This window comes from Amycolatopsis sp. NPDC004772 (assembly GCF_053601215.1).
In genome coordinates, this window is the sequence record NZ_JBSGBK010000066.1 from 1 (window position 1) to 51,904 (window position 51,904).

The 51,904-nt window shown below is 71.5% G+C and carries 47 protein-coding genes and 1 pseudogene; 13 read left to right on the forward strand and 35 right to left on the reverse strand.

What is annotated here, in order from left to right:
• Positions 1–77 precede the first annotated feature (77 nt).
• The 3 genes from ACWEF6_RS30820 to ACWEF6_RS30830 all read right to left on the reverse strand — a co-directional run bounded on the left by ACWEF6_RS30820 (position 78) and on the right by ACWEF6_RS30830 (position 3,587).
• Entirely contained in the window at positions 78–1,184 is a 1,107-nt protein-coding gene (locus ACWEF6_RS30820) for an FAD-dependent oxidoreductase (RefSeq protein WP_449686149.1), read from the reverse strand.
• A gap of 67 nt (positions 1,185–1,251) precedes the next feature.
• Positions 1,252–2,229, reverse strand: coding sequence for a ferritin-like domain-containing protein (locus tag ACWEF6_RS30825; protein WP_310976345.1), 978 nt, complete (start codon positions 2,227–2,229; stop codon positions 1,252–1,254).
• Between the two features lie 116 nt (positions 2,230–2,345).
• Positions 2,346–3,587, reverse strand: coding sequence for an aminotransferase class I/II-fold pyridoxal phosphate-dependent enzyme (locus ACWEF6_RS30830; protein WP_310976346.1), 1,242 nt, complete (start codon positions 3,585–3,587; stop codon positions 2,346–2,348).
• A 63-nt stretch (positions 3,588–3,650) separates the two neighbouring features.
• Here ACWEF6_RS30830 and ACWEF6_RS30835 point away from each other — a divergent pair, with 63 nt between their 5' ends.
• Complete coding sequence (locus ACWEF6_RS30835; protein WP_449686150.1) at positions 3,651–4,130, forward strand: hypothetical protein; 480 nt, start codon at positions 3,651–3,653, stop codon at positions 4,128–4,130.
• Here the strand turns inward: ACWEF6_RS30835 and ACWEF6_RS30840 are convergent.
• The 13 genes from ACWEF6_RS30840 to ACWEF6_RS30900 all read right to left on the reverse strand — a co-directional run bounded on the left by ACWEF6_RS30840 (position 4,127) and on the right by ACWEF6_RS30900 (position 15,654).
• The gene (locus ACWEF6_RS30840; RefSeq protein ID WP_449686151.1) at positions 4,127–4,609 is read right to left on the reverse strand and encodes a hypothetical protein; all 483 of its coding nucleotides are present in this window, start codon (positions 4,607–4,609) and stop codon (positions 4,127–4,129) included. The genes ACWEF6_RS30835 and ACWEF6_RS30840 overlap by 4 nt on opposite strands.
• Positions 4,606–5,094 carry a hypothetical protein gene (locus tag ACWEF6_RS30845; protein WP_449686152.1) on the reverse strand — a complete coding sequence of 163 codons (489 nt, stop codon included), beginning with the start codon at positions 5,092–5,094 and terminating at the stop codon, positions 4,606–4,608. Before ACWEF6_RS30845 ends, ACWEF6_RS30840 begins: the two co-directional genes overlap by 4 nt.
• Positions 5,091–6,320, reverse strand: a complete 1,230-nt coding sequence (locus ACWEF6_RS30850; RefSeq protein ID WP_449686153.1) for an MCE family protein — start codon at positions 6,318–6,320, stop codon at positions 5,091–5,093. The genes ACWEF6_RS30845 and ACWEF6_RS30850 overlap by 4 nt, the downstream gene beginning before the upstream one ends.
• Positions 6,317–7,462: an MCE family protein gene (locus ACWEF6_RS30855; protein ID WP_449686154.1), complete on the reverse strand. Its 1,146-nt coding sequence runs from the start codon at positions 7,460–7,462 to the stop codon at positions 6,317–6,319. Before ACWEF6_RS30855 ends, ACWEF6_RS30850 begins: the two co-directional genes overlap by 4 nt.
• Positions 7,459–8,652, reverse strand: a complete 1,194-nt coding sequence (locus ACWEF6_RS30860; protein WP_449686155.1) for an MCE family protein — start codon at positions 8,650–8,652, stop codon at positions 7,459–7,461. The genes ACWEF6_RS30855 and ACWEF6_RS30860 overlap by 4 nt, the downstream gene beginning before the upstream one ends.
• Positions 8,649–9,680, reverse strand: coding sequence for an MlaD family protein (locus ACWEF6_RS30865; protein WP_449686156.1), 1,032 nt, complete (start codon positions 9,678–9,680; stop codon positions 8,649–8,651). Before ACWEF6_RS30865 ends, ACWEF6_RS30860 begins: the two co-directional genes overlap by 4 nt.
• Positions 9,677–10,714, reverse strand: a complete 1,038-nt coding sequence (locus ACWEF6_RS30870) for an MCE family protein (protein WP_449686157.1) — start codon at positions 10,712–10,714, stop codon at positions 9,677–9,679. Before ACWEF6_RS30870 ends, ACWEF6_RS30865 begins: the two co-directional genes overlap by 4 nt.
• Entirely contained in the window at positions 10,711–12,033 is a 1,323-nt protein-coding gene (locus ACWEF6_RS30875) for an MCE family protein (protein WP_449686158.1), read from the reverse strand. The genes ACWEF6_RS30870 and ACWEF6_RS30875 overlap by 4 nt, the downstream gene beginning before the upstream one ends.
• A complete protein-coding gene (locus tag ACWEF6_RS30880; protein ID WP_449686159.1) occupies positions 12,030–12,878 on the reverse strand; it encodes an MlaE family ABC transporter permease in 849 nt (282 codons plus the stop codon). Before ACWEF6_RS30880 ends, ACWEF6_RS30875 begins: the two co-directional genes overlap by 4 nt.
• The gene (locus ACWEF6_RS30885; protein WP_449686160.1) at positions 12,878–13,666 is read right to left on the reverse strand and encodes an MlaE family ABC transporter permease; all 789 of its coding nucleotides are present in this window, start codon (positions 13,664–13,666) and stop codon (positions 12,878–12,880) included. The genes ACWEF6_RS30880 and ACWEF6_RS30885 overlap by 1 nt, the downstream gene beginning before the upstream one ends.
• A gap of 99 nt (positions 13,667–13,765) precedes the next feature.
• Positions 13,766–14,524, reverse strand: a complete 759-nt coding sequence (locus tag ACWEF6_RS30890; RefSeq protein ID WP_449686161.1) for a glucose 1-dehydrogenase — start codon at positions 14,522–14,524, stop codon at positions 13,766–13,768.
• Positions 14,521–15,378 (reverse strand): 3-oxoacyl-ACP reductase, encoded by an 858-nt coding sequence (locus ACWEF6_RS30895; protein WP_449686162.1) that lies wholly within the window; start codon positions 15,376–15,378, stop codon positions 14,521–14,523. Before ACWEF6_RS30895 ends, ACWEF6_RS30890 begins: the two co-directional genes overlap by 4 nt.
• Positions 15,379–15,462: 84 nt before the next feature.
• Positions 15,463–15,654 carry a ferredoxin gene (locus ACWEF6_RS30900; RefSeq protein ID WP_449686163.1) on the reverse strand — a complete coding sequence of 64 codons (192 nt, stop codon included), beginning with the start codon at positions 15,652–15,654 and terminating at the stop codon, positions 15,463–15,465.
• 70 nt (positions 15,655–15,724) lie between these two features.
• Here ACWEF6_RS30900 and ACWEF6_RS30905 point away from each other — a divergent pair, with 70 nt between their 5' ends.
• Both ACWEF6_RS30905 and ACWEF6_RS30910 read left to right on the forward strand, forming a co-directional pair.
• Entirely contained in the window at positions 15,725–16,888 is a 1,164-nt protein-coding gene (locus ACWEF6_RS30905) for an acyl-CoA dehydrogenase family protein (protein WP_449686164.1), read from the forward strand.
• Positions 16,889–16,896: 8 nt separating this feature from the next.
• Positions 16,897–17,922, forward strand: coding sequence for an acyl-CoA dehydrogenase family protein (locus ACWEF6_RS30910; protein WP_449686165.1), 1,026 nt, complete (start codon positions 16,897–16,899; stop codon positions 17,920–17,922).
• On the opposite strand, the gene ACWEF6_RS30915 is transcribed toward ACWEF6_RS30910, so the two are convergent.
• From ACWEF6_RS30915 to ACWEF6_RS30930, 4 genes are all read right to left on the reverse strand, one after another.
• Positions 17,919–19,052, reverse strand: a complete 1,134-nt coding sequence (locus ACWEF6_RS30915) for a serine hydrolase domain-containing protein (RefSeq protein WP_449686166.1) — start codon at positions 19,050–19,052, stop codon at positions 17,919–17,921. The genes ACWEF6_RS30910 and ACWEF6_RS30915 overlap by 4 nt on opposite strands.
• A 2-nt stretch (positions 19,053–19,054) precedes the next feature.
• Positions 19,055–21,736 (reverse strand): bifunctional acetate--CoA ligase family protein/GNAT family N-acetyltransferase, encoded by a 2,682-nt coding sequence (locus ACWEF6_RS30920; protein WP_449686167.1) that lies wholly within the window; start codon positions 21,734–21,736, stop codon positions 19,055–19,057.
• Between the two features lie 3 nt (positions 21,737–21,739).
• Positions 21,740–22,909: an acetoin utilization protein AcuC gene (locus tag ACWEF6_RS30925; RefSeq protein WP_449686168.1), complete on the reverse strand. Its 1,170-nt coding sequence runs from the start codon at positions 22,907–22,909 to the stop codon at positions 21,740–21,742.
• Positions 22,910–23,482: 573 nt separating this feature from the next.
• Positions 23,483–24,328: a sulfurtransferase gene (locus ACWEF6_RS30930; protein ID WP_449686169.1), complete on the reverse strand. Its 846-nt coding sequence runs from the start codon at positions 24,326–24,328 to the stop codon at positions 23,483–23,485.
• A gap of 215 nt (positions 24,329–24,543) precedes the next feature.
• Here ACWEF6_RS30930 and ACWEF6_RS30935 point away from each other — a divergent pair, with 215 nt between their 5' ends.
• The 3 genes from ACWEF6_RS30935 (at position 24,544) to galE (ending at position 27,521) form a co-directional block, all read left to right on the forward strand.
• Positions 24,544–25,260, forward strand: coding sequence for a metal-dependent transcriptional regulator (locus ACWEF6_RS30935; RefSeq protein ID WP_086838114.1), 717 nt, complete (start codon positions 24,544–24,546; stop codon positions 25,258–25,260).
• Entirely contained in the window at positions 25,257–26,441 is a 1,185-nt protein-coding gene (gene galK, locus ACWEF6_RS30940; RefSeq protein WP_449686170.1) for a galactokinase, read from the forward strand. Before ACWEF6_RS30935 ends, galK begins: the two co-directional genes overlap by 4 nt.
• A gap of 99 nt (positions 26,442–26,540) precedes the next feature.
• Positions 26,541–27,521 carry a UDP-glucose 4-epimerase GalE gene (galE, locus tag ACWEF6_RS30945; protein ID WP_449686171.1) on the forward strand — a complete coding sequence of 327 codons (981 nt, stop codon included), beginning with the start codon at positions 26,541–26,543 and terminating at the stop codon, positions 27,519–27,521.
• Positions 27,522–27,808: 287 nt separating this feature from the next.
• On the opposite strand, the gene ACWEF6_RS30950 is transcribed toward galE, so the two are convergent.
• Together ACWEF6_RS30950 and ACWEF6_RS30955 are read right to left on the reverse strand one after the other, a co-directional pair.
• Positions 27,809–28,852 (reverse strand): DUF4192 domain-containing protein, encoded by a 1,044-nt coding sequence (locus ACWEF6_RS30950; RefSeq protein WP_449686172.1) that lies wholly within the window; start codon positions 28,850–28,852, stop codon positions 27,809–27,811.
• A 174-nt stretch (positions 28,853–29,026) separates the two neighbouring features.
• On the reverse strand, positions 29,027–29,881 hold the full coding sequence (locus ACWEF6_RS30955; RefSeq protein ID WP_449686173.1) for a M23 family metallopeptidase: 855 nt from the start codon (positions 29,879–29,881) through the stop codon (positions 29,027–29,029).
• Between the two features lie 97 nt (positions 29,882–29,978).
• On the opposite strand from ACWEF6_RS30955, the gene ACWEF6_RS30960 reads away from it, so the two are divergent.
• Positions 29,979–31,091, forward strand: coding sequence for a sensor histidine kinase (locus ACWEF6_RS30960; protein ID WP_449686174.1), 1,113 nt, complete (start codon positions 29,979–29,981; stop codon positions 31,089–31,091).
• Positions 31,088–31,729 (forward strand): response regulator, encoded by a 642-nt coding sequence (locus ACWEF6_RS30965; RefSeq protein WP_449686191.1) that lies wholly within the window; start codon positions 31,088–31,090, stop codon positions 31,727–31,729. The genes ACWEF6_RS30960 and ACWEF6_RS30965 overlap by 4 nt, the downstream gene beginning before the upstream one ends.
• Positions 31,730–31,733: 4 nt before the next feature.
• Here ACWEF6_RS30965 and ACWEF6_RS30970 read toward each other — a convergent pair whose 3' ends face one another.
• Genes ACWEF6_RS30970 through ACWEF6_RS30980 form a run of 3 tightly spaced genes read right to left on the reverse strand, consistent with a single transcriptional unit; the run spans position 31,734 to position 35,650 of the window.
• Positions 31,734–33,131: an FAD-binding oxidoreductase gene (locus ACWEF6_RS30970; RefSeq protein WP_449686175.1), complete on the reverse strand. Its 1,398-nt coding sequence runs from the start codon at positions 33,129–33,131 to the stop codon at positions 31,734–31,736.
• A gap of 57 nt (positions 33,132–33,188) precedes the next feature.
• Complete coding sequence (locus ACWEF6_RS30975; protein WP_449686176.1) at positions 33,189–33,854, reverse strand: YdcF family protein; 666 nt, start codon at positions 33,852–33,854, stop codon at positions 33,189–33,191.
• Positions 33,854–35,650, reverse strand: a complete 1,797-nt coding sequence (locus tag ACWEF6_RS30980; protein ID WP_449686177.1) for a Xaa-Pro dipeptidyl-peptidase — start codon at positions 35,648–35,650, stop codon at positions 33,854–33,856. Before ACWEF6_RS30980 ends, ACWEF6_RS30975 begins: the two co-directional genes overlap by 1 nt.
• Before the next feature lie 84 nt (positions 35,651–35,734).
• On the opposite strand from ACWEF6_RS30980, the gene ACWEF6_RS30985 reads away from it, so the two are divergent.
• Positions 35,735–37,294: a DUF4139 domain-containing protein gene (locus ACWEF6_RS30985; RefSeq protein ID WP_449686178.1), complete on the forward strand. Its 1,560-nt coding sequence runs from the start codon at positions 35,735–35,737 to the stop codon at positions 37,292–37,294.
• Between the two features lie 99 nt (positions 37,295–37,393).
• On the opposite strand, the gene ACWEF6_RS30990 is transcribed toward ACWEF6_RS30985, so the two are convergent.
• The 3 genes from ACWEF6_RS30990 to pdxR form a co-directional block, all read right to left on the reverse strand.
• Positions 37,394–37,825 (reverse strand): CBS domain-containing protein, encoded by a 432-nt coding sequence (locus ACWEF6_RS30990; protein ID WP_449686179.1) that lies wholly within the window; start codon positions 37,823–37,825, stop codon positions 37,394–37,396.
• A 102-nt stretch (positions 37,826–37,927) separates the two neighbouring features.
• On the reverse strand, positions 37,928–38,374 hold the full coding sequence (locus tag ACWEF6_RS30995; RefSeq protein ID WP_449686180.1) for a hypothetical protein: 447 nt from the start codon (positions 38,372–38,374) through the stop codon (positions 37,928–37,930).
• On the reverse strand, positions 38,371–39,777 hold the full coding sequence (gene pdxR, locus ACWEF6_RS31000) for a MocR-like pyridoxine biosynthesis transcription factor PdxR (RefSeq protein ID WP_449686181.1): 1,407 nt from the start codon (positions 39,775–39,777) through the stop codon (positions 38,371–38,373). The genes ACWEF6_RS30995 and pdxR overlap by 4 nt, the downstream gene beginning before the upstream one ends.
• Positions 39,778–39,860: 83 nt before the next feature.
• Between pdxR and ACWEF6_RS31005 the strand changes: the two genes are divergently transcribed.
• Positions 39,861–40,433: a TIGR03086 family metal-binding protein gene (locus ACWEF6_RS31005; RefSeq protein WP_449686182.1), complete on the forward strand. Its 573-nt coding sequence runs from the start codon at positions 39,861–39,863 to the stop codon at positions 40,431–40,433.
• Here the strand turns inward: ACWEF6_RS31005 and ACWEF6_RS31010 are convergent.
• Entirely contained in the window at positions 40,426–41,403 is a 978-nt protein-coding gene (locus ACWEF6_RS31010; protein ID WP_449686183.1) for a neutral zinc metallopeptidase, read from the reverse strand. The genes ACWEF6_RS31005 and ACWEF6_RS31010 overlap by 8 nt on opposite strands.
• Before the next feature lie 112 nt (positions 41,404–41,515).
• Between ACWEF6_RS31010 and ACWEF6_RS31015 the strand changes: the two genes are divergently transcribed.
• Positions 41,516–43,528 (forward strand): prolyl oligopeptidase family serine peptidase, encoded by a 2,013-nt coding sequence (locus tag ACWEF6_RS31015; protein WP_449686184.1) that lies wholly within the window; start codon positions 41,516–41,518, stop codon positions 43,526–43,528.
• On the opposite strand, the gene ACWEF6_RS31020 is transcribed toward ACWEF6_RS31015, so the two are convergent.
• Together ACWEF6_RS31020 and ACWEF6_RS31025 are read right to left on the reverse strand one after the other, a co-directional pair.
• Positions 43,518–43,832, reverse strand: coding sequence for a DMT family transporter (locus tag ACWEF6_RS31020; protein WP_449686185.1), 315 nt, complete (start codon positions 43,830–43,832; stop codon positions 43,518–43,520). The genes ACWEF6_RS31015 and ACWEF6_RS31020 overlap by 11 nt on opposite strands.
• The gene (locus ACWEF6_RS31025; protein ID WP_449686186.1) at positions 43,832–44,443 is read right to left on the reverse strand and encodes an FMN-dependent NADH-azoreductase; all 612 of its coding nucleotides are present in this window, start codon (positions 44,441–44,443) and stop codon (positions 43,832–43,834) included. The genes ACWEF6_RS31020 and ACWEF6_RS31025 overlap by 1 nt, the downstream gene beginning before the upstream one ends.
• 77 nt (positions 44,444–44,520) lie before the next feature.
• Between ACWEF6_RS31025 and ACWEF6_RS31030 the strand changes: the two genes are divergently transcribed.
• Positions 44,521–45,066 (forward strand): TetR/AcrR family transcriptional regulator, encoded by a 546-nt coding sequence (locus ACWEF6_RS31030; protein ID WP_449686187.1) that lies wholly within the window; start codon positions 44,521–44,523, stop codon positions 45,064–45,066.
• Here the strand turns inward: ACWEF6_RS31030 and ACWEF6_RS31035 are convergent.
• Positions 45,063–45,797: a ferritin-like domain-containing protein gene (locus ACWEF6_RS31035; RefSeq protein ID WP_449686188.1), complete on the reverse strand. Its 735-nt coding sequence runs from the start codon at positions 45,795–45,797 to the stop codon at positions 45,063–45,065. The genes ACWEF6_RS31030 and ACWEF6_RS31035 overlap by 4 nt on opposite strands.
• A 174-nt stretch (positions 45,798–45,971) precedes the next feature.
• On the opposite strand from ACWEF6_RS31035, the pseudogene ACWEF6_RS31040 reads away from it, so the two are divergent.
• Positions 45,972–47,012 (forward strand): annotated as a pseudogene (locus ACWEF6_RS31040) (FAD-dependent monooxygenase); the annotation flags it as partial.
• Here ACWEF6_RS31040 and ACWEF6_RS31045 read toward each other — a convergent pair.
• The 3 genes from ACWEF6_RS31045 to ACWEF6_RS31055 all read right to left on the reverse strand — a co-directional run bounded on the left by ACWEF6_RS31045 (position 46,970) and on the right by ACWEF6_RS31055 (position 51,804).
• Complete coding sequence (locus tag ACWEF6_RS31045) at positions 46,970–50,752, reverse strand: vitamin B12-dependent ribonucleotide reductase (protein WP_449686189.1); 3,783 nt, start codon at positions 50,750–50,752, stop codon at positions 46,970–46,972. The pseudogene ACWEF6_RS31040 and the gene ACWEF6_RS31045 overlap by 43 nt on opposite strands.
• A gap of 30 nt (positions 50,753–50,782) precedes the next feature.
• Positions 50,783–51,277, reverse strand: coding sequence for a transcriptional regulator NrdR (gene nrdR, locus ACWEF6_RS31050; RefSeq protein WP_033261941.1), 495 nt, complete (start codon positions 51,275–51,277; stop codon positions 50,783–50,785).
• 278 nt (positions 51,278–51,555) lie between these two features.
• On the reverse strand, positions 51,556–51,804 hold the full coding sequence (locus ACWEF6_RS31055; protein ID WP_449686190.1) for a LysM peptidoglycan-binding domain-containing protein: 249 nt from the start codon (positions 51,802–51,804) through the stop codon (positions 51,556–51,558).
• Between the last annotated feature and the right edge of the window lie 100 nt (positions 51,805–51,904).

The window sequence follows — 51,904 nt, forward strand, 5'->3', positions numbered from 1 at the left end:
GTGCGTTGGACGCACCGAACGCCACATTGGGTGCGTTGGACGCAACCAACGCCACATTGGGGCGTTTGGGGCGGGGGCTAGGCGGTGATCTTCGCGTCCCAGTCGATGTGGTGCGAGTACAGCCAGCCGCGCTCCTCGCCGACGTCGCCGCCCGCGCTCGCCTTCACCAGCTTCTCGACGCGCTCTCGCCGCAACCCCTCGTACGCGGCGAAAGCCGCGGCCGGGTCCGGCAGGTCGCGCAGGCACTGCGCCAGCACGACGCTGTCCTCCAGGGCCATCGACGCGCCCTGGCCCGCGGCCGGGGACGCGGCGTGGGCGGCGTCGCCCGTCAGGACCATCTCGGGCGTCGACCAGACGCGGGTCTCCGGGACGTCGTACGAGTGTCCGCCGAAGACCTCGTCCCCGGTGGCCGCGATGATGTCCGCACACGGCAACGGGTCGCCGGCGAAGGCCGCGTGGGCGAACTCGCGCCAGCCCGCCGGGGTGACCGCCGCGATTTCCTCGCGGGGCCGCTCGGCGTCCGGGATGCGGGCGAACCAGAAGGTGGCGCCGCCGGCGTCCGTGGTGAACCCGAAGGCGGCCCGGCTGCCGCGGACCATCCGGTAGATCCCCGGCACGGCGGGCAGCCCGCCCGCGCGGGTGTAGCCGTAGACGACGGTCAGCCCGGTGTAGCGGGGCTCGTCGGCGGCCGGGTCGATCAGCCGCCGGACGACCGAGCGGAGGCCGTCCGCGCCGACGAGGACGTCGCCGGTCGCGGTGGTGCCGTCGGCGAACTCCGCCGTGATTCCGCCCGGGCCGGACCGGGCACTCACCAGGCGGCGGCCGCGCTCCAGCGGGACCCCGCGGCGCGTGGCCTCGTCCTGCAGGACGCGGTAGAGCGTGGCGCGGGTCAGGGTGCGCGGCCCGTCGAGGCCTTCGGTGTCGAACTCGCGCCGCCCCACGGTCTCCCCGTTCGGGGCGACGAGCTCGACGCCGTACGCCGCGAAGGAGGCGTCGATCACCGGCCGGTCGGCGCCGATCGCGCGCAGGGCGTCCATGCCGTTGTGCATGATCGTGAGGAACGCGCCGATGTCGTCCCCACCGGCCGGGTAGGCCTCGTACACGATCGGCTCGTGCCCGGCGAGCTTCAGCGCCATCGCCGTGACCGTGCCCGAGATCCCGCCACCCGCGACCAATACCCGCACTTCGCGTCCCCCCGTCGACTCCGCGTGCCGCCGTCGTCGACGTTACCGTGACGGCGGCACGCGGTGCCTACTTCTCCTTCGCACCGCTGGTGGCGATGTCGCCGTTCAGGCCGCGCGGGTAGAAGCCACCCGAGGACACCTTGTCCGGGTTGAGGTACGCGATGTTGAGCACGCGCTCGGCGGAGCGCCCGAACGCGATGCCGTTGGCGTCGGCCGGGACGAGGTTCGCCTTGCCGTTCTTGATGACGCCTTCGTCGTCGTCGGCCTTGCCGTCGAGGCTGTCGCGGGCGTCGGACATCTTGTTCGTGACGTCGCCGAGGCCGCGCTCGAACAGGGCGGACCGGATGATCCCGGCGTGGTAGGCCTCGACCGCGAGGATGCCCGCCGCCGCGTCGAGGAACGTCTTGTTGTTCACCAGCGGCGCCGCGCCTTTGTAGGCCGACACCCCGACGTCCTCGAACAGGTAGGCCGCGAGCAGGAAGTTGTTCTCGCTGCCGAACGGGTCGAACGTCTGACCCTTCTGGATCACCCCGGCCGCCTGCATGGCCGCGGTGAAGCTGTTCTGGAAGTCGATCTCCGGCTGCGCGACGGCGGCCTTGTCCAGCGCCTTGCGCAGGAAGTTCACGTGGGCGACCTCGTCGCCGGCGATCTCCTGGACGATCTGCTTGGTGTGCTCGCTCTTGAACTTGACGCCGTGCCCGCCGGAGACCTTGCCCAGGTTGCCGACGCCGTTGACGTACTTCTCGTTCAGCCCGTAGCCGTAGGCGGCGAAGGAGTACAGGTTCGCCTCGAGGTACTCGAGGTTCAGCGCGAAGTTCAGCACCGCGGCGTCACTCGCCGCCTCCTTCCCCGCGTCACCTCCCTGCGCGCCGTACTGCGAAGTGGCACCGGCCGAGCCGAGGCCCAGCGACAGCGCCGTGCCGAGCGCACCGGCACCCGCGACGCCGAGCCCCGCCGCTCCCGCAGCCTTGAGGAAGCGGCGGCGGTCGGTCGCGTTCTCCGCGCTGCGCTCGATCAGCTGCTCTGTGTAGCGTTTTCCGAACACCGGGGGACGTCCTCTCGTGACGAGTTCGTCCACCTCACCCACCGGTCATACGTACCTGGGCGTCCCCCGGCTCGGTCAAAACGGGAAAAATTTTGATCGACTTGCGTTTGCCCAGGTCAGCCGCGCTGCGCGACGGCGAGCCGGACGCACACGGCGAGCGCGCGGACGGCCTCTTCGACCTCTTCGAGCTTCGGGAAGGTCGGCGCGATCCGGATGACGGCGTCGGCCGGGTCGTTCCCGTGCGGGTGGGTCGCCCCGGCGGGGGTCAGCGCGACCCCGGCTTCCTTCGCCAGCCGCACGACCTCCTTCGCGGTGCCCTGCGGGACGGTCAGCGTGATGAAGTACCCGCCGGTCGGCTTGGTCCAGGACGCCAGGTCGGCCAGCTCCTCGGTGAGGATGCGGTCGACGGCCGCGAACTTCGGGCCGATGATCTCGGCGTGCTTGCGCATGTGGGCGCGGACGCCGTCCTCGTCCTTGAGGAAGTGCGCGTGGCGCAGCTGGTTGACCTTGTCCGGGCCGATGGTGCGCTTGCCGGTGTTGCCGGTCCACCAGGCGAGGTTGGCCTCGGACGCGCCGAAGAAGCCGACGCCGGCGCCGGCGAGGGTGATCTTCGAGGTGGAGCCGAAGACGAAGACGCGGTCGGCGTTGCCGGCCTCGGTGGCCAGGGCCAGGAGGTCGGCCAGCTCCGGCTCGTCGTCGGTGAGGTGGTGCACGGCGTAGGCGTTGTCCCAGAAGATCCGGAAGTCCGGCGCCGCGGTGCGCATGGTGGCGAGCCGCTTGACGACGTCGTCACTGAACGTGACCCCGGTGGGGTTGCTGTACTTGGGGACGCACCAGATGCCCTTGACGGTGGGGTCCTCGGCGACCAGCGTCTCGACGGCGTCCATGTCGGGGCCCTCGTCGGTCATGTCGACCGGGACGAGCTCGATGCCGAAGCGCTCGGTGAGCGCGAAGTGGCGGTCGTAACCCGGGACGGGGGCGAGGAACTTCACCTGCGGCTCGTCGGCCCAGCGGCGCTCGGCGCCGGGCAGCTTGCTCAGCAGCGCCTGGACGACGGCGTCGTGCATCAGCTCGAGGCTCGAGTTGCCGGCGGCGAGCAGCTGCCCGGCGGGCACCTGCAGCGCGGCGGCGAAGATGCGGCGCAGCTCGGGCAGGCCGTTGAGGCCACCGTAGTTGCGGACGTCGGTGCCGTCCTCGGCCTTGAAGGTGCCGTCGCCCGGGAGGGAGAGCAGCGCGTTCGAGAGGTCGAGCTGCTGCGGGGACGGCTTGCCGCGGGTGATGTCCAGGGAGAGGCCTCGGCCGACCAGGGCCGCGTAGTCGCTGCGGGCCGTGTCGACGTCGACGGAAGCAGTGGTCATGGCCTCAACGCTAAACCCGCCGTCGATACCATTTCGGGGCGGGTCCTGGCTAGGGTGGTTGGTGTGCATCTCGTCGTCCATGCCGACCAGCGGCAGTTCACGATCCGGGATTCTTCCGCCCGGTTGACGGGCAGCGGCTGGACTGCTTGCGCGGTGGAGCTTCACCGGATCGGGGCCGAGCCGGCCGGCCTCGCCATCGCGACGGCGCGGTCGGACGTGGTCGAGTCATCGGTGACGCTGGCGCCCTCGCCGCCCGCTCTCCTGCCGGACGCCGAGCACGTGGTGGAAGCGGACCTTCCGGTTCCGAGCGGCCGGCTGGTGATTTCCGGGCCTTCGGACTACCCGTCGCAGGAGAAGTTCTTTTCGGTGCTGCCCGGGTTGTACCGGGCGCGGGTGTCGTACGTGCCTGCGGGTCCGCCCGCGGTGACGTGGAACGAGCACGAGTTCGGGGAGCACTACCGGTACGTGGTGGAGCTGTGGCCGGTCGAGGAGCGGTCCGAGGTGGAGGTTTTGCGCCAGGGCGCGGCCGTTTGGGACGGTTAGAGCGCCGTCAGGGTCGCCAGCTTCCAACGCCCGTCCACGCGTTTCGCCGTCACCGCGAGCTGGGCCACCGACGACGTCGGTGCTCCCCCGCCCTGGGCCACCGTCTGCTGGTCCAGGAACAGCAGCAGATCCGCGGAATCCCCTCGCAACGATCGCACCCCCACTGCCCGCACCGTCGTGGTCCGGGTCAGCTTCTCCGCCGTGGCTCGCGTTCGTGCCGAGGCGAACTGCGTCGAGTACTGCCGGACCGCATCCCCCGTCAAAACCTCCGCGGCCGCGCGCTCGGTGCGGGGCAGGTTCGCGTAGTCGTACGAGAACACCGCCTTCACCGCGTCGCTCACCTGAGACGAAACGTCCGAAGTGGCCTGCACGTCCACCAACGCCTGGTTGTCCCCCGGGGACAGCGAAGCCGCTTCGATGCCGAACCACGCCGTGCAGCCCAATGCCAGTGCCACCACCAGGACCAGGACGCGCGTCATGAGCCCGCCGCCTGGACTGCCGCGATCTTCCAGCCGGACGGGGAGCGGGACACGTCCACCGTCAGGCGGTTGAGACGCGGCGAAACCGCGCCACCACCCGTCGACACGCGCACGTCCAAAACCGCCAGAAGACGCGCGGAACCACGAGCGGGATCGATCTCCGTCACCGCCGCCTGGACCAGCGATGCCGAGGAAACCGTGCGGGCCGTGACCGCCCGGTCGATCTGCAGCTGGCGGTCGCCCGTCAGGTCCTTTCCGTACTGGCCCGTCGTCGCCGCTATCCAGCGGTCCACGTCCGCCGCCGCCGTGCGGTAGTCGATCGTGTTCAACGTGACCAGCGCCGGGCCGGCCGCCGCGAGCACGTCGTCGCGCGAACGGCCGCGTGCCGAGGAATCGTCCGCAGCCGCGCGCCACCAGGACCAGCCCGCGAACGCCGCCGCCAGGATCGACAACGCCGCCAGAACCACCAGGAGCCGCTGGGTCACGGCGCGCCCAGCAACCGGCCGAGGCCGCCCGCGGACGGCCCGGTCAGCAGGCTCAGCATTCCCGGCAACGGCGCAGGCGTGGCAGAAGCGGTCTGCGAAGGTGCCGCCGGGATCGCGGGCGGCTTCCCCGCGTACGGCGCGTTCTGCGCGCCCCGCACCCCGGTCGGGCTCCCGGGCGGCTCGGCGCAGTACGCGTTCATGTTGACTGGCGCCTCCGACTCATCGTTCGCCGGACGCTGCTTCGTCCCTTCGTACCCCTTCGTGCACGAGGCCGGGTCGAAGAAGTTGAACACCACACCCAGGTGACCGGTGCCGTCCGGGGACGTCGACGGCGAGAACGCCGAGATGATCGGATAAGCGACCAGCAGCTCCTCGATCGAGTCCGTCCGGGACGTCGTGATCTGCGCCGTGGTCAGCAGGTTGGCGAACAGGACGCCCAGGTCCGTCCCCGACGCGGCCAGCACGTCGCTGATCTGCCGGCCCAGCTGCGGCGCCTGCGCGATCACCCGCCGCAGGTCCGGATCCGACTTCTTCAGCTGACCGGCGATCGTGCGCAGCCCCGAAGCGAAGTCGGTGATGTTCGCCGCCTGGCGTTCCTGGGTGCCCAGCACGATCCGCGAGTTCGCCAGCAGCCCCTGCGTCTGCGGCACGTACTGCGCGGCCACCGCCGTCAGCGAGCCCGTGCTGTCCAGGAGCTGCTGCAGTTCCGGCCCCGCCCCCGCGAACGCGTTGTACGTCTCGTCGACGACCGTCCGCAGCGACTCCGGGTGCACGCTCGCGACCAGGTCGTCGAGGTGGGTCAGCACCGTGTCCGGCGACGGCGGCAGCGAGGTCTTGTCCGCCGTGATCACCGAGCCGTCCGTCAGGAACGGGCCGCCGTTGTGTTGCGGCAGCAGGTCCACGAACTGCTCCCCCACCGCCGAGCGGTTCGCCACCTGCGCGTGCGCGTCGGCCGGGATGTCCGGGGCGCCCGCGTCGATGTCCAGGGCGACGTCGACGCCGTGCTCGGTCAGCGTCATCGACGTCACCCGCCCGACCGTGACCCCGCGGTAGGCGACCTCGGAGTTGACGAAGATGCCGCCGGAGTCGGTCAGCTGCGCCGTGACGACGTAGCCGCGGTTGCCGAACAGCCGGTCCAGCCCCGCGTACCGGCCGCCGGCGTAGACGACCGAGACCACCGCGATGACGACGAACGCGAAGAGCTGGATCCGGATCTTGCGGGTCACCGGCCGCCCCCGATCAGCCCGAGCAGGCCGCCCAGCAGGCCGGGACCGGCCGCCGGTGGGACCGTGCCCAGGTCGGGCAGCGGCAGCGGGGGCGCAACCGCGGACGGCCGGCCGGACGGCAGGGCGATCGGCGGCTGCGACGAGTTCGTGAAGTTCGAGATCAGCACGTCCAGGTCGAGGTTCACGTTCGCCTCGACGTTCGCGTAGTCGCCCTTGATCACGTTGCCCGCGTAGTCCGGGAACGGATACGTCAGCAGGATCTGCAACGCGTTCGGCAGGTTGGCGCCGGCCTCGCCGAGCTTCGTCAACGTCGGCTGCAGGGCCTTGAGGTTCGCGACGAGCTGGTCGCGGCTCTTCGTCACGGTGTCCACCGCGACGCCGGACAGCGTGTCGAGCGCGTTCAGCATGCCCACGAGCTGGTCGCGCTGGTCCGTGACCACCTTCAGGCCCGGCGCGAGGTTGTCCAGCGCATTGGTCAGGTTCTGCGTCTGGCCGGTCAACGTCTTCGAGAGCTTCGCGAGACCGTCGATCGCCCGCAGGATTTCCGTCTTGTGCCCGTCGAGCTGAGTGGCCAGTTCGTCCACCCGGGACAGCAGCGCGCGGATCTCCGGCTCGTTCCCGGACAGCGCGTCGTTCAGCTCGTGGCTGATCTTCTGGATCTGCTCGACGCCGCCGCCGTTGAGCAGCAGCGAAAGCGCGCCGAGCACCTCCTCGACCTCGGGGTTGCGGTTGGTCCGCCCGAGCGGGATCTGCCCGCCGTCGGCGAGCTTCCCCGACGCGGGTTCCGCCGTGGGCACGCTCAGCTCGACGAACTTCTCCCCCAGCAGCGAAGACTGCTTCAGCTCGGCACGCGCGTTGGCGGGCAGCGTGATGTCGCCGTTGACGGTCATCGCCACCAGCGCCGAGCGCGTGTCCGGCGTCAGGGTGATCTTGTCGACCCGCCCCACCGCGACGTCGTTGACCTTGACGCTCGACTGCGGCACCAGGTCGAGCACGTCGGTGAACAGCGCGGTGACGTGGTACGGGTGGTCGCCGACGTCCGCGCCGCCCGGCAGCGGCGTGCCGTAGAGACCGTTGAACCCGCCGTCGCTGCAGGCCGCCAGCACGAGCACCCCGGCGAGCACCCCCGCGAGCCGCTTCACTTGGCACCGCCCGAAAGCTGCTCCATGACGTCGACGAGCGGGAGCGGCAACGGCGGCAGCGTCCCGTTCTGCAGCGAATTCAGCACCTGCGGGATGGTCGGCAGCTTCAATGCGCCGTCGAGGACCGGGGCCAGCTGCTTGCAGATGGTGCCGAGGGTGTCGGGGACTTCCTTGGGCGTGAACGAGCTGATCAGGCGGCACGCGGTGAGGATCGGCGGGTTGGTCAGCTCGTTCAGGTTGTCGCGGACGGCGATGGTGCCCGACGCCGCGTCGTAGGAGTTGATGAAGTTGGTGGCGCCGGTCGGCGCGATGTCGAGCACCTCGGCGAGCGCGGCACGCTGGTCGACCAGGACCTTCGACAGCGACGCCAGCTTGTCCACATTGGACTCCAAGGCCGTCTTGTTGTCGCTGACGAACTGCTGGACGTCGCCGAGCGCGCCCCCGAGGGACTGCAACGCGGCGCCGACTTCGGACGAGTCGGCGGCGAGGAACCGGCTGACGTCGGCGACGCGGCCATAGAACTCGTTGAGCTGCTGGTCGCTCTGGGCCAGCGCACCGGTGAAGGAGTCGAGGTTCTGCACGGTCGAGAACAGGTCGTCCTTCGAGCCGTCGAGGGTCTTCGCGAGCTCGGCCAGCTGCCCGACGGTCGAATTCAGCGAAGCGCCGTTGCCCTTCAACGTGTTCGCCGCGGTGTCCAGGACGCCGGACAGCGCTCCGTCCTTGTTGGCGCCGTTCGGGCCCAGCGCCGTCGACAGTTTGTCCAGGCTCGAATACAGGTCGTCCAGTTCCACCGGCGTGGCCGTACGGTCCTTCGCGAGTACCGTCCCCGATGCGAGCACGGGACCGCTGTCGTAGGCCGGGGTCAGCTGGACGTACCGGTCGCTGACCAGGCTCGGCGCCACGACGACCGCGCCGACGTCGGCGGGCAGCGACACGTCGTCGACGCGCATGTCCACGCGGACCGCGTCCCCCTCCGGCGTCACGTCGGTGACCTCGCCGACCGGCACGCCGAGCACCCGCACCGACGAACCCGCGTACAGCCCGACGGTCTTGCCGAAGTACGCGGACAGCTTGGTGCCGTTCGACGCCCGGAACACCAGGTAGAGCCCGGCGGTGACGATCAGCGCGAGGATGCAGGCGAACGCCAGCCAGGTCACCAGGCTGCGGCCGCGGGCGGTGTGGATGGTCATCGGCGGCCCACCCCCTGGTTCGGCGCCGCGATCGGCGGGGTGCAGCCTTCGGGGTTGATGTGCAGCCCGCCCACGGTGATCGTCGGCGGCAGCAGCCCGCACAGGTAGCCCTCGAACCAGCGGCCGTTGCCGGTGGCGTTCGCGCCGACCCGGGCGAACGGCGCCATCAGCTGCAGGCTCTTGTCGAGGTTGCCCTGGTTGCGCTGCAGGATGTCGGTCACCTTCCCGAGCTTCTCCAGCGTCGGCTTGAGCTGCGCGCGGTTGTCCTGGACGAGCCCGGTCAGCTGCTGCGAAAGCTGCTGGGTGCCGGTGAGCAGGGCGTTGATGGCCTGCTTGCGGTTCTGCAGCTCGGTGAGCAGCAGGTTGCCGTCGCTGATCACGCGCTGGAGCTGGGCGTTGCGGTCGGACAGGGTCTTCGACACCTGGCTCGTGTTGGCGAGCAGCGTGTGCAGGTCGGCGTCGCGGGAGGACACCGTCTTGGCCAAGGACGACAGGCCGGTCAGCGTGTCCTTCAGGTACTGCGGGCTGTCCTTGAGACTGTCGGAAAGCGCGTTGAAGCTGTCCGCCAGCTGTTTCGTGTCGATGTCGCCGACCGTCGTCGACAGCTGCTCGAAGGCGTCCTGCAGCTGGAACGGCGTCCTGGTGCGCGCCTGCGGGATGGTCGCGTTCGGCTCCTGCGCACCGTCGCCCTTCGGGTCGAGCGCCAGGTACTTCTCCCCCAGCAGCGTCTTGATCTCGATCGACGCCGTCGTCGCGTCCCCGACCCGGACGTCCTTGACCCGGAACTTCACCAGGACCTGTTTGCCCGCCAGCTTCACCGATGACACCGTGCCGACCTTGACGCCGGCGACCTCGACCTCGTTGTCCGGCGCCAGCCCGGCGGACTCGCCGAAGTACGCCGAATACGTCGTGCCGTTGCCGAAGAACGGGAGCTGGTCGGAGAAGTACGTCGTGGCCGTGACGAGCACGATCAGCACGAGCGCGACCGCGCCGACCGCGGCCTGGTTGCGTTCCTTCAGCGGCTTCACGGACCACACCTCTCCGCGCGCTGCGTACCCGGGATCGGGATGATCGGCAGCGTGATGTCGAGCGAGGAAATGCCGATGGTGCCGGTGATCCCGCACAGGTAGTAGTTGAACCAGCTGCCGTAGCTCAGGGTCCGGGTGAACTTCTGCAGGTTGCCCGGCAGCACCTCCAGGAGGTGGTTGAGCAGCACACCGGAGTCGCCGAGGTTCTGCGACAGCACCCCGAGCTGGGCCACGTCGTCCTTGAGCGCCGGGCGCGCGTCGGCCAGGAGCCCGGTGGTCGACACCGCCAGGTCGCCGAGCGCGCTGACCGCGTCACCGATCGGCTTGCGCTGCTCGGCCAGCCCGCTGACCAGCTTCTGCGTCTGCTCGATGAGGTCGCCGAGCTGCGGACCGTGGGCGTTGACCGTGCCGAGGACGGTGTTGAGGTTGGCGATGACCTGGCCGATCACCTGGTCCTTGCGCGCGATCGCCGTCGTCAGGGACGCGGTGTGCTGCAACAGGCTGGTGATCGTGCCGCCCTCGCCCTGGAAGACGCTGATGATCTCGGCCGACAGCTGGTTGACGTCCTTCGGGCTCAGCGCCTTGAACAGCGGCTTGAAGCCGTTGAACAGCACGGTCAGGTTCAACGCGGGTTTGGTGCGCTCCGGCGGGATCGTGCCGCCGTCCGGCAACGCCTTGTCGCCCGGGACGTCGGTGCCGAGCGCGAGGTAGCGCTGGCCGACGAGGTTGCGGTACTTGATCGTCGCGGTCACCGTCTCCGGCAGCCGGTAGGTGTGCTCGACATCGAACCGGACCTGGGCCAGGTTCCGGTCTCCTTCGACCACCTCGATCGCGTCGACCTGGCCGACCTTGACGCCGGCGATGCGGACGTCGTCGCCTTCCTTGAGGCCGGACGCGTCGGTGAACTTCGCCAGGTAGCCGGACGTCTCGCCGAAGTTCGTGTTCGCGATGGTGGCCGCCAGGATCCCGGTGAGCAGCACGGTGACGACCGCGAAGACGCCCAGCTTGATCAGCGACGGGACGAAACTCCTCACTTGAGCTCCACCTCCGCCCCGCGGTAGAGCGGCCCGACGAGCAGGCCGGCCCACCCGGGCACGGCACCGGGCGCGGTGCCGAGCGCGGGCGAGGCGAGCAGGTCGATCAGGTCGTTTTCGTAGGCCGAGCCGACGATCGTGCCGTCGCCGCCGATGGCGCCCCCGCCGGCGGGCAACGTCTCGGGCGGGTACTTCGGCGGCGGGGGCTTGCTGGAGCCGTCCTCGATCGGGCCGTCGGGCGGGTACTGCGGCCACACGCCGGGGTGCGGGACGCTCGGGTAGCAGCGCGGGCCGCGCTTGTCCTCGTACTTCGGCTCGTCGACGCCGGGCAGGTACTTGCCGCGGCTGGCGGCGAACTCGATGGTGACCCGGCTGACCTCCGGGTGCGCGGTGCCTTTGCCGAACGCCAGTTCCGCCCGCGGCACCGACTCGGCGAGCTGGCGCATCAGGCACGGGTACTCGGGCGCGTACTTCGCGAGGACGTCCAGCGTCGGCTGGATGGCCGTGGTGAGCCGGATCAGGTTGTCCTTGTTCACCTGGAGGAAGCTCGTGAGGTCCACCGAAGCGGCGGTGACGGTGGCGTAGAGGTCGCTCAGCTGGGCGCGCTGGTCGACGATCGTCCGGCTGGTCGTCGTCAGGTCCGACAACGCCTGCAGGATGTCCGGCGCCGCCTGGTCGTAGGTGTTCGCGACGTTGGCGAGACCGGTGATGTCGGCCTTGACGTCCGGCAGCGACGGGTTCAGCTTGCCGAGGTAGTCGCTCAGCTGGACGAGGGTGTCGCCGAGCTGCTTGCCACGGCCGTCGAGCGCGGTCGCCACCGCGGTGAGCGTGCTCGACAGCTTTTCGGGCTGGACCGCCTGCAGCAGCGGCATCACGTCGTCGAGGACCTTCTGCAGCTCGATCGCCGCACTGCTGCGGTCCTGCGGGATGACGTCACCGGCCTCGATCGGGCCGTCCGACGTCTCGGGCAGCTGCAGGGCCACGTACCGCTCGCCGAAGAGCGTTTTCGGCAGCAGCCGCGCGGAGACGTTCTTCGGGATGACGTGTGTCTTGTCCGGGTCGAGGGCCAGCTCCAGCTCGGCGTGGTCGCCCTTCGCCAGCACCGACCGGACCTCGCCGACGAGCATGCCGCGGACCTTGACGTCGCCGCCGGTGCGCAGCTGGCTGCCGACCCGGTCGGTCTCCAGCTTCACGAGCGTCACCGGCGTGAACGCCTTGTGGTAGACGGCGAGCGTGAGCGCGATGAACAGGGCGGCGACGAGCAGGAAGACCAGCCCCAGCACCTGGTACCGGAGCCGCTGCCAGAGCTCGCGCCTCATCCCGAGATCCTCACCGTGGTGTTCGCGCCCCAGATGGCGAGGGACAGGAAGAAGTCCAGCACCGAGATCAGCACGATCGACGTCCGCACCGCGCGGCCCACCGCCACCCCGACGCCGGCCGGGCCACCGCTGGCGTGGAAGCCGTAATAGCAGTGGGACAGGATCACGAGCACGCTGAACACGATCACCTTCCCGAACGACCACAGGACGTCGCCGGGCGGCAGGAAGAGCGTGAAGTAGTGGTCGTAGGTGCCCGCGGACTGGCCGTAGAGCCAGATGGTGATCTGCCGGGACGCGAGGTAGCTCGACAGCAGGCCGACCGCGTACAGCGGGATCACCGCGGCGACGCCGGCGAGCACCCGGGTCGTCACCAGGTACGGCATGCTCGGCACGCCCATGACTTCCAGGGCGTCGATCTCCTCGGAAATCCGCATCGCGCCGAGCTGGGCGGTGAAGCCGCAGCCGACGGTCGCGCTCAAGGCGAGTCCCGCGGACAGCGGGGCGACTTCGCGGGTGTTGAAGTAGGCGGAGATGAACCCGGTGAGCGCGGCCGTGCCGAGCTGGTTGAGCGCGGAGTAGCCCTGCAGGCCGACGATCAGGCCGGTGAACAGCGTCATCCCGATCATCACGCCGAGCGTGCCGCCGATGACCGCGAGGCCGCCGGTGCCGAAGCAGACTTCGGTGAGCAGCCGCAGCGTTTCCCGGCCGTAGCGGCGGATCGTGCGCGGCGACCAGGCGAGCGCTTTCGCGGCGAACGCCAGCTGCTTGCCGAGCCCTTCCAGGCTCTGGCCCGGGCGCGCGATGTACTCGAGCGTCCGGTCGGCGTCCAGGGGTTCCGCGGTCATCACATCGCCTTCGGCGGGACGATCCGCAGGTAGATCGCGGTGAGCACGACGTTGATCAGGAACAGCAGCAGGAACGTGATCACGACGGCCTGGTTGACCGCGTCACCGACGCCCTTCGGGCCGCCCGCCGGGTTCAGCCCGCGGAAGGCGGCGACGACCCCGGCGACGAAGCCGTACAGCAGCGCCTTGATCTCGCTGATCCACAGGTCCGGCACCTGCGCGAGAGCGTTGAAGCTGGCCAGGTACGCACCGGGCGTACCGCCCTGCAGGACGACGTTGAAGAAGTAGCCGCCGAGCACGCCGACCACGCTGACCAAGCCGTTCAACAGCACCGAAACGACCATCGCGGCGAGCACCCGCGGCACGATGAGGCGCTGGATCGGGTTGACGCCGAGGACTTCCATGGCGTCGATCTCTTCGCGGATCTTGCGCGCGCCGATGTCCGCGCAGACCGCGCTGCCGCCGGCGCCCGCGACGAGCAACGCCGTGATCAGCGGGCTGGCCTGCTGCACGATGGCCAGGGCACTGGCCGCGCCGGTGAACGACTGGGCGCCGATCTGCGCGGTCAGCGAGCCGAGCTGCAGGGCGATCACCGCGCCGAACGGGATGGCGACCAGGGCCGTCGGGAGGATCGTGACACTGGCGAAGAACCAGCACTGCTGGATCCACTCGCGGGTCTGGAAGGGGCGCTTGAAGATCGCGCGCAGCACTTCCCACGAGAGGGTCGCGAGGCGGCCGACCTGGGTCAGCGCCGCGGTTCCCGGGAGCGTGCCGGTGTTGCCGCTCATCGCACCTCCCAGTAAGTCGTCATTGACCTCCGAGTCTTCTCCACACCCGGTCACCGCTTTTCGTTAGCGGTGTTCACTCTCCCCTTCGGCAGTTCTCCTTCAGAAGTTGAGGGCGTGCGTCGCCGTCGCCCCGCCGTCCGCCACGAACTCCGCACCCGTGCAGTACGCGCTCTCGTCGCTGGCCAGGAACAACACCAGCTTGGCGACGTCCTCGGGCTGCCCGACCCGCTTCAGCGCGACCTTCTTCCCGACGTACGACATGTCGACTTTCTGGCCGCCCGCCGCGGTCTCCACCATCTTGGTGTCGATCGCCCCGGGGTGCACCGAGTTGACGCGGATGTGCTTCTTGCCGAGTTCCATCGCCGCGACCTTGGTCATGCCGCGGATCGCGAACTTGCTCGCGGTGTAGGCGACGAGGTAGGGCATCCCGGCCAGACCCTCCACAGAGGACACGTTGACGATCGAGCCACCGCCGGCGGCGGTCATCGGTTCAACGACCGAACGCATCCCGAGAAACGCCCCGATCTGGTTCACCCGGATCACGCGCTCGTAATCGGCCAGCGTCGTCTGCCCGAGCTCCGAAAAGTGCAGGATGCCGGCGTTGTTGACCAGCACGTTCGGCGCGCCGAACTCGGTGGTCGCGCGCTCGACCGCGGCGGTCCAGCCGTCCTCGTCGCCGACGTCGAGGTGCTGGTAGACGGCCTGGTCGCCGAGGTCGGCGGCCAGCTGCTTGCCCTCGTCGTCGAGGATGTCGGCGATCACCACCTTGGCGCCCTCGGCGACGAACGCGCGCGCGGCGGCCTCGCCCTGCCCGCGCGCCGCGCCGGTGATCAGGGCGATCTTCCCGTCCAGCCTCATGACTCTCCCAGGATTTCGGTGGCGGCGAACATCCGGCCGGGGTCGCGGTCGGCGAAGAAACTGCTCAGGGACGTCTCGAGCTCGTCGAGCTTCCAGCGCTGCTCGATCCGCGGCGGCTCGACCAGGGCGACCGTGCCGCCGTGGACGACGAACACCTGCCCGTTCACGGGCTCGGCCGCCGGGGAGGCGAGGTAGGCGACGAAGGGGGCGACGTGCTCGACCGAGAGCGGATCGGCGCCCTCGGCGGGAGGAGCACCGAACACGCCCTCGGTCATCGCCGTCCGCGCGCGAGGGCAGATCGCGTTGGCGCGGACGCCGTACTTGGCCAGGCTCCGGGCGGCCGACATGGTGAGCGCGGTGATGCCCGCCTTCGCGGCGGCGTAGTTCGGCTGGCCCGGCGACCCGATGAGGAACGCCTCGGACGCGGTGTTGACCAGCCGCCCGTACACCGGCGCGCCGTCCGCTTTGGACTTGTCGCGCCAGTGCTTCGCGGCGTTGCGGGACAACAGGAAGTGCCCGCGCAGGTGCACGCGCAGCACGGTGTCCCAGTCGTCGTCGGACATCGAGAACAGCATCTTGTCGCGCAGCACGCCCGCGTTGTTCACCACGATGTCGAGCCCGCCGAGGTCGAGCGCGGCGCTCACCAGCGCGTCGGCCGTGGCGCGTTCGCCGACGTCGCCGGCCACCGCGACGGCCCGGCCGCCGGCCGCTTCGATCTCGGCGACGACGTCCTCCGGCTCGCCGATGTCGTTGACGACGACCGTGGCACCCCCCGCGGCGAGCGCGAGCGCTTCGGCCCGGCCCAGCCCCGCGGCGGCCCCCGTGACGATCGCCGTCCTGCCGGTCAAGCTCACCGCGGGACCTCCTCGCCGAGTCCTGGATCTCGCGCCTACAGTAGAATCTGTTCTCGTTCGAGGCAAGCCCTTCGGTGAACACCGCTAACCGATGGTGAACAGGGCGTTCTTCGGGCAACCCTTGATCGCACCGGAAACGCGTTCTATCTGATCGTCCGGCACCGCGCCGGGCCGGATGACGAGCTCTTCGTCGTCATCCAGGTCGAAAATCCCGGGCGCGAACCCCACGCACACCGCGTTCGCCTCGCACAGCTCACGGTCGACCCCGATCTCCATGCTTCCTCCGTCACGCGAGTCCTGGTACAACTAGAACAGGTTCTAGTGTAACGCCGGATCGAGGTGACAGGTGCGGATCGACTACACGCCGGAGCAGCAGGCCCTGGCGGCCGAGCTTCGGGAGTACTTCGCCGAGCTGATGACGCCCGAACGGCGGGCCGGCCTCCGCTCGGGCGGCGGCGAGTACGGCGATGGCGTGGCGTACAAGGAGATCGTGCGGCAGCTGGGCAAGGACGGCTGGCTCGCGCTGGGCTGGCCGCCCGAGTACGGCGGGCAGGGCCGGTCGATGCTCGACCAGCTGATCTTCACCGACGAAGCGGCCGTCGCCGGGGTGCCGGTGCCGTTCCTGACGGTGAACACCGTGGGCCCGACGATCATGCGCTACGGCACCGAAGAACAGAAGGCGTTCTACCTGCCGAAGATCGCCGCGGGCGAGCTGCACTTCTCGATCGGCTACTCCGAGCCGGAGGCCGGCACCGACCTGGCGTCGCTGCGGACGCGCGCCGAGCGCGACGGCGACGAGTACGTCGTCACCGGCCAGAAGATGTGGACGAGCCTGATCGAGTACGCCGACTACGTCTGGCTCGCGGTCCGGACCGATCCGTCCGCGAAGAAGCACCGCGGGCTGTCGATGCTCATCGTGCCGACGTCCGCGGAAGGCTTCTCGTGGACCAAGGTCCACACGGTCGCGGGCGCCGGGACGAGCGCGACCTACTACGACGGCGTGCGCGTGCCCGTGTCGGCGCGCGTCGCCGAGGAGAACGCGGGCTGGCCGCTGATCACCAACCAGCTCAACCACGAGCGCGTCGCGCTGACGTCGTCGGCGCCGATCCGCAAGGCGCTGGCCGACGTCCTGGAGTGGGCGAAGGAGACCGGCGCCATCGAGCAGGAGTGGGTGCGGCTGCACCTGGCGCGGGTGCACGCGGGCGCGGAGTACCTGAAGCTGCGGAACTGGCGGATCGCCTGGGCGGCCGCGGCCAGCGAGCTCGGCCCGGCCGAGGCGTCGGCGACGAAGGTGTTCGGCACGGAGTTCGCGATCGAGGCCTACCGGCTGCTGATGGAGGTGCTCGGCGCGGCCGCCGTCGTCCGCGAAGGCTCGCCGGGGGCGCAATTGGCCGGGCGGATCGAGCGGCTGCACCGGTCGGCGCTGATCCTCACCTTCGGCGGCGGCACCAACGAGATCCAGCGGGACATGATCGCCGCGACCGCCCTCGGCCTGCCCGTCACGCGCTAGGAGCACCCATGGACTTCACCCCTTCCGAGGCGTCGGCCGACCTCGCGGCGCTGACCCGGCGGCTGCTGGCCGACAAGGCCACCCACGACCCGCACGGCACCGGCGGCTTCGACACCGTTTCGTGGACGGCGCTCGGCCAGGCCGGCGTGCTGGACGCGGCGCTGCCGTCGTCGCTGGGCGGCGGCGGGTTCGGGCTGCCGGAGCAGTGCGCGGTGCTGACCGAGATCGGCCGCGCGGTGGCGGCGGTCCCGTACCTGTCGTCGATCACGATGGCGGCGTCGGCGCTGGCCGGGTTCGGCACGCCCGAACTGGTGGACCGCTGGGTGCTGCCGGTGCTGCGCGGCGAGCGCGTCCTGGCGGTGGCGCTGTCCGGCTTCACGGCGTCGGACGGCCGGGTGTCCGGCGCGCAGACGGCGGTGCCGTTCGGCGCGTTCGCGCACGGGTTCCTGGTCGCCGTCTCGGACGAGGTCTTCCTGGTCGACGCAGCCACGTCCGGCGTGACAGTGCAGCCGCAGCGGACGACCGACCACGCGGACGCCGCGCTTCTGGAGCTGTCCGACGTGCCCGGGGTGCCGCTCGGCGACATCGGCGAGTGGCTGCGCCTGCGCGGGACGGTCGGGGTGTGCGCACAGCAGCTCGGCGTCGTCGAGCGCGCGTTGGAACTGACCGCGGCCTACGCGGCCGAACGGAAGCAGTTCGAACACGTCATCGGCGGCTTCCAGGCAGTCCGCCAGCGGCTGGCGGACGCGTACCTGGACGTGGAAGCGGTCCGCCTGACGACGCTGCAGGCGGCCTGGCAGCTGACGTCGGACGTCCCGGCCGCCGCGGAAGCGGTGGCGACGGCGAAGTTCTGGGCGGCGGAGGCGGGCCACCGGGTGGCGCACACGGCGGTGCACGTCCACGGCGGCGTCGGCATCGACGTCGACCACGTGGTCCACCGGTACTTCGCGGCGGCGAAACGCCTGGAGTTCCAGCTCGGGGCGGCCACCCAGCAGCTCCTGGCGCTGGGCGAGCGGCTCGCGGACCGCGGCTAGCTCGCCGCGTAGGTCCAGAACTCCTTCATCAGCGGGGTGGGCTCGGGGCTGGTCAGCTCGACCTGGGTGAGCAGCACCGAGACCGTGCCCGTCGCCGGGGTCAGGTGCAGGGCCGTGCCCGCGCCGCCGACCCAGCCGTAGCGGCCCGGGATCTCCCAGGGCTGCTTCGCGTCGACGTCCACCGATCCGCCGTAGCCCCAGCCCTGGCCGTGCAGGAACGGCCGGGCCGCGTCCCGCTGGGCCGGGGTCAGGTGGTCGGTCGTCATCCGGTGGACCGACTCCGGCCTCAGCAGGCGGTGGCCGCCCGCGGTGCCCTCGTCACGGAGGAACTTCGCGAAAGCCACCAGGTCGTCGGCCGTCGAGACGAGCCCGACGGCCCCGGACGGGAACGGCGGCGGCGCGCTCCAGCGGCCCTCCGGCGAGTCGATCAGCCGCAGTCCCTCCTCGCCGCGGCGGTAGGCGCTGGTGAACCGGCCGAGTGCCGGGGTCGGCACGGTGAATCCGGTGTCGGCCATGCCGAGCGGCTCGAACAGCCGCTCGGCCAGGAACTCCGGCAGCGGACGGCCGGCGACCCGCGCGATCAGCACGCCCTGCAGGTCCGAGCCGGTGTCGTAGAGCCACGCCTGCCCCGGCTGGTGCAGCAGCGGCACCTGCGCGAGCGCCGCCAGCCACTCGTCCGGCGACAGCGCCCGCGGCGACGCGGCCGGGTGGCCCAGGACCTGGAGCAGCAGCTCGACGGCGGGTTGCGTCATGTCTCCGGTGAGGCCGTACCCGCCGCGGAAGGTGAGCAGGTCGGCCACGGTGACCGGGCGGACGGCCGGGACGACGTCGTCGATGGGGCTGTCCGGCGTCCGGACGACCACGGGCGAGGCCAGCTCCGGCAGCCACCGCGCGATCGGGTCGTCCAGGGCCAGCTCGCCGTCGTCGACGAGCAGCAGGACCGCCGCGGCGGTGACCGGCTTGGTCAGCGACGCGATGCGGAAGAGCGAGTCCCGGGCCATCGGCACGGTGCCCTCGGCGTCGGCCGAGCCCACGGCCGCGGCTTCGACCTGGTCGCCGCGGGCGACGAGCGCCACCGCGCCCGGCAGGTCGCCGGCGTGCCGGGTCAGCAGTTCGGACAGCGCAGTCATGGTCAGTCCTGGGGGTTGATCGCGCGCAGCCGGCGCGGGCCGGTGTCGGGCCGGGACGGCGGGGCGCCCAGCACCAGGCGGGCGTTGGCGACGAAGGCGCCGTCCGGCGAGGCCAGGATCGGGTCCAGCACCAGCGACCGCACCTCGGGGTTGTCCTCGGCCAGCGCGGCCACGCGCAGCACCATGTCCTGCAGCGCGGCGAGGTCGGCCGGCTCGTCGCCGCGGTAGCCGGTGAGCAGCGGCGCCGTGCGCGGCTCGCGCAGGAGCGTCGCGGCGTCGACGTCGGTGAGCGGCACGGCCCGGTAGGCGCGGTCGCCGAGCAGCGTGCTGACCAGGCCGGACAGCCCGAACGAGACGAGCGTGCCGAACGACGGGTCGTCCTGCAGCCCGATCACGCACGACAGGCCCTTCGGCGCCATCCGCTGGACGTACACCTCGTCGTCGCCGGAGACCTCGCGCAACGTCTCGTAGGCGGTGCGCACCGAGTCTTCGGAGGCCAGGTCGAGCCGGACACCGGCCAGGTCGGGCCGGCCGCGCAGCCGTTCGTCGACCGCCTTGAGCGTCACCGGGTAGCCGAGCTCGCCCGCCGCCGCCACCGCTTCGTCCACAGTGGACACGATGCGGAACGGCACGACGTCGATGCCGTAGCAGTCCAGCAGCCGCACGACTTCGGCGTCCGAAAGCAGCGTCGTCTTGCCGCTGTCGGCCTCGAGGAGCTCGCGCACGATGCCCTGCGCCTGCTCGGTGTGGATGCCTTGGGGCCGGATCAACGTGCCCTGCGGGCGTTGCCGCCACGCCGCGTACCGCACGACCCGGGCGAGGGCGTTCACCGCGCGTTCGGGGCTCGGGTACGACGGGATCGAGCCCCGCGTCGGCACGCCGTCGCGGGACAGCACGGCGAGTTCATCCGGCACGCCTTCGGCGGCGAGGAACGTCGAGACGATCGGCTTCCGCTGCCCCAGTTCGACGACGGTTTCGCGCAGGGCGCGCGCGTACGCGGTGCCGGGGATGGCGATCGGCGGCGCGAACACGACGACGAGCGCGTCGGTCTCCGGCGAGGTGAGGGCCTCGCGGACGGCCGTGGCGAACTCCTCCGGCGGCGCCTGCGGGCCGACGTCCACCGGGTCCGTGGCGAGCCGCAGGCCCTGCATCCGCGCGGTGTCGGCGGCCAGGAGCCCGATCGCGCTGGAGTTGCCGACGATGGCGACCCGCGGCCCGGCGGGCAGCGGCTGGTGGGCGAAGACGAGCGCGGTGTCGAACAGCTGCGCCAGCGACTCCACCCGGACGACCCCGGCCTGCTCGAACAGCGTCTGGACGCTGGCCTCGTCGATCTCGGTCGACGTCGCCGCGAGCTGCGGCCGGACCGCGTGCCGCCCGGACTTGACCGCGACGATCGGCTTCGTCCGGGCGAGCCGCCGGGCCAGCCGCGCGAACTTGCGCGGGTTGCCGAAGGACTCGAGGTACAGCAGCACGAGGTCGGTGTCCGGGTCGGTTTCCCAGTACTGGAGCAGGTCGTTGCCGGAGACGTCGGCGCGGTTGCCGGCCGAGACGAACGTCGACAGGCCGAGGCCGCGCGCTTCGGCGTCGGCGAGGATGGCGGTGCCCAGGGCGCCGGACTGGCAGAAGAAGCCGGTGCGCCCGCGGCCGGGCAACCGCGGCGCGAGCGTGGCGTTCAGCCGGATGCCGGGTGCGGTGTTGAGCACGCCGAGCGCGTTCGGGCCGACCACGCGCATGCCGTGCGCCCGCGCCTCGCCGACCAGCCGCAGCTCGGCGTGCAGGCCGTGCGGCCCGGCTTCGGCGAACCCGCTGGACAGGATCAGCAGCGTCTTCACGCCCTTGGCCAGGCAAGCGTCCAAAACGGACTCGACGGACTCGGCGGGCACCGCGACGACGGCCAGGTCGACCGGGTCCGGGATGTCCAGCACGGACGGGTACGCGCGGACGCCGCGGACCGAGCGGTGCTCGGCGTTGACCGGGTAGACGGTGCCGGTGAACGCGGCGACCAGGAGGTTCGCGAAGGCGACGTGCCCGACCTTGTTCGGTTCGGTGGACGCGCCGATCACGGCCACAGACGTCGGGTGCAGCAGGTTGTGCACGCTGCGGGCCTCGGCGGCCTGCTCCCGGGACCGCGCGACGGCGAGGGACTCCTCGGTCGCGTCGATGTCGAACTCCAGGTGCAGGACGCCTTCCTCGAATTCGCGGCTGACCTGGTACCCGGCGTCGCGGAAGACCCGCACCATGGCGGAGTTCTCGGCGAGCACCTCGGCGACGAACCGGCGCAGCCCGCATTCGGACGCGGCCGCGGCGAGGTGTTCGAGCAGGATCGAGCCGAGCCCGCGGCCCTGGTGGGCGTCGCTGACGACGAAGGCGACCTCCGCCGACGGCCCGTGGTCGAGCCGTTCGTACCGCCCGACGGCGACGATGTCGTCGCCCAGGAAGGCGGCGAACGCGACCCGGTCGTGGTGGTCGACGGTCGAGAAGCGCTTCAGGTCCTTTTCGGGGATCCGCGGGTAGGCGCCGAAGTAGCGGAAGTAGCGGGTGCGTTCGGAGAGCTTCGCGTGGAAGGCGACGAGGCCGTCGGCGTCGGAGGGCACGACCGGCCGCAGGTGGACGGTGCCGCCGTCGGACAGCACGACGTCGGCCTCCCAGTCGCGGGGGTAGTCGAAGGGATCCCGTCCGGCCATCGGTCAGTCCCTGGGGTCGTCCGGATCGAGGCCGTGCAGCGGGAAGACGGCCCGGCGCGTGTCCCGGACGGCGATGTCGACCGGGTCGTCCTCGCCGTCCCCCCACGGCTTGAACTGCGTGTCGCGGTCGTCGGACATGGTCTGCGGAAGTTCGGCGTGCGGGGCGGCCTTGGTGACGGCTTCCCGCCAGCCGGGCGGCAGCGGCGTCGCGGGATCGACGTCCCGGTCGAGGACGGTGGCGATCAGGTGCGTCCAGGACCGCGGGACGACCCGGATCAGCTGGTAGCCACCCCCGCCGACGGCGATCCATTTCCCGCCGGAGTAGGTCTCGGCGAGGTCCCGGAGGGTGGCGTAGATGGTCCGGTGCCCGTCGACGGACAGGGAGAGATCGGCGAGGGGGTCTTCTTCGTGCGAGTCGACGCCGCACTGGGTGAAGAGCAGCTGCGGTTCGAAGTCGGCGAGGAGGGAGGGAACGACGGCGTGGAAGGCCCGCAGCCAGCCGGGATCTCTGGTGCGTGGCGGCAGCGGGACGTTGACGGAGGTGCCGTCGGCCTTCCCGCGGCCGGTCTCGGCGGAGTAGCCGGTGCCGGGCCAGAGCGTGAACGGGTGCTGGTGCATGGAGATGGTGAGGACGCGCGGGTCGTCGTAGAAGGCGGCTTGGACGCCATCGCCGTGGTGGACGTCGGTGTCGATGTAGGCGATGCGCTCGAAGCCGTGGTCGAGCAGCCACGAGATGGCGACGGCACAGTCGTTGTAGACGCAGAACCCGGCGGCCTGGTCCCGCATGGCGTGGTGCAGCCCCCCGGCGATGTTGACGGCCCGCGTGGCTTCCCCTTCGGCAACCTTCCGCGCGGCGAGCAGCGTCGACCCGACGACGAGGGCGGAGGCATCGTGCATGTCGGAGAAGACGGGGTTGTCGGAGGTCCCGAGCCCATGCCCGACATCCCACCCGACCAGAGGAGCCTCCCGCACGGCGGCGAGGTATTCGGGGGCGTGGATCCGCAGGAGTTCCTCGTCCCCGGCCCCGGTGGGGACGAGCAGTTCGACGTCCTGAAGCACGCCGAGCTCGGTGGCCAGCCGGACGGTGAGCTCCAGCCGCACGGGATTGAACGGGTGATCCCCACCCAGGTCATAACCCAGCAGGGCCCGATCCCAGACAACGGCCGGCGACATGCGGTCGACTCTAGTGCGGATCGCGGGGCTGCGTGGAGTGGACGGGGCTCGCGGGGTGGGCGGGTGGGCTCGTGGTGGGGGCTCGGGGTGGGGGCTCGGGGTGGGTGGGCGGTTCCTGCTGGGGTGCGGGGTCGCTGCCCGGCGGGACACGGCCCGGCGGACCGGCGGCGGACCGCCGTCTGGGTTGGGTAGGCACCCGCGGCTCGGCCAGGGACACGACGGCTCGGCCCGGGGACACGGCGGCTCGGCCCGGGGACACGGCGGCTCGGCCAGGCGGGCGGGCCGTCCCCGGGGCTGGGTAGGCGCAGGCGGGGCTTGGCGCGAGTGGTCGGGATCGGCCAGGCCGCCCCACGCGGCGGGGACCGCTCGGCGAGGACGCCCCCGGCCGAGTTCGGGTCGCTCGGCTCGGTGGGCGGCCGCGCCTCGCTCCGAGTACCGGCGCAAACACGGCTCGGCTCGGCTGGATGCCCCTTGCCGGGCTGCGGCCGCCGCTCGGCCTGGCGCCAGGGTGGCTGAGCCGGAGATGGGTGCCCGCCGCTGGGTGATGGGCGGTGCTCGGCCCTGACCCGGGGCTCAGCCGGGGAGGGGACCCGTTGCTGCTGGGCGGGCCGGGTCCCGGGACCAGTGGGACCACGAGCCCGCATAGAGGCCCGCTCGCGGGTGGCCTGCCAGCTCCAAAGCCAAGACCACCGAGCTCGCCGTCACCCCTGAGCCGCAGTACGCGGCTACCGGCTCTCCCGGGCGGAGGCCCAGGCCTGCGAACCTCTTCGCCAGCTCGGCCGGGGGGCGCCAGCGGCCGTCCTCGCCCACGTGGGCGGCGAAGGGGGCGTTCACCGCGCCCGGGATGTGGCCTGCTCGGGGGTCCACCGGCTCTGTCTCGCCCGTGTACCTCGGTTCTGCGCGAGCGTCCAGCAGGAGGCCGTCGCGGGCCAGGGCTGCTGCCTCGTCCGCGTCCAGGACCGGCATGGCTCCCGGGCGGACCGTCAGGTCGCCCGGCTCCGGGCTTGCCTCCTCCGTGCTCACCGGGTGACCCTCGGCCGTCCACGCCGCGTAACCGCCGTCCAGGACCGCCACCTCTTCGTGGCCCGCCCAGCGCAGGAGCCACCAGGCCCTCGCCGCCACCGAGCCGTCCGCGTCGTCATACGCCACCACCGGGGCGCCCTCCCTGACCCCGACCGCGCGCAGATCGCGCTGCAGGTCCGCCGGGTCGGGCAGGGGGTGCCGGCCGCCCTCGCCCGGCTTGCCCGCCAAGACTTTGTCGAGGTCGGTGAACACCGCTCCGGGTACGTGGCCCTCTCGGTAGGACTCGGCGCCGGGCGGGCCGGCGAGCCGCCAGCGGACGTCGAGGACCACGGGGCGGTCCCCGGCCGGGCCGGCCAGCGCGGCGGCCAGTTCGGTGGTGCTGATCAGCGGACGCATGCCTCCCATCTTCCAGCGACCGCCCGCCCGGGCGCGCCGGGGTGGCGGACATCTCCCCCACCGGCGCGTCCGCACCGATCCGGCCGGGAACAGGCCGTCCACCGCCCGGCGCGTGACCAGTGCCGGGGCGTCCCCGGCCGCGACCGTGGCCGGATCGGTGACCATCGGCGCGGTAGCCCCGAGGGCCGCCGCCGCTGCCGGGGTCAACGACTACGATGAGCAACGCGGACGAAGGGGACAGCGTGAACGATCTCATCGACACCACCGAGATGTACTTGCGTACCATTTACGAGCTCGAAGAAGAAGGTGTCGTTCCGCTGCGCGCCCGCATCGCCGAGCGCCTGCAGCAGAGCGGCCCGACCGTGAGCCAGACCGTCGCCCGGATGGAGCGTGACGGGCTGGTCGTGGTCGCCGACGACCGGCACCTGCAGCTGACCGACCACGGCCGGGAACTGGCCATCGCCGTCATGCGCAAGCACCGCCTCGCCGAGCGCCTCCTCGTCGACGTGATCGGGCTCGAGTGGGAGCACGTGCACAACGAGGCGTGCCGGTGGGAGCACGTGATGAGCGAGGCCGTCGAGCGCAAGCTGGTCAAGCTGCTCGACCACCCGACCACCTCCCCCTACGGCAACCCGATCCCCGGCCTCGACAAGCTGGGCGACGGCGAACCGGCGCCGCCCGCCGAGGCCGACCTGGTCCGGCTCGACGAGTTCGCCCGCACCGGCGGCGGCCGCGTCGAGATCCGGCGCATCGCCGAGCACGTCCAGCTGGACGAGTCGCTGATGACCGAGCTCAAGTCCGTCGGCATCGTGCCCGGTGGCACGGTCACCGTCGGCAAGGCCAACGGCGGCACCATCGAGGTCACCGGCGGGGACACCACCGCCCAGGTCGCCAGCTCCGCGCTGCACGCCGTGCTGGCGCAGGCCCGATGAGCCCCGCTTCGGAGGCCGTGGCGGCGTTCCGCACGGTCCACGGCAAGGCACCGGCCGGCGTCTGGTCGGCGCCCGGCCGCGTCAACCTGATCGGCGAGCACACCGACTACAACGACGGCTTCGTGCTGCCGTTCGCCCTGCCGCACCGGCTGGCCGTGGCGGCGTCGCCCCGCGAGGACGGCATCCTGTCCGTGGCCACTCTGGGCGACGACGGCCAGCTCCAGCGCTCCGGTGAGCTCAAGATCGCCGACCTGGCGCCGGGCTCCGTCGACGGGTGGGCCGCGTACCCCGCGGGCGTCGCCTGGGTGCTGCGCGACCAGGGGTTCGCGAACGGGGCCGACCTGGTCATCGCCGGGGACGTGCCGTCGGGGGCGGGCCTGTCCTCCTCCCACGCGCTCGAGTGCGCAGTGTCGCTGGCGCTGCTCGGCCTGGCCGGCATCGAGGTCGACGGCAGCCGGGACGACGTCCCGGCGCGGCCCGAGATCGCGCGGTGGGTGCAGCGGTCGGAGAACGACTTCGTCGGCGCGCCCACCGGCCTGCTCGACCAGACGGCGTCGCTCTGCTGCACCGAGTCGCACGTGCTGTTCCTCGACGTCCGGTCGGGTGAGCAGGAACAGGTGCCGTTCGGCCTCGCCGAGGCCGGGCTGCAGGTGCTGATCATGGACACCCGCACCAAGCACTCGCACGCCGAAGGCGGCTACGGCGAGCGCCGCCGCGGCACCGAACGGGCGGCCGAGCTGCTCGGGGTGAAGGCGCTGCGCGACGTCACCGTCGAAGGCCTCTCCGACGCCCTCGACCGGCTGCCGGAGGACCTGGCGCCGCTGGTGCGGCACGTCGTCACCGAGAACCAGCGGGTGCTCGAGACGGTCGAGCTGCTGCGCGCCGGGCGGCTGGCCGACATCGGGCCGTACCTGGACGCCTCGCACGTCAGCATGCGCGACGACTACCGGATCTCCACGGCCGAGCTGGACCTCGCGGTCGACTCGGCCCGGGCGGCCGGTGCGCTCGGCTCGCGGATGACCGGCGGCGGCTTCGGCGGCTCGGCGATCGCGCTGGTCCGCGACGCCGATCTGGACCGGGTCAAGGAGGCCGTCGAGGCGGCCTACGAAAAGGCCGGCTACCGGCGGCCGCGGATGTTCACGGCGGTGCCCTCGCGCGGCGCCGGCCGCGACGAGCTCTGACACCGCGCGGGTCCGCCCGGGGCAACCCCCGCGCGGACCCGCGCGTCGGGCAGGGGGAAGACTGTGGCGCACAGTCACCCTCGGCAGGAAGGCCTGGATGTGTCGGAGCAGAGCAACGCCCTGAAGCTGGTCGTGACGGGCGGAGCCGGGTACGTCGGAAGTGTCTGCGCCGCCCGGCTGGTCGAAGCGGGGCACCAGGTCACGGTCGTCGACGACCTGTCCACCGGGCACGCCGACGCCGTTCACCCGGACGCGCGGTTCATCGAAGGCGACGCCGCCGAGGTGGCGGGCAGCCTGCTGCGCGAGGGCTTCGACGGCGTGCTGCACTTCGCGGCGAAGTCGCTGGTCGGCGAGTCGATGACGGAGCCGGCGAAGTACTGGGAAGGCAACGTCGTCACGTCGCTGCGGCTGCTCGAGGCCATGCAGGAGCACGGCACGCCGCGGCTGGTGTTCTCCTCGACGGCGGCGACCTACGGCGAGCCGGAGCAGTCGCCGATCCCGGAGACGGCGCCGACCCGGCCGACCAACACCTACGGCGCCACGAAGCTCGCCATCGACGCCGCGATCACCAGCTTCGCCGTCGCGCACGGCCTGGCGGCGGTGAGCCTGCGGTACTTCAACGTCGCGGGGGCGTACGGCGCCTTCGGCGAGCGCCACACCACGGAAACCCATCTGATTCCTCTCGTTCTGCAGGTCGCTTCGGGCGACCGCGAGCGCATCCAGATCTACGGCGACGACTACCCGACGCCGGACCACACGGCGGTGCGCGACTACATCCACGTGGTGGACCTCGCGGACGCGCACCTGCTGGCGCTGAAGCACGCCACCGCGGGCGAGCACCGCATCTACAACCTGGGCAACGGCACCGGGTTCTCCGTTCTCGAGGTGATCGAGGCCTGCCGGGCGGTGACCGGCCACCCGGTGCCGGCCGCGGTGGCTCCGCGGCGGGCGGGCGACCCGTCGGTGCTCGTGGCGGCCAGCAACCGGGCGCGCGAGGAACTGGGGTGGAAGCCGGAGCGGACCGAGCTCGCCGGGATCGTCCGGGACGCTTGGGAATTCACCCAGGCTCGGCGGGGCTGATGACCTCGGCGGGCTGGGGCTTTGCGCCCCGGCCCGCGGAGGTGGTGGGTCGAAACGCTGCGCTCGGCTCCGGAGCTGGCTGGCCTGCGGACTTCGGCAGGTGAGGAACTGGGGTGAAAGCCGCAGCGGACCGAACTGGCCGCGATCGTCCGGGACGCTTAGGAGTTCACCCAGACTCGGCGGGGGCTGGTGACGGCATGGCGGCCTCACCCGACCGCCCGGCCGGCCAGCTCCCACAGCCATCCGGCCGGGGATCCACAGAGGACGGCTCGCCGAGCCGAAGGGACTCATGCCGCCTGGTCCAGGTCGAAGTCTGCCGGCTCCAGGCCGAAGCCGACCAAGGGGCCCGCCGCCGCTGTCGCCAGGCCGCGGATTACTTCCGGTGGTGTTCCGGTGTCCAGGACCCTTCTCAGCAGGGATGCCAGGAGGTGGCCGGGGGCTGCCTCCAGGGCGTTGTCCAGGGCCATGCCCGCGAAGGCTCCGTCGCCGCGGAGGTAGGCCGTGAACCCCAGCAACGCCGCCGGCTCCGCTCGGTGCGGGGGTGGGATTTCGCGGACCAACGTCAGCCAGACGCGCTCCGCCACCCGGGCCGATGCGTCGCCCGCGGGTACCGCCATCGCCAAGCACATGTCGCGGATTTCCGGCCGCTCCAACGCTCTTGCCAGCTGGACCGCTTCCTCGTCCGTCGGCGGGCCTTCGTGCCGGCGCTGGCGCAGGAACGCCTCCCGGACCACCGTGGCCGCGTCATCGACGGTTGTCTCGTCCGGGGATGTCAAGCGGGACAAGCGATCCGCGCGGCGAGTGAGAGCCTCGGGCGACCTCGGGGCCAGCAGCTCCTCGAGCTCCTCGCGGCTGTCGAACGCCACCGTGCCGCGCTCGGTTGCGGCCGCCGCCACGACCGTTGCGCTCGGGTCCGGCAATTCGCCACCACATCCTTCCGTGCGGTAGCACGCCCAGGGTGCGCCCTTGGTGATTTCGGGCGCCCACAGGGCGTGCAGCACCGGAAGACCGCACTCCCCCAGCACCCGCTCCAGTTCGTCGAGGAAATCCCGGTGCGGCGGCGGCTTTCCGGGTCTTCGCTCGCCGCCGACGATCACCAGTGTCACGCCGATGTGGTGGCCCGCGGCGAACGCCGGGACCATCGCCTGTGCCTGGTGGGCCTGATGTTCCGGGCTGGGCAGGTCACCGCGCAGCACCAGGCCCGGGCGGTTGCCCGGGTGCCGGTGGCCGAGCAGGACGACGGATTCCTCGGGGCGGAAGCCGATCAGGTACGGGAGCGCGGCCAGCAGCTGCGCGGGATCGCGGAGGTCGGCTCGCGTGGTTGTGGTCATGCCTCCACGATGCGGCAGAACCGGTCCGGACGGGGCGGTGGCGGGAAATCTGTGGATGGCCGGGGCCGATGTGGACGGAATTCGCCCGGCCACGGCCGGGTAGGCCGTTCCTGTCGGTGGGGCGGGCTATGCTGCCCGGCCCCACCGGCCGAACGGGGTCCGGAATCCCGGACGTCAGTCGCAGTGCTCGAACCCGCTCTCGTAGGTGTTGGCGCCCACCGAGCCACCCCACTTCACGCAGGTCGAGTCGGCGGTCTTCTTCACCGGCCCGGCGTAGTAGGTGAAGCTGCCGGAATCGGTCACCCGGGCCGAACCCTGGACCTCGAGGAACGCCGAGACGGCGCTGGCCGTGCCGAGCGACGTGGCTTTCAGCGTGGTCACGCAGTTCGCCTTGGTGGAAGCGTTGTACAGCAGGTAGGCCGTGCCCGAGGAGTTGGCCAGCGCCTGCTGGTCCACCACGGAGAAGCCGTCGCCGCACACCTCTTCGGCCGAGTACGGGTTGCCGCCGCAGCCGTTCTTGCTCGTGAAGTTGGTGTGGCCGTAGTACGGCACCGCGACGCCGTTCAGCTTGGCCTTCTGCACCACGCCGTCCAGGCGCTCTTCGAAGTGCAGGTGCGGGCCGGTGACGCCGCCGGTCGCGCCCGCCTTGCCGATCTGCTTGCCGCCCACGACCGACTGCCCGACGGAGACCTCCTGGGCCGACAGGTGCGCGTAGCGGGTCTTCCAGCCGCCACCGTGGTCCAGCTCGATCCACTTGCCGTAGCTCGTGCCGCCTTCGTCGGCCACCCGGGTCACCGTGCCCGACGCCGAGGCGAGCACCGGCATGCCGGTGATGCCGTCCTTCTGGAAGTCGACCGAGTACGCCGGGCTGTGCCCGCTGAACGTCGCGGCCGTCACGGTGACGCCGCACTTGAACGGCACCTGGAAGTTCGGCGCGGCCGAGGCCGTCGTCTGACCGGCGAGGGAGAGGCCGAGCGCGGGCAGCGCCGCGGCGGCGGCGATCAGGGCGAGCCGTCGCAACTTGGACATGGGAGGAACCTCCTTGACAAACGGGACAACTTGACACCACGAAGGGAAGTCCCCGTCGGTACATTTTCCGTACAAGCACTCGCGGAGGACTGCCGAAATGACGACCCGACCAGGCGGATACCCCCGGGCCCAGCGCTGGGCGCGCTGGGCTCTCGTCGCCGTGCCGATGGTCGCCGCCATGCCCCGCGCGGACCTGCGGGCGTGGCTGCTGATCGGCGTCACCCTCGTGCTGTCGATCCCGCTGCTGTGGATCCACGACACCCGCGTCCCGCCGCTGGCGGCCGCCCTTCCGCTCGCCGTGATCGCCAGCACGGGCACGCTCTGGGTGCTGCTGCCGAGCAGCTGGGTGTCGGTGGCGATGTTCAGCACGACGTTCTTCGTGGTGCTGCGCCAGTCCACGGTCCCGATCGTGCTGGCGGTCGTGCTCGACGTCGCGGCGGTCACGGCCGGGGCGGCCCGGTACCACGTGTGGGAAGGCGCGCTGTCGACGTACGCGGTCCTCGCCGTGGTCGTGCTGATGGGCCTCAACCGGCGGGCCCGCCTCGCCCGCCTCGAACAGACCGAGCTGGCGCTGGCTCGCGCGCAGACCGCCAACGAGGAGCACGCCCGCGCGGCCGCCCTCGCCGAACGCGCCCGCATTGCCCGCGAGCTGCACGACGTCCTGGCGCACTCCTTGGCCGGGCTCTCGCTGAACCTGCAGGGCGCGCGCCTGATGCTGGTGCGCGACGGCGCGAGCCCGGACGCGGTCGCCCAGATCGAACGCGCACAGACCCTGGCCTCGGAAGGGCTCGCCGAAGCGCGCAAGGCCGTGGCCGCGCTGCGCGAGGACGCCGTCGGCGTGGAACGCGCGATCGCGGACCTTCTGGCCGCCTACCGGCTGGACAGCGGGGCCCGCGCGGACCTCGCGGTCGAAGGACGGCCGCGCGAGCTCGCTCCGGCCGTCGGTACCGCGCTGGTCCGCGCGGTGCAGGAAGCATTGGCCAACACGCGCAAGCACGCGCCGCAGGCCGAAGTGGACGTCACGCTCGGCTATGCCGACAAGTCCGTGGAGCTGACCGTGGCCGACCGGCAGGGCAGGCGGCCACCGGACGCGGCGGCGGCAGGCTACGGTTTGCGCGGGATGGGCGAACGGGTCGCGCTGCTCGACGGGCGCCTGGACAGCGGGCCGGGGGAGGACGGATGGCGGATTCACCTGACGGTGCCGGCGTGACGCTGCGCGTCGTGCTGGCCGACGACCAGGCGGTGGTCCGGGAAGGCCTGGTCACACTGCTCGGGCTGCTGCCCGGCGTCGAGGTGGTCGGCGCCGCCGCCGACGGACTGGCCGCGCTCGACCTCGTCGCCGCCCACCACCCCGACGTCGTGCTGGTGGACCTGCGGATGCCGCGTTGCGACGGCGTCGAGACCACCGAACGGATCCGGGCCGAGCACCCCGGCACCGAGGTCGTCGTGCTCACCACGTATGCCGACGACGAGTCGCTGCTGGCCGCGCTGCGGGCCGGCGCCCGCGGGTTCCTGACCAAGGACGCCGACGCCGAGTCCATCGCGCGGGCCCTGCGCTCGGCCGCCGCCGGGCAGTCCACAGTGGACGGCGAGTTGCAGCGGCGGCTCGTCGAAGCCGCCGCCCGCAGCACCCCGCCGCGCGTCCGGGAGGTCGAGGGCCTGACCGCCCGCGAGATCGAGGTGCTGCGGCTGATCGCGGCGGGCCTGTCGAACACCGAGATCGCCCGCACGCTGGTGGTGAGCGAGGCGACCGTGAAGACCCACGTGAACCACCTGTTCGCCAAAGCCGGGCTGCGCGACCGCGCGCAAGCGGTCGCGTTCGCCTACCGGACGGGCATCGCCGGCTGAGCCGTCACGGCGCGGGCCGGATGTTCGCGTTGTGGTGGAACACGTTCCGCGGGTCGTAGGCCGCCTTGATCCGGGCCAGCCGCGCGTACTTCTCCGGGCCGTACGACGTCCGCACGCGGTCGGCTTCGTACTCGGCCATGAAGTTGACGTAGCCCGCCGAGTTGGACGAGACCGGCACCAGCGCTTCCCAGAACTCGCGCACCCACGCGCGGTCCACGGCGTACGGCTCCGGCTCGGCCGCGAGCGAGTCGATGTTGATCAGGATGCTTTCGCGCCGCGGGCCGCCGAAGGCCGTGGCGTCGTCGGCGACCTCCGTGAAGGCGCCACGCATCGCGAAGATCGGCATGAGCGACAGCGGGGACGTCTTGCGCGGCAGGAAGTCCGCGATCACCTCGATGACTTCGTCGGTGAAACCGTCGGCGTAAGCGGCCTTCTCGTAGGCGAGGATGCCCCACGGCGCGGCGCCGTCGAGCATCCGCTGCAGTTCCACGTACGGGATCGGCGAGACGAACTCGAACAGCGACGCCGGCCCCGACCGCGCCGCCGCGACCGCCTCGGCGTGCCGCTCCTCTCCCTCGAAGCCGGCGATCAGCACGGCGTAGCCCGGCCGGAAGTGGAACAGCTCCGGGACGAACGGCGCGGGCGGCGCGTTGAGCCCGGCCACCAGCACGCCCAGCTCGCCCGGCAACGTCCGGAGCAGTTCCCGGGCGTGGCGCAGCGCGGCCACGCCGTCGTCGAGGCCGTAGAAGAACAGTCCCAGGTGGACGATCGGCCCGATCGGGTGCAGCCGGAACTCGAACTCGGTGACGACGCCGAAGTTGCCGCCGCCTCCGCGCAGCGCCCAGAACAGGTCGGTGTGCTCCTCCGCCGACACGCGCAGGATCTCGCCGTCGGCCGTGACGAGCTGGGCCGAGAGCAAGTTGTCGCACGACATCCCGTGCTTGCCGGTGAGCCAGCCGAAGCCCCCGCCGAGGGTCAGCCCGCCGACGCCGGTGTGGCTGATCGTGCCGCCCGGCACCGCGAGCGCGTACTCCTGCGTGGCCGTGTCGAGCTGCGCCCACGTCGTCCCGCCGCCGCAGCGGGCGGTCCGGCCCTCCGGGTCGACGCTGATCGCGTCGAGCGAGCTCAGGTCGAGGCAGAGACCGCCGTCGACGACCGCCGCGCCGCCGTAGTTGTGCCCGCCGCCGCGCACCGAGACCTCGAGGCCGGCTTCACGCGCGTACGCGAGCGCTGCCGCCACGTCCGCGGGCCCGGCGGGCCGCACCACCACCGCGGGGCGGCGGTCGATCTCCCCGTTCCAGACCGACCGGGCGACGTCGTAGCCCGGTTCGCCGTCGGTCAGCACGGCGCCGGACAGCTGGGTGCGCAGGCTCTCCAAGGTGGGTTCGGCGGTCGAGGTCATGGCGGGTCCTCTCGCAGCGGACGGAACGCCGGTAAGTCGCCTGACCTGCGAAAATCGTTACAGTGAGTGATCGTCACCGCGGAGGGTGACCAACCGCTGCGTGAACCCGGCCTCGACCAGCCGGCCGAACGCCCGCTCGACACCGGGCGGGACGCGCTGCGGGATCGCGAAGCCCCGCTCGGCGTACTCGGTGATCCGCTGGGTCTCGCCGACGAGCATGCCGATCACGCGCTCGGCGTCCTCTTCCCCGCTGACGTGGTCTTCGAACGAAGCCGCCTTCGACGCGCACACGACGTCGACGCCGGGCCAGAGCCGCTTGGCAGTCGCGTAGGCACGGCGCTGCTGGTACGGCCGCGTCACCAGGGTCACGGACCCGATCCCCCGGCCGGCCAGCAGCCGGCGGGTGAACACGATGTTCTCCCCGGTGTTGCGGGCCTCGGGTTCGACCAGGATCGCCTCGTCCGGCACGCCCAGCTCGAGGGCGATTTCGCGGTAGTGGACCGCTTCGCCGCGCGGGAAGCGGTCCACCGTCGTCGGGGCGTTGGCGCCGGTGAACACGACCAGCGGGAAGCACCCGGCGTGGAACAGCTCCGCCGCGTGCACGGCCACGCCGGGATCACGGCTGCCGAGCCCGATCCCGGCGTCCGACCGCCGCGGCGCGTGCCGCAGGTCGTGGTAGTCCCACAACGTGCGGACGTCGGCCCGGACCTGCTCCGGCAGCATCAGCCGAACGCGGCCCGCAGCGCCGGCTTGCCGCCCGTGACCGGGAGGATGACCGACGTCTTCGTGAGGTCGAGCGCGAGCCCGGCGCCCGGCTTCGGCCGCAGCGTGTAGTCGTGGTCGCTGGAGGCGACCAGGACCTCCAGCCGGTGGCCCGCCGCGAGGATGTAGTCCTTCGGCATCAGGTCGACGCCGATCCGGTAGGTCTGTCCCGGCGTGATCGGCTCGGTGCGGGCCGGCGACGTGCGGTTCTGCGGGTCGGTCCAGCCGCGGCTGATCACGTGGGACGTGCCGTCGGGGGCGCGGTCGAGCAGGATCGCCGAGACGTTCGCCGCCGGCCGGTCGAACGCCAGCGCCAGGTCGGCGCGGGCCGTACCGGAGAGGCGGACGGCCTGCTTCGCCGCCGGAGTCGCGTACAGCAGCCGGTTGCCGGAGGAGGCGAGACCGGCCAGCTGCTCGATCGTCTTCGACGAGTCGTCGGCGAGGGTTTCCACGGCCGCCGTGCCCGGGACCGGGTTGCGCGTGTCGATCGTGCCCTTCGAACGGCCGCCCGGCCACGGGTACACGCGGACGTCGGCGGTGCCCGGCGCCGGCCAGTCGGCCTCGTCGGCCCACGACTTGTCCTCGCGCTGGATCGTCGCCTTCGGCTCGTTCTGGATGCCGTTGTCGATGCCGTAGAGGTAGTGGGACAGCCACTTGTTCAACGTCGCGAGCCAGACGTCGCGGCGCAGCGAGTAGGGGTCGGCGTGCCCGGACTGGTGCAGCCAGATCTTGTGCTCGACGCCGCGGGCCTTGAGCGCCTCGTACCAGGTCGCGACCTGGTCGGTCTTGACGTTCCAGTCGTTGAGGCCGTGCACCGCGAGCACCGACGCGCGCACCTTGCCGACGTCGTTGCGGTAGTTGCGGACGTCCCAGAACGGCGTGTAGTCGCCGGTGACCCGGTCCTGGTCGCGGGTCAGCCCGTCGATCACCGACCGGCAGGCCTGCCGGTCCGCGCGGGTGTAGACGTACTCGGCGAGCACGTCGGCGTCCTCGCCCTGGAACCCGCCGGCCGCGACGACCGCGCCGTCGTTGCGGTAGTAGTCGTACCAGCTGGAGATGGCCGCGATCGGCACGATCGTCTCGAGGCCCTGGACGCCGGTGCTCGCGACGGCGTTGGGCAGCGTCCCGTTGTAGGAGACGCCCATCATGCCGGTCTTGCCCGTCGTCCAGTCCGCCTTCGCCGCGGCGCCGTTCGCGTCCTTCGCGCTCGTGCGGCCGTTGAGCCAGTCGACGACCGAACGGGCGCCGATCGTCTCGTTGACGTCACCGGTGGTCGGGCAGCCGGTGGAGAGCCCGCTGCCGAGCGATTCGCCGTAGACGACGGCGAACCCGCGCGCGGTGAAGTAGTCCTGGTAGCGCCAGGTGATCGGGGTGGCCGGGCCGACGCCGTGCGCGGCGACGCGCGGGCCTTCCGGGCCGCGGGCGTACCCGGGCGCGTAGAGCTCGACGTCGACGTTGTGGTTCGCGACGTCGTTGCCGCCGGCGTAGTACGGGCTGGCCTGGTAGACGACGGGGACCTTCAGGCCCTGCTGGGTCGCGCGCGGGCGCACGACCTGGGCGTGCACGAGGTCGTCGGCGCCGTCGTGGTCGCTGTCGACGGGCGCGGTGACCCAGACGTCCTCGCGGACGACGTCGGCCGGGTCGAACACCGGTTGCGCCTGGCCCCCGGTGAACACCGGGGCCGGTGGCGCGGCTTCGGCGACGCCCGCGGTCAGCGGGAGCGCGAGGACGGCGGCGAGCAGGACTGCGGCTTTCACTCAAACCCCCAAGCCGGGCGAAGCGGACGCCTGAAGACACTTCCGGTCCGCCCGCGGGGGTGTCAAGAGACTAACGTCGGAGGCATGCCGACCGTCGAAGCGCCGATCACCGCCGTGACCGTCTACCCGCAGCAGGCGCGGATCACCCGCCGGGGCAAGGCTCCGCTCGACGGCGGGCCGCGCCTCACCTTCGCCGGGCTGCCCCCGGCCCTCGACCCGGGCTCGGTGCGCGTCACCGGCACCGGGCCCGCGCTGATCACCGGCGTCGACGTGCGCACCGAGTGGCACGCCGAACCGGCCGACCCGGCGTTGCAGGAGCTCGTCGAGCAACGGCGGGCCGACCAGGCCACGCTCGACGGCGTCCTGGACGACGAAGCGGCCGAGACGATGAAGGTCGATCTGCTGACTTCGCTCGCGAAGCGCAGCGGCGGCAGCTTCGCGAAAGCCCTCGCGGCCGGCACCGCCGAACCTTCGCGCGTCGCGGAGGTGACGGACGCGCTGAGTGCGCGGCTGGCCTCGGCGTTGAAGGCGCGCCGGGTGCTGAGCGAGCGGATCGCCCGGCTGCGCGAGGACCTCGCCGCGCTCGACCGGCGGATCGAGGCGCAGGGCGCGCAGACCGGGCGGGACAGCACCTCGGTGACCGTGGAGCTGGAGATTTCGGACGCCACCGCGGAAGCCGAGCTGGAACTGTCCTATGTGGTCCCCGGCGCGAGCTGGGAACCGGGGTACGACATCCGGGTGCGCGGCACCGACGTCACCGTGGTCTCGTACGGGCTCGTCAGCCAGTACACCGGCGAGGACTGGCCGGAGTGCGAGCTGGCGCTGTCGACGGCCCGGCCCGCGGTGTCGGTGGTGGTGCCGGAACTCCAGCCGTGGTACCTGGATCGGGTCCGCCCGGTCCCGGCCGCACCCGCGGCGGCCTACGGCGCAGCGGGTGCCGCTCCCGAAGGCATGCGCAGGGACTTCGCCGCGTCCTCGGCGTCGCTGGCGTCCCTGGCGCCGAAACTCGCGTCGGTCGAGCAGGGCACGACCGCGGTCACCTACCGGCCTTCGCGGCCGGTCGCGGTGCCGTCCGGGGCTTCCGGCCACCGGACCACGCTGGCGCAGCTTTCGCTGACGGCGTCGCTCGGGTACATCACCGCGCCGGTGCTGGCGGAAGAGGCGTACTTGCGGGCGACGGTGGTGAATTCGTCGGAGCACGCCCTGCGGCCCGGCCGGGCTTCGGTGTTCCACGACGCGGAGTTCGTCGGGACGACCGTGCTCGAGCCGTGGGCGCCCGGGGAGGAACTGGAACTGGCGTTGGGGGTCGACGACCGGATCCGCATCGAGCGGGAACTGGTGCGGCGGACGGCGTCCAAGGCGACGCTGTCCGGGCAGAAGCGGCGCGAGGCGGAGTACCGCATTTCGGTCGGCAACCACGGCCCGCGTCCGGCGGTGGTGACGGTGCTGGACCAGGCGCCGGTTTCGCGGGACGACACGATCACGGTGAAGGACGTGAAGACCGCGCCCGATCCGGTGGAGACGTCGGCACTCGGCGAATTCACGTGGCGGCTGACGCTGGGCCCGGGCGAGACGGGCAAGGTGACGCTCTCCTACCGCGTGGATGTCGCGAAGGGCGTGGAGCTTTCCGGCTGGCGCGAGTGAGGCGTCAAGCGCCCCAATGTGGCGTTGGTTGCGTCCAACGCACCGAACGCCACATTGGGTGCGTCTGACGCACCCAATGTGGCGTTGGGGCGCTTGGGGTCAGCCTTGGGAGATGTAGGCCTGCAGCTGTTCCTGGCTCTGCTCCAGCTGTTCCATCCGGTTCTTCACGACGTCCCCGATGGACACGATGCCGGCCAGGCGGCCGTCGGCGAGGACCGGGACGTGGCGGATACGCCGTTCCGTCATCAGGACCGAGAGCTGGTCCACCGAGTCGTCCGGGGTGCAGCTCGCCACCAGTTTCGTCATGATCTCCGAGACCGGGCCGTCGAGCAGGCCCGGGCCGTGGTCGTTCAGGCGCCGCACGACGTCGCGTTCGGAGACGATGCCCGCGATGGCGCCGTCCGGGGCGACGACCACCATCGCGCCGACGTTGTGTTCGGCCAGTCCGGTCAGCAGCGTGGTCACCGTCGTATCGGGGGTGACCGTCGCGACCGCCGACCCCTTCTTGCGCAGCAGATCCGCAATCCGCATGGCGATCCTTCCCGTCGGTGAGCTGGATCACCACAGGTTAGGGCCCCCTGGCGCCCCGCGAAAGTCCGGCAAACGGGGCGTCTTCGTGGTATTGGTACCGATTCAGCCGAGCCGTTCGGCGAGCCCGTCGAGGGCCAGCCGGATCCCGGCCGCGTAGTCGTCGTCGCCGAGGGCGTCCAGGCGCGCGCGGGCCAGCGCCAGCTGTTCGCGGGCCGCGGGCAGGTCGCCGAGCTTGCGGTAGTCCTCGCCGAGATTGAGGTGCAGCGACGGGTAGAAGCCGCGCACGGCCAGGGACGAGTGGTATTCCCGGGCTCGCGAGTCGGTCAGCGAATCGGCCGCGGCCAGGGCCCGCAGGTCCCACTCGAGTTCCTCGGCCGGGTCGTCGCAGACGTCGGCCATGTGGTGGGCCAGTGCGACGCGGTGCAGCGGGTCGCCGTCGTCCCCGATCGAAGCCCACAGCCGCGCGAAGGTCGCGTACGCGCCGGCGCGGTCGCCGCCGATGTGCTGCCGCAGACCGGCGTCGATCGCCACCATCACGTCGTCGGTCATGCCGCTCCTTCGTCCGCCAGTGCCCGCAGCCGGGCCAGCCCGGGCTCGATCCGCTCGGCCGCGACCGCACCGTAACCGAACACGAGCCCGTGCCGCCGCTCCCCCACCCCGAAGTCCCCCAGCGAGTACAGCCGGACGCCGCGACGGCGGGCGGCGCGCACCAGCGGGCTGCAGTCCGCCGCCGCGAGCGCGCTGAGGTGCAAGCCCGCCGAAGACGGCAACGGCGTGAGGAAGTCGAACGCCCCCAGCGCCCGGGTCAGCAGTTCGTGCCGGGCGCGGTAGACCTTCCGCATCCGCCGGACGTGCCGGGCGAAGCCACCTTCGGCCATGAACGCCGCCAGCGCCGCCTGTTCGACGTTCGGCGCGTGCCAGTCGGTGAGGTAACGGGCCTTCACGAGCGCGGGCACCAGTGACGGCGGCGCGATGAGAAACCCCAGCCGCAACGCCGGCGAGAGCACCTTCGAGAACGAGCCGACGTACACGACCCGGCCGCGGGAATCCAGGCTGTGCAACGGTTCCAGCGGCCGTCCGGTGTAGCGGAACTCGGTGTCGTAGTCGTCCTCGACGAGCACCGCGTCGGTGCGCTCGGCCCAGTCGAGCAGCTCGAGCCGGCGGTCCAGCGACATCGACAGGCCGAGCGGGTACTGGTGCGACGGCGTCACGTACACCAGCCGCGTCCCCGGCGGGATGGCGTCGACGACGATGCCGGAGGCGTCCACCGGCACCGGCGCGACCTGGACACCGCGCGCGCCGAGCACCAGCCGCGGCGGCGGGTAGCCGGGGTCCTCGACGGCGGCGAGGTCGCCGGCCCGCAGCAGCACCCGCGCGACGAGGTCGGTCGTCTGCTGGGCGCCCGCGGTGACGACGACCTGCGCCGCACTCGCACGGACGTCCCGCGAGACGCCGATGTGGCGGGCGATTTCGGCGCGCAACCCGGCGTGGCCCTGCGGGTCGCCGTAGGTCATCAGGTCGGCCTGGCCGGCCCGCAGCCGCTGCGTGATCAGCCGCCGCCAGGTGTCGAACGGGAACAGCGAGAGGTCGGGGACGCCCGGCCGGAAGTCGAACTCCGGCGCCGGGGCGAACGGCGCGGGCGGCGCCGGGACGGCGTCCCACTCCGGCAGCGGCCGCACGCCCGCGACGTCCGGCGCCGGCTCGGCGGAAACCGGCGAAGCCGTGACGAACGTGCCCGCGCCGACGCGCCCGGCGAGGAACCCTTCGGCGGTGAGCCGGTCGTAGGCCGCGCTGACCGTCGTCCGGGAGACCGCCAGCCGCTGCGCGAGCTCACGGGTGGGCGGCAACGCCTCGCCGGGCCGGATCCGGCCGGCCAGGATCGCCGCGCGCAGCTGCCGGTAGATCGCGTCGCGGTGGCCGCGTGTCCCGGTCAGGTCGATGTGGATCTCCACCGGCGCCAGTCTAGATTGGCCCACGAAGGTTGCGCCGGATTTGGCAGTGTTCGTGGTCCGCTGGCCCGCCTAACGTACCCGGTATGGATCTCCGCGAACTCGACCGCCGCACCCTGCTCCTCCTCGACAAGCTGGTCGCCGGCGTCACCCCCGCCGACCTCGCCCGCCCCACCCCGTGCGCCGGCTGGACGCTCGCCGATCTGCTCCGCCACCAGGTCAGCGAGAACCACGCCTTCGCGACGGCGGCCCGCGAAGGCTCGGCACCGGACTGGGACGCCGGCTCCCTCGGCGACGACGCCTACGCCGCGTACCGGGCGTCCGTCGAGGACTTCCTCGACGCCTTCGCCGGCGACGCCGTGCTCGAGCGGCAGCTCACCATCAACCACTTCGGCACGTTCCCCGGCGCGATCGCCGCGCACATGCACCTGGTCGACACGGTCGCGCACGGCTGGGACCTGGCCCGCACGCTCGGCCTGCCCTACGAGCCGGACGCCGAAGCCGTGTACATCGCCACGAAGCTGGCCGAGCGGATCCCGGACGAAGGCCGCGAGACGAACGGCTCGTTCGCCCACAGTGTCGAAGTCCCCGCGGACGCGAGCCCCCTCGACCGGTTCCTCGCCCTGCTCGGCCGCGACCCCGCCTGGGCCGTCAGCTGACCTCGTCGGCCGGGGCGCTCCACGTGTTGCACGCCTTCGTCGCCTTGCCGTCGTAACCGGCCTTCGCCCAGGACAGCTGGTGCTCGCGCGAGCCGTGGGTGTCGCTGTCGTTGGCCCGGCCGTAGTCGGCGACCGCGGCGTTCGCCAGCGACCGGCTGATCGAGCCCGAGCCCGCGACGGCGGTCAGGAACAGCGCGCCGAAGCAGTTCGCCTGCAGTTCGATCCGGCGCACGACCTCCTTGTCGGCCGTGCTGTTCTCGTCCGGCGAGGTCATCTTGTCCGCCGCCGCGGACAGGATGCCGCTCTCGCGCTGCACGTGGTGGCCGTACTCGTGGGCGATCGTCGCGATGTGCCGGGCCTTGTTGAGCCCGGCGTCCGACAGCATCCAGTCGGTCGGGGCGTAGATCGTCGTATCGCCGCCGCAGTAGTAGGCGACGGCTTCGTTCTCCGTCGGCGCCTCGCCGCACGAGCTGTGTTCCGGCAGCGTCACCGACACGGTGGCGGTGAGCGTCGGCTCGTTCGCCTTCTCCAGCGCCGGGCGCCACGACTGCTCCAGGCAGGTGACGAGCGCGGTGTAGTAGGCCTTCAGCTGCTCGGCCGCCCGGCCGAGGTCGGGCAGGGTGCAGGTGGCGGGCCCGGGGCTGATGCCGTCGCCGAGCAGGGGGTTGCGCGCCAGCTCCGGCACGGCCTTCGGGGGCTTGCCGGTGTCGCCGTACGCCCGGCCGGCGTCGGCGCCCTGCGCGGCGAACGCGCGGCCGTCCACCCGGCGCGGGATGGTGGCGGCGATCAGCGAGATGGACACCACGACGATCAAGACGCCGCTGACCGCGCCCCAGAACCGGCTGCGGGGTGGCGCGATGGGGACGGGCGGAGCCGCGGCCCAGTTCGGTGCCCACGGGTTCGGCTCCGGCACCCACGCGGGTTCCGGTGGCCGGGCCGTCCCCGGCCACGGCGGTTCGGCGTCGTTCACGATCTCCCCCTGCTGTGTGGCACCAGCATACGGACACCCCGGGAGGCAGGGATCACGAAACGAACACGCCACCGGGTGGCCCCGAGGCCGTCAGCCGGGCGAGACTGTCGGCATGAGTGTGGAGGATCCTTACCTGTGGCTGGAAGACGTGACCGGCGACGACGCGCTGGACTGGGTGCGCACCCGCAACGACGAGACGCTGGCCGAGCTGACCACCGGCGCGCGGTTCGCCGAACTGCGTGACGAGCTGCGCGAAGTGCTCGACGCCGACGATCGGATCCCGTACGTCCGCCGCCGCGGCGAGTTCCTCTACAACTTCTGGCAGGACGCCGGCCACCCGCGCGGCCTGTGGCGGCGGACGACGCTGGAGTCCTACCGGCAGGCCGAGCCCGAGTGGGAGCTCCTGCTCGACGTCGACGCGCTGGCCGAAGCCGAGGGCGAGAACTGGGTCTGGCAGGGCGCGACCGTGCTGCGGCCGGGCTACCGGCGCGGCCTGGTCGAGCTGTCCCGCGGCGGCGCGGACGCCACGGTGGTCCGCGAGTTCGACCTCGACGCGCACGAGTTCGTCGCGGACGGGTTCACCGTCCCGGAGGCGAAGACGCGGATCGGCTGGATCGACGAGGACCGCGTCTACCTCGGAACGGACTTCGGCCCGGGTTCGCTGACCAGCTCCGGGTACCCGCGGTTGGCCAAGGAGTGGCGCCGCGGCACGCCGCTTTCCGAAGCCGTCACGGTCTTCGAGGGCAAGCCCGACGACGTCTCGATCGGCGCGTCCCACGACCCGACCGAGGGCTTCGAGCGCGACTTCGTCAGCCGCGCGATCGACTTCTACCGTTCGGAACTGCACCTGAAGACGCCGTCCGGGCTGGTCAAGATCGACGTCCCGGACGACGCGAGCACGTCCGTGCACCGCGAATGGCTGCTGGTGCGGCCGCGGAAGGCGTGGACCGCCGGCGGCACCGAGCACCCGGCGGGCTCGCTGATCGCCATCCTCTTCGACGCCTTCCTGGCCGGCGAGCGGAACTTCACGACGCTGTTCACGCCCGACGAGCACACCTCGCTCGAGTACTGGGCCTGGACGCGCCACCACCTGCTTCTCGGCACGCTGCGCGACGTCCGCAGCGAACTGCGCACCCTGACGCCCGGGCCCGGCGCCTGGACCGAGGAGCCCCTCGCCGGCGGGCCCGAGTTCGGCAGCGCGGACATCTTCGACACCGATCCCGACGTCAGCGACGAGTACCTGATCGACTCCAGCGGCTTCCTCCAGCCGTCAACGCTGAGCTACGGCCATGTCGGCGAAGAGGTCGAAGTGCTGAAGCAGGCTCCGGCGTTCTTCGACGCTTCGGGCATGAACGTGGCGCAGTACTTCGCGACGTCGGAAGACGGCACGAAGATCCCGTACTTCGTCGTCCGGCCGTCCGGCGCCGAGGGCGGCCCGACGCTGCTGACCGGCTACGGCGGCTTCGAGATCTCGCTGACGCCGTCCTACAGCGGCATGATCGGCCGCGGCTGGCTGGCCCGCGGCGGCACGTACGTGGTCGCGAACATCCGCGGCGGCGGCGAGTACGGGCCCGGCTGGCACACCCAGGCGATCAAGGCCGAGCGCCACCGCGTGTACGAGGACTTCGCCGCGGTGGCCGCGGACCTGGTCTCGCGGGGCATCACGACACCTACGCGGCTCGGGATCCAGGGCGGCAGCAACGGCGGCCTGCTGATGGGCGTGATGCTGACGCGCTACCCGGACCGGTTCGGCGCGATCGTCAGCCAGGTGCCGCTGCTGGACATGCGCCGCTACCACCTGCTGCTGGCCGGCGCGTCGTGGATGGCCGAGTACGGCGACCCCGACGACGCCGCGGAGTGGGAGTTCATCTCGAAGTACTCGCCGTACCAGAACGTCCACAGTGGACGCGCGTATCCGCCGTCGCTGTTCGTGACCTCGACGCGCGACGACCGCGTGCACCCCGCCCACGCCCGCAAGATGGTGGCGCGGATGCGTGAGCAGGGGCACGACGTCCGGTATCACGAGAACATCGAAGGCGGCCACGGTGCCGCGGCCGACAACGAGCAGCTGGCGTTCAAGTGGGCGCTGGTGTTCGAGTTCCTGTGGGAGCAGCTCACGAAGTGACCCGCGCGAGCACGACGCCGCCGACGATCAGGGCCAGCGCGGCCACCCGGCCGACGCTGAGCGGGTCCTTGGTGACGACGACGCCGAGCACGATCGCGCCGACGGCGCCGATCCCGGTGAACACCGCGTAGGCGGTGCCTACCGGGACGGTGTCCATCGCGCGCGACAGCAGGTAGACCGCGGCGGCGCCGAGCACGAAGCACAGGAGCGTCGGCCACGGCCGGGTGAAGTTCTCCGTCGGTTTGATGCTCTGCGACCAGGCGACTTCGACGAGCCCGGCGAAGACGAGCGTCACCCAGCCCATCAGAACGCCGCCCGAGCCGCTTCGAGCGACGCTTTCCGTTCGCCGTCGCGCGCGGCGAGATGCGGGTCGACCAGAGCGTTGGTCAGCTCGGCGTGCACGAACCGGACGTCGTCGACGCCGTAGTGCCCGGCGATGAAGTCCCGCAGGTAGCGCTCGTGGTGGTCGAACGGGGCTCGCGGCGTGCCCTCGGCGTAGGTGCCGCCGCGGGCGCCGGCGATGACGAACTTCTTGCCGCTCAGGTCCATCTTCGGGAACGTCACCTGATCGATCCACGCCTTCAGGGCGGCCGGGATCGAGAAGTTGTACATCGGCGCGCCGATCAGGACGACGTCGGCTTCGAGCAGCTCGGCCAGGAGCGGCTCGACGATCGCCCAGGCCCGCTTCCGCTCCGGCGTCTCGACGACGTCGGCGTAGTGCGCGGGGTCGGTGATCCCGGTTGCGAGCAGGGCGTCGCAGATTTGCGTCCAGGCCTCACCGATCACCGGGACCGGATCGGCGGCGAGGTCGCGGTAGGTCCGGGTGCCGCTCCAGCCGGCGGCGTACCGGGCGGACAGCTCGCGCGAGAACGACGAGCGGCGGGCGCTGGAGTCGAGGTGCAGCAGGTGGGGCACGATTCCTCCTCAAGTGGACGCGGCGTCCACTTGAGGCTAACTGGACGCCCCGTCCGGATATTCCCTAGGCTGGCGACATGCCCGAACGAGCCGACGCGGCCCGCAACCGCGCCAAGATCCTCGCGGCGGCCGAGGAGCTCTTCACCACCCGCGGCGCGGCCGAGGTGACGATGGAGGACATCGCCCGGGCGGCGGGCGTCGGCCGAGGGACCTTGTACCGCCGCTACCCGGACCGGTCGTCGATCGCGGTGGCCCTGCTGGACGAACACGAGCGACGGTTGCAGGAGTCGTTGCTGCGCGGAGACCCACCGCTGGGCCCGGGCGCGCCGCCGTCCGAGCGGCTGGCGGCGTTCTACGAGGCGATGGTGGAGCTGCTAAAGCGGCACGCACCGTTGGTGCTGGGTGCGGAGGTGGGCCATTCGCGGTTCACGACGGGGGCGTACGGGTTCTGGCGGACGCACGTGCGGGTGCTGGCGGAGGCGGCGGGGGCTGCGGACCCGGATGTCCTGGCGGATGTCCTGCTGGCGCCGTTGGCCCCCGAGTTGTTCCTGCACCAGACTTCGCGAGGGGTGTCTTCCGAGCAGCTTGTCCGGACGCTGCGGCAGCTGGCCGGGCTCCTTTAGAAGAGCCCGCGCGGCCGGGAGCGCTTCGGGCGATACCGCGCCTCCTCACCGCGGATCCGCGCGAGGGCGGCCTCGAACTCAGTGAGCACGTTGGCGACGAAGACGAGCCGCCCGACGCCGAGCCGGCGCAGCGCCGGCCCGTGGTCCGCGGCCACGGTGACCGCGACGCCGAGCAGCAGCACCCGCCAACCCCCGAACACCGTGGCGCGCGCTGCCTTGGACAGGCCGCCGAAGCCGGCGCGGAGCCGGTGGCAGTGGAAGGGGACGTGGCGCTCCTCGTCGGCGAGGATGCGGGCCGCGACCTGCGTCACCAAGGGGTCCGCCGGGCCATCGCGCAGGGCACGGTAGTACCGCAGGGCGACGACCTCGGCGATGAGCAGCACCATGAGTTCCAGCCGCAGCCCGAGCGCCCGCCGCAGCTTGACGAACACGGTGTCCGACCAGTGGCTCGCCAGGGTCGGCACCCCACCGGCGCCGAGCAGCAGGCCGAGCATCCGCGCGTGGTTCTGTTCCTCGGCGACGAAGAGTTTCACGGCGGCGAGGTAGGTGTCGTCCCCGGCGGCTTTCGCGATGAGGTTGGCCCCGTCGCCGGCTTCGCCGACCTGGAACCGCTGGATGCTCTTCGCGACGTCGGGGTGGAGGCGCGCGCCCCGTTCCCACGGCGGGTCTTCGCGCTGCCCGCGGCGTTCGGCCTCGGTTTCGAAATCCTGGAGCCAGTGTGCGTACGTCATCGAGTCGATGATGCCGCGTGCTTGTGGTCGGGATGGGGACTTTCGTGGAGATCTGCGCCCCGTACCGCTGTTCGGACAGCGACGCATGGGCGATCGAGCGCGCCGGCCGGATCACCCGGTAGTCGCGGCCGTCCAGCCGCGCCGTGCTGACCAGCGTCCGCCACCGCCCTCTTCGTCGCCGGCCACGGCGTCCCGGCCCTCGTCGTGGAACGCACGGCCGGCCCGTGCCCGCACCCGCGCGCCACCGGCCTCGGCTTCCGCACCATGGAGTTCTTCCGCCAGGCCGGGATCCACGGCGACGTCGAGGCCGTCGCCGTCCGGGCGGCCGCCACGCTCGGCAAGATCTCCGCGCCGACCCTGGCGACGGCGGACCTGCCGGACACCCCGCCCGCCGTGCCGAACACCCCGAATCTCACGGCGAGCGAGCTCAGCCCGGGCGTGCTGCGCGGCACCTGTCCGCAAGACCGGCTCGACGCGGTGGTGCTGAGCGCGGCGCGGGAGCGCGGGGCCACGATCGCGTACTCGACCACGCTCGTCTCGGCGCACCAGGACGACTCCTGCGTCACCGCGGTGCTCTACGGACCGGACGGCCGGCAAACCGTGCGCGCGAGCTACCTGGTCGACGGCGGCCGCAGCGAGGTGCGCGCCGGGCGTTGCTGCGGCCCGAAGATCCCCGCTTGCACTGGGAACAGGGGCCGCCGGCGGCCGCCGCTCGCGCCGCGGCGGGCGTGGTCAACGCCCCGATCGTCCACCTCGGCTTCCGCTACGCCTCGGCGGCGGTGCTCGGCGCGCAGACCGCTCTGCCGTCCACGGAGGACGTCATCCTGGACGGAACACCCGGTTCCCGCGTGCCGCACACGTGGCTGGGCAACGACGTGTCCACTTTGGACCTGGTCGGCCGGCGGCTCACGCTGCTCGCCGGCCCGTCCGGCCGGGCGTGGCTCGAGGCGGCGCAGAGGCTCGACGTCGATGCCCACGTCGTCGAGGACGAAACCTGGTTTCGCACCACCGGGATCGCCGAGGGCGGCCCGTCCTGGTGCGGCCGGACCACTTCGTCGCTTGGCGGAGCACCGAGCCGTCCGACGACCTCGGCAGTGTCGTGGCGCGGATCCTGGCCCGTTGAGCACCGCGGCCGAACCGGGCGGGTCACGCCCGGCTCGGCCGCGGATCCGTCAGCTACAACCCGAAGTGGCGCCGCAGCCTTCGCAGGCGTAGCACGAGCCTGCCGGGCGCATCTTCGTTCCGCACGTCATGCAGAGCGGGGCGTCCGCCGCCTTGCCGAGGCGGAGCTCCATCAGCTCCGTCGTCGTCTGGGCTTCGCGGTGGGGGTGCTCCGGCTCCGCCACATGCGGCTCCGGTGATGCGTCCACAGTGGACTGAAGGGCTTCGAGGTCGACCTTCGGGGCGCCGTAGGACGCCTCGACTTCGGCCGAGCGCTCGTCCGCCGAGAGGATGCCCAGCTGGGAGCGCTTCTCGTACGGCAGGTAATCCAGGGCCAGCCTGCGGAACAGGTAGTCCATCACGCTCGTCGCGATGCGGATGTCCGGGTCGTCCGTCATGCCCGCCGGCTCGAAGCGGAGGTTGGAGAACTTCGAGACGTAGAACTCGAGCGGGATGCCGTGCTGGAGGCCGACCGAGATGGACATCGAGAACGCGTCCATCACGCCCGCCAGGGTCGACCCCTGCTTGCCCAGCTTGACGAAGATCTCGCCGAGGCCGTCGTCCGGGTACGAGCCCGCCGTCAGGTAGCCCTCCGCGCCGCCGACCGTGAACGACACCGTCTGGCTCGGGCGCTTCTTCGGCAGGCGCTTGCGGACCGGGCGGTACTCGACCACCTTCTCCGGCTCGGCAGCGGCGGTCTCCGAAGTCTTCTTCGCCGTCGACAGCGGCTGGCCGACCTTGCAGTTGTCGCGGTAGATCGCGAGGGCCTTGAGGCCGAGCTTCCAGCCCTGGAAGTAGATCTCCTCGACCTCTTCGACCGTCGCCGACTCCGGCATGTTGACCGTCTTGGAGATCGCGCCCGAGAGGAACGGCTGCACCGCGGCCATCATCCGGACGTGGCCCATCGGCGCGATCGAGCGCTCGCCGACCGCGCAGTCGAACACCTCGTAGTGCTCGGGACGCAGCCCCGGCGCGTCGACGACGTGGCCGTTCTGCGCCACGTACTCGACGATCGCCTCGACCTGCTCACCCGGGTAGCCCAGCGCCTCCAGCGCGCGCGGCACCGTCTGGTTGACGATCTGCATCGAACCGCCGCCGACCAGCTTCTTGAACTTCACCAGGGAGAAGTCCGGCTCGATCCCGGTGGTGTCGCAGTCCATCATGAAGCCGATGGTGCCGGTGGGGGCGAGCACCGAGGCCTGCGCGTTGCGCCAGCCGTGCTTCGCGCCGATCTCGATGCCCTTCTGCCACTCCTCCGTCGCCAGCGCGCGGACCGCGGCGTCGTTCGAGTGGTAGGTGCGGACGAGTTCGTTCGCCGCCGCATGCTTGCGCATCACGCGCTGGTGCGCTTCGGCGTTGCGCGCGTAACCCTCGTACGCGCCGACGACCTGGGCCATCTCGGCCGAACGCCGGTACGACACGCCCGTCATCAGCGACGTGATCGCCGCCGCGAGCGCGCGGCCGCCGTCGGAGTCGTACGCGTGGCCCAGCGCCATCAGCAGCGCGCCGAGGTTCGCGTAGCCGATGCCGAGCTGGCGGAACTTCCGCGTGGTGTCGGCGATCGGCTCGGTCGGGAAGTCCGCGAAGCAGATCGAGACGTCCATCGCGGTGATGACGAACTCGACGGCGCGGGCGAACAGCGGCGCGTCGAACGTGCCCTCGGGGGTGACGAACTTCAGCAGGTTCAGCGACGCCAGGTTGCAGCTGGAGTTGTCGAGGTGCATGTACTCGCTGCACGGGTTCGACGCGGTGATCCGGCCCGACTCGGGGCAGGTGTGCCAGTCGTTGATCGTGCCGTCGTACTGGATGCCGGGATCGGCGCACTCCCACGCGGCCTGCGCCATCGTGCGGAACAGCTTCTTCGCGTCGGTGCGGTCGATGACCTCGCCGGTGAGCCGGGCGCGCAGGCCGAAGTCGGTGCCGTTCTCGACCGCCTGCATGAACTCGTCGGACACGCGGACCGAGTTGTTCGCGTTCTGGTACTGCACCGAGGAGATGTCCGCGCCGGAGAGGTCCATGTCGAACCCGGCGTCGCGGAGGACCTTGATCTTCTCCTCTTCGCGCGCCTTGGTCTGGATGAACTCTTCGATGTCCGGGTGGTCGACGTCGAGGACGACCATCTTCGCCGCGCGCCGGGTGGCGCCGCCGGACTTGATGGTGCCCGCGGACGCGTCGGCGCCGCGCATGAACGAGACCGGGCCGGACGCGGTGCCGCCGGAGGTCAGCAGCTCCTTCGAGGACCGGATGCGGGAGAGGTTGAGGCCGGCGCCGGAGCCGCCCTTGAAGATCAGGCCCTCCTCGCGGTACCAGTTGAGGATCGACTCCATCGTGTCGTCGACAGCGAGGATGAAACAGTTGTGGACGCGGAGGTTCCCGGACAGGTACTCGCCGGATTCCGTCTGGATGTCGTAGACCGGCAGCTCGCCGCGGCTTTCGATCGCGGCGATCTCCAGCCGCTTCCGCTCGTGGGCAGGCAGGCCGGGCTTTTCGAAGGACGCCTCGAGCTTCGCCGTCTTCACCGGATCGACGAAGCCGATCTCGTCCGCGAAGATCCGCCGGTCACCGGAGTTCTGGATGCGGATGCCCCAGAGGTCCTGCCGGTTCTCCTTGTCGCGGCCCACGCGAGCGAAGATGCCGAACCGGGACAGAAGCTGCTGGACACCTCGGATCAGCTGCTCGCCGATCATGTCCACCGCCACCAGAGTGGATCGTTCGCGGGCGGAGACGTAACCCCCAGCCTGGAAGATGTTCCGCAGATAAGCGGCCACGACCGGAAGCGGCGCCGTGTACAAGTGCTCCGGCACCACCATTTCGGTACCGCGAGCGCGCAGACCCCAGTGGTCGAAGAAGTTCTCGAGAACATCTCCGCCGAGCCGGGCACGTTGACTGTCCGGGCAGATGCGGTCGAGCGCGTCTCGCACCCAGTCCGCTTCGCCAGCTTGCACGGTCATCGCTTCGATCGTGAGCGAGCCTGCGAGAGCGGCTTCGGCGATGTCGGCTTCCCTGATCTCCTCTTCGCCGAAAGCGGCCCGCCGGTGCCACTCGAGCTGGTCGCCGACCCGCAGGTCGCCGGCGGGCACGAACTTCCCGCCACCCGCGCTCGCTCGCCACACGAGGTGGTCCGCTGTCACGTCGAGAACGTGGCCCGACTTCGTCGTGACCCGCAGGACTTCCTTGATCCCGTTCGCCTTGGTGGCGACGACCTTGGTCAGGCCGTGCGCGTCGTACACCTTGGCACCCACGGCGTTCAGTTCGACGAAGCGGCCGATCGGCACGGCGCCGCCGGGGGTGCTCACCAGGGCGTCGTACGGCTGGCACGCGCTGACCTGCTGTTTCGACGGCGTGCCGACGTTGAACCAGACCGGGGAGTTGAAGCTGAAGACCTGGTGCAGCAGCATCCAGGTGAGTTCGTGCTCGAAGATTTCGAGGTCCTGCGGCGTGGCGAAGTAGCCGTGGTCGCGGGCGGCCTTGACGTAGGTGTGCACGACCCGGTCGATGAGCTGCTTGAGGCTGCGCTCGCGCTGCGGGCTGCCGACGGCGCCGCGGAAGTACTTGCTGGTGACGATGTTGGTGGCGTTGACCGACCAGAACTCGGGGAACTCCACGCCGCGCTGCTCGAAGTTGACCGAGCCGTCGCGCCAGTTCGTCATGACGACGTCCCGCTGCTCCCAGGTCACCTGGTCGTACGGGTGCTGGCCTTCGGTCGTGAAGACGCGCCGCACGCTCAGCCCGCCGGCGGCCTTGCTCTTCTTGCCGGCGGCCGCGCGGGCCCCCGTTCCCACGGTTTCCGTCATCGGTTGAACCCTCTCCCGCAGCGGGACGGCTCAGTCGCCGTCTTCGCGCTGATCGCTGTCCTTCTCGGCAGCAGCACCCGCCATGGCCTCACGCAGGTCGGCGATCTCCTTCTCGAAGTCTTCGACCGAGGAGAAGGAGCGGTAGACACTGGCGAACCGGAGGTAGGCGACCCCGTCGAGCTCACGCAGCGGGCCCAGGATGGCCAGGCCGACCTCGTGACTCGGGATCTCCGCCAGCCCGGCGGAGCGGATCGACTCCTCCACGCGCTGCGCGAGCTGCTGCAGCGCGTCGTCGTCGACCGGCCTGCCCTGGCAGGCGCGGCGGACGCCGCTCACCACCTTGTCCCGGCTGAACTGTTCGGTGACCCCGGACCGCTTGACGACGGCGAGCACCATCGTCTCCGACGTCGTGAACCGCCGCCCGCACGACGCGCACGAGCGCCGCCTGCGGATCGCCTGGCCTTCATCCACCTCTCGGGAGTCGACGACCCGAGAGTCCGCATGCCGGCAGAACGGGCACCTCATCCGCCGATCACCTTCCCCTCCGCGCCGGCCGCCCGCGGTCGACGTCCCCGCGGCCACCACGCAACCCCTGCACCTGGTGATCGTTTTGTGGACATCCGGTGGGTAAAGGCCGACCAGCTGTGGACAACTGCTGCCCAGTCTACCCCAACCTGTGGACCAACTACAGCGGTGTAACTACTACATATAGCGGCGAAGGGTAGAACTCGAGAGGTGCGCGCGCAAGCGGCACGCCGGACCCGATCCACGCCCGGGTGAGCGCGGTTGACGGCCCCGGTAAATCAGGGTGCAGGGACGGCGGCGGCTTCCGCCACCGGGACGGTGAGCGGCAGCCCGGGCACCAGAACGGCCTGGTCCAGGCGATTCAGTTCCTTGATCCGGGCGACAACCGCGCCAGGCTCACTGTCTGGCGCGAATCGGGCGGCCAGCGAAGCGAGCGTGTCGCCCTGGCCGACGGACACCGTCGCCGTCCTCTCCGGCACCGGGGCGCCGGACGACCCGCTCCCCAGAAGACCCAATCCGGTGATCATGAGGCAGCTCGCGACGGCGAGCGCGGCGAGCCAGGGCCACCGCACCGGCACCCGCCGCGGCGCCGCGCACGGTGCCCCGGCCGGGCGCCGGCCCGCCACG

Coding starts and splice junctions, on each gene's coding strand:
- ACWEF6_RS31045 (WP_449686189.1), bottom strand. CDS start 50,752: ATGACGGAAACCGTGGGAACGGGGGCCCGCGCGGCCGCCGGCAAGAAG.
- ACWEF6_RS30970 (WP_449686175.1), bottom strand. CDS start 33,131: ATGACCTCGACCGCCGAACCCACCTTGGAGAGCCTGCGCACCCAGCTG.
- ACWEF6_RS30990 (WP_449686179.1), bottom strand. CDS start 37,825: ATGCGGATTGCGGATCTGCTGCGCAAGAAGGGGTCGGCGGTCGCGACG.
- ACWEF6_RS30950 (WP_449686172.1), bottom strand. CDS start 28,852: ATGACCACAACCACGCGAGCCGACCTCCGCGATCCCGCGCAGCTGCTG.
- ACWEF6_RS30925 (WP_449686168.1), bottom strand. CDS start 22,909: ATGTCGCCGGCCGTTGTCTGGGATCGGGCCCTGCTGGGTTATGACCTG.
- ACWEF6_RS30920 (WP_449686167.1), bottom strand. CDS start 21,736: ATGGCCGGACGGGATCCCTTCGACTACCCCCGCGACTGGGAGGCCGAC.
- ACWEF6_RS30830 (WP_310976346.1), bottom strand. CDS start 3,587: ATGACCACTGCTTCCGTCGACGTCGACACGGCCCGCAGCGACTACGCG.
- ACWEF6_RS30890 (WP_449686161.1), bottom strand. CDS start 14,524: ATGAGGCTGGACGGGAAGATCGCCCTGATCACCGGCGCGGCGCGCGGG.
- ACWEF6_RS30875 (WP_449686158.1), bottom strand. CDS start 12,033: ATGAGGCGCGAGCTCTGGCAGCGGCTCCGGTACCAGGTGCTGGGGCTG.
- ACWEF6_RS30910 (WP_449686165.1), top strand. CDS start 16,897: ATGGACTTCACCCCTTCCGAGGCGTCGGCCGACCTCGCGGCGCTGACC.
- ACWEF6_RS30860 (WP_449686155.1), bottom strand. CDS start 8,652: ATGACCATCCACACCGCCCGCGGCCGCAGCCTGGTGACCTGGCTGGCG.
- ACWEF6_RS30960 (WP_449686174.1), top strand. CDS start 29,979: ATGACGACCCGACCAGGCGGATACCCCCGGGCCCAGCGCTGGGCGCGC.
- ACWEF6_RS31015 (WP_449686184.1), top strand. CDS start 41,516: ATGAGTGTGGAGGATCCTTACCTGTGGCTGGAAGACGTGACCGGCGAC.
- ACWEF6_RS30995 (WP_449686180.1), bottom strand. CDS start 38,374: ATGACCGACGACGTGATGGTGGCGATCGACGCCGGTCTGCGGCAGCAC.
- galK (WP_449686170.1), top strand. CDS start 25,257: ATGAGCCCCGCTTCGGAGGCCGTGGCGGCGTTCCGCACGGTCCACGGC.
- ACWEF6_RS31020 (WP_449686185.1), bottom strand. CDS start 43,832: ATGGGCTGGGTGACGCTCGTCTTCGCCGGGCTCGTCGAAGTCGCCTGG.
- ACWEF6_RS30900 (WP_449686163.1), bottom strand. CDS start 15,654: ATGGAGATCGGGGTCGACCGTGAGCTGTGCGAGGCGAACGCGGTGTGC.
- ACWEF6_RS30985 (WP_449686178.1), top strand. CDS start 35,735: ATGCCGACCGTCGAAGCGCCGATCACCGCCGTGACCGTCTACCCGCAG.
- ACWEF6_RS31030 (WP_449686187.1), top strand. CDS start 44,521: ATGCCCGAACGAGCCGACGCGGCCCGCAACCGCGCCAAGATCCTCGCG.
- ACWEF6_RS30840 (WP_449686151.1), bottom strand. CDS start 4,609: ATGACGCGCGTCCTGGTCCTGGTGGTGGCACTGGCATTGGGCTGCACG.
- nrdR (WP_033261941.1), bottom strand. CDS start 51,277: ATGAGGTGCCCGTTCTGCCGGCATGCGGACTCTCGGGTCGTCGACTCC.
- ACWEF6_RS31005 (WP_449686182.1), top strand. CDS start 39,861: ATGGATCTCCGCGAACTCGACCGCCGCACCCTGCTCCTCCTCGACAAG.
- ACWEF6_RS30880 (WP_449686159.1), bottom strand. CDS start 12,878: ATGACCGCGGAACCCCTGGACGCCGACCGGACGCTCGAGTACATCGCG.
- ACWEF6_RS30935 (WP_086838114.1), top strand. CDS start 24,544: ATGAGCAACGCGGACGAAGGGGACAGCGTGAACGATCTCATCGACACC.
- ACWEF6_RS30915 (WP_449686166.1), bottom strand. CDS start 19,052: ATGACTGCGCTGTCCGAACTGCTGACCCGGCACGCCGGCGACCTGCCG.
- ACWEF6_RS30885 (WP_449686160.1), bottom strand. CDS start 13,666: ATGAGCGGCAACACCGGCACGCTCCCGGGAACCGCGGCGCTGACCCAG.
- ACWEF6_RS30955 (WP_449686173.1), bottom strand. CDS start 29,881: ATGTCCAAGTTGCGACGGCTCGCCCTGATCGCCGCCGCCGCGGCGCTG.
- ACWEF6_RS30930 (WP_449686169.1), bottom strand. CDS start 24,328: ATGCGTCCGCTGATCAGCACCACCGAACTGGCCGCCGCGCTGGCCGGC.
- ACWEF6_RS31035 (WP_449686188.1), bottom strand. CDS start 45,797: ATGACGTACGCACACTGGCTCCAGGATTTCGAAACCGAGGCCGAACGC.
- ACWEF6_RS31055 (WP_449686190.1), bottom strand. CDS start 51,804: ATGATCACCGGATTGGGTCTTCTGGGGAGCGGGTCGTCCGGCGCCCCG.
- ACWEF6_RS30975 (WP_449686176.1), bottom strand. CDS start 33,854: ATGCTGCCGGAGCAGGTCCGGGCCGACGTCCGCACGTTGTGGGACTAC.